The sequence below is a fragment of the Burkholderia pseudomultivorans genome (assembly GCF_902499075.1).
Lineage (GTDB): Bacteria > Pseudomonadota > Gammaproteobacteria > Burkholderiales > Burkholderiaceae > Burkholderia > Burkholderia pseudomultivorans.
In genome coordinates this window covers 1-56,747 of sequence record NZ_CABVPP010000032.1, presented here as the reverse complement: position 1 = coordinate 56,747, position 56,747 = coordinate 1, and the positions used below count along the sequence as shown (strand labels likewise).

Below are 56,747 nucleotides of genomic sequence, written 5' to 3'. Positions count from 1 at the left end.
TGAACGGGCCGCGCAGGCCGCTCACGTTCGGCATCAGGTTCTCGTCGGGCACGAACACCTCGTCGAGCACGATCTCGCCGGTGATCGACGCACGCAGCCCGACCTTGCCGTGGATCGCCGGCGCCGACAGGCCCTTCCAGCCCTTCTCGAGGATGAAGCCGCGGATCGCGTCCTTGCCGTCTTCCTCGAGTTTCGCCCACACGACGAACACGTCGGCGATCGGCGAGTTGGTGATCCACATCTTCGCGCCGGACAGCGAGTAGCCGCCGGGCACCTTCTTCGCGCGCGTGACCATGCTGCCGGGATCGGAGCCGTGGTTCGGCTCGGTCAGCCCGAAGCAGCCGATCCATTCGCCGGTCGCGAGCTTCGGCAGGTATTTCTGCTTTTGCGCGTCCGAGCCGAATTCGAAGATCGGCACCATCACGAGCGACGACTGCACCGACATCATCGACCGGTAGCCGGAATCGACGCGCTCGACTTCGCGCGCGATCAGGCCGTAGCTCACGTAGTTGAGGCCGGGGCCGCCGTATTGCTCCGGAATCGTCGGGCCGAGCAGGCCGAGCTCGCCCATCTCGCGGAAGATTTCCGCGTCGGTGCGCTCGTGGCGGAACGCCTCGGTCACGCGCGGCGCGAGCTTGTCCTGCGCGTACGCTTGCGCGGCGTCGCGCACCATCCGCTCTTCTTCGGTCAGTTGCTGGTCGAGCAGCAGCGGATCGTCCCAATGAAAAGTTGCAGCGCTCATCGATGATCTCCTCACTTGACTGGAGTTCCGCTCTGCGGAACAATGTTTTGCAAATTGATCCCAGTGTAGCACCAGATGACGCTTTCAACCATCGACGAAACCCCCATCGACGAACGCAAGTTCGTGGTCGCGCTCGCGCGCGGGCTCGACCTGCTGCGCGCGTTCCGGCCCGGCGAGACGATGATCGGCAACCGCGATTTCGCGCAGCGCACGGGCTTGCCGAAGGCGACGGTGAACCGGCTTGCCTATACGCTGACCGTGCTGGGCTATCTGCGCTACGACGAGACGCTCGGAAAGTATGCGCTGGACGCCGGCGTGCTGTCGCTCGGCTACGCGCTGCTGTCGGGCTCCGGCACGCTCGACCTCGCGCGGCCCCACATGCAGGCGCTCGCGCGCGAGATCGGCGCGGCCGTGTCGCTCGGCTGCCGCGACGGGCTCGACATGATCTATCTGGAGACGATTCGCAGCGAGACTGCGCTGACGCTCGGGCTCGCGCCCGGTTCGCGGCTGTCGATGCTGACGAGTTCGATGGGGCGCGCGTACCTGGCCGTGCAGCCGGAGGATGTCCGGCGCGCGCTCTATGCGGAATTGCATCGCGCGGCCGGCGGCGCGGACGACGCCGATGCGCTCGTCGCCGCCGCGCAGCAGGCGGTGGCCGAGTTTCCGGCGAGCGGTTGCTGTTATTCGTTCCGCGCGTGGCACGCGGACGTCAACGCGGCGGCCGTGCCGTTTCGCGAGCCGCGCGAAGGGCGCTGGCTGATCCTGAGCTGCAGCGGCCCGGCGTCGTCGATGGACGACGACGTGTTCCGCACGCTGGTCGGGCCGAAATTGAAGGCGCTCGCGCAGCGGCTCGGGCAGACGGCCTGAGCGCGCCGGCCGTGCGGCGCACATGACAATACCGAGGCGCCGGGACGACCCGGCACGCAGGGCGCCGATCCCGCGACGCCCGTCCCATTCCCGTTCCGCGCGCAACGCAGCCTGCGTGGGCGGCACCGGCCGCAGCCTTTTCTAGACCGTCACCACCTTCGCGAACACCGGCCCCTGCATGAACCGCACGTCGTGCTGGCGCAGCAGCTCGCACTGCGTCTCGTCGACGACGCCGTCGAAGATCAGCGGAATCCGCACGCGCTGCGCATAGGCGACGAGCGCCTTCACCATGCCGTCGCGCAGCGCGATGCCGGCGTCCATCTTGATGTAGTCGGGCCGCGCCATCTCCGATTCGACCGCGAGGATGCGCCCCGGGTCGGGCAGCTTGTCCGCGACCTTGAAGCCGTGATGCTGGTAGCTGCGCGTCAGGTAGCCGAGGAAGGTCTTGTGCGCGACCGCGACCGCCGGCAGCTCGATCACGATCCGTTCGGGCGACAGCCCGAAGCGCTGCAGCACCGACGAGAAATGCTTGCCGTGATCGTATTTCACGCTCTTGAGCAGCCGCTCGTGCACGCGCAGGAACAGCAGCCCGTGGCGCTGCGCGCCGAAGAAGTTGATCGCATGCAGCGCGCGCGACAGGCGGTCGATCGCGACCAGCGTCTGGTCGTCGGTGGCCGCGTCGACCGGATCGTGCGGCGCGCCCGTCACCAGCGTGACGGCCTGGAAGCCGAGCTCGTCGCCGTAGCGCTCGATCGCGTCCGCGAACGACGTCGACTGCGGCGCGCCCGGCATCGTCACGTCGTAGATCGGTTCGTACGCGCTGCCGAGCACGCGCTCGGGCAGGTGCGCACACGCGGTGCCGCCGTCGGCAAGCGCGAGGTGTTCCCGCAGATAGGGCAGCTGCCCGGCACGGGCGACCAGCTCGGGAATGGTGGGCGGAATCATCGGTGTCGGTCGACAAGGAAAAAGGGCGGCCGAACGGGCCGCCTCATCTCGATAGTAGCAGTGCGCGCGGGGCTCGGCTTGGCGTTTCGCTCATATGGTTATCCCGTCCCTGCGACGATCCCTAGGGTTTACGTTGATTTCACTATTCGTAATTGGTTTTACTATTCGTAAATCCTGAAGCGTGACATCGATCAAGAAAAGCGGCATCAGGGCGCTGCGCAGGCAGCGACGTCCCCGAATCAACAGGAAGCAAGGAGCGAGACGTGGCGGTTGACTGGAAATGGAGGCAGCAGGGCCGGCCGGGGTGCCGGGGCGGGATCACGACGGGCGCGCCGGCGGGCGCGCGGCAGGGCTGACGGACGGATGGCGACCATGAGCATCGACTACCAGACCCTGAAGTTCGAATACCGCCCGCGCGCGGCGCGCGGCGCCGCCCATGACGCGGCCGTCCATCCGGTGATCGTCGTCGGCGCGGGCCCGGTCGGCCTGTCGGCCGCGATCGACCTCGCGCAGCAGGGCGTGCCCGTCGTGCTGCTCGACGACGACGACACGCTGTCCACCGGCTCGCGCGCGATCTGCTTCGCGAAGCGCACGCTCGAGATCTTCGACCGGCTCGGTTGCGGCGAGCGCTTCGTCGACAAGGGCGTGAGCTGGCACGTCGGCAAGGTGTTCCTGCAGGACGAGCAGCTTTACGCGTTCGACCTGCTGCCGGAACAAGGGCATGCGCGTCCCGCGTTCATCAACCTGCAGCAGTACTACGTCGAAGGCTATCTGGCCGAGCGCGCGTTCGAGCTGCCGAACATCGACATCCGCTGGAAACACAAGGTGACGGGCGTCGAGCAGTCGGCCGAGCATGCGGTGCTGACGGTCGAGACGCCGGAAGGCGCCGAGACGCTGCGCGCGCAGTACGTGATCGCGGCCGACGGCTCGCGCAGCCCGCTGCGCGCGGCGATGGGCCTCGAAAGCCGCGGCCGCACGTTCAAGGATCGCTTCCTGATCGCCGACGTGAAGATGAAGGCGGAATTCCCGACCGAACGCTGGTTCTGGTTCGATCCGCCGTTCCACCGCAACCAGTCGGTGCTGCTGCATCGCCAGCCCGACAACGTGTGGCGCATCGACTTCCAGCTCGGCTGGGATGCCGATCCGGTCGCCGAGAAGCAGCCCGAGCGCGTGATTCCGCGCGTGCGCGCGCTGCTCGGGCCGGACGTCGAGTTCGAGCTCGAATGGGTCAGCGTCTATACGTTCCGGTGCCAGCGGATGGATACGTTCCGCCACGGCCGCGTGCTGTTCGCGGGCGACTCCGCGCACGGCGTGTCGCCGTTCGGCGCGCGCGGCGCGAACAGCGGCGTGCAGGACGCGGACAACCTCGCGTGGAAGCTGAAGCTCGTGCTCGACGGCAGCGCGGCCGACCGCCTGCTCGACACGTATGCGAGCGAGCGCGAATTCGCGGCCGACGAGAACATCCGCAACTCGACGCGCTCGACCGACTTCATCACGCCGAAGAGCCCCGTGTCGCGCGTGTTCCGCGACGCGACGCTGAAGCTCGCGCGCGACTGCGAGTTCGCGCGCAAGCTGGTGAACAGCGGCCGCCTGTCGGTGCCGGCGGTGCTCGCCGATTCGCCGCTGAACACGCCCGATCGCGACACGTTCGCAGGCGCGATGCGGCCGGGCGCGGCGGCGGCCGATGCGCCGGTGCGCACGCAGCACGGCTCGGGCTGGCTGCTGCAGCATCTGCGCGGCGGCTTCACCGGCGTGCTGTTCGGCCTGCCGGGCGATGCGGCCGCGCTCGCGCAGGCGGTCGCGGATCTCGCGCTGCCGGTGCGGCCCGTGCTCGTCGTGCCGGCCGGGCACGCGCAGCCGGCGCCGGGCGTCGAGGTCGTCGAGGATCTCGACGGCGTCGCCGCGCAGCGCTACGACGCGAAGCCCGGCACGTTCTACCTGCTGCGCCCCGACCAGCACGTGTGCGCGCGGATGCGCGCGCTCGACCGCCGCGCGATCGCCGACGCGCTGGCCCGCGCAACCTGCGCACGCTGAACACGACAACGATACCGATACCGGAGACACCCGCCATGCCCCCACTCGACACCCGCCCGCGTCTGGCCGATCCGGACGCATTCTACGAAGCGCTGATCGACATGCATCGCGACCTGTCCGACAGCGACAGCCAGCTCGTCAACGCGAAGCTGATCCTGCTGCTCGCGAACCAGATCGGCGATCTCGACGTGCTGCGCGAAGCGATGGCGCTCGCGCGCCGCGGCGTGACGCCGCCCGCGCATCCGGCCGCCGAGGTGGCGCAATGAGTGCCGCGCCGAGCGATGCGCGCACGCTCGAAGTCGAGCATGTGATCGACGACACCCATAACCCGGGCTTTCACTGGATGCTGCTGGTGCTGTGCGGGCTGTGCCTCGTGATCGACGGCTTCGACGCGCAGGCGATGGGCTATGTCGCGCCGAGCGTGATCGCCGAATGGGGCGTGCCGAAGCAGGCGCTCGGCCCGGTGTTCAGCGCGAGCCTGTTCGGCATGCTGCTCGGTGCGCTCGGCCTGTCGGTGCTGGCCGACCGGATCGGGCGCCGCCCGGTGCTGATCGGCGCGACGCTGTTCTTCGCGCTGACGATGCTCGCGACGCCGTTCGCGGGTTCGATCCCGGTGCTGATGGCGTTGCGCTTCGTCACGGGGCTCGGCCTCGGCTGCATCATGCCGAACGCGATGGCGCTGGTCGGCGAGTTCAGCCCGGGCGCGCATCGCGTGAAGCGGATGATGATCGTGTCGTGCGGCTTCACGCTCGGCGCGGCGATCGGCGGCTTCATCAGCGCGGCGCTGATTCCGGCGCTCGGCTGGCGCGCGGTGTTCTTCGTCGGCGGCGCGGTGCCGCTGGTGCTCGCGATCGCGATGGTCGCGCGGCTGCCCGAGTCGCTGCAGTTCCTCGTGCTGAAAGGGCGCGACGCGCGGGCGCGCGACTGGCTCGCGCGCTTCGCGCCGCACGCGGGCATCGACGCGAACACGCGGCTCGTCGTGCGCGAGCGCGCAACGAGCGGCGCGCCGGTCGCCGAGCTGTTCCGCCATGGTCGCCTGCCGGTCACGCTGCTGCTGTGGGCGATCAGCTTCATGAACCTGATCGACCTGTACTTCCTGTCGAACTGGCTGCCGACCGTGATGCGCGATGCCGGTTATGCGCCGTCCACCGCGGTGATCGTCGGCACGGTGCTGCAGACGGGCGGCGTGGTCGGCACGCTGTCGCTCGGCTGGTTCATCGAGCGCTACGGCTTCGTGCGCGTGCTGTTCGCCTGCTTCGCGTGCGCGGCGGTGTCGGTCGGGCTGATCGGCTCGGTCGCGCACGCGCTGCCGTGGCTGCTGATCGTCGTGTTCGCGGGCGGGTTCTGCGTGGTCGGGGGGCAGCCGGCCGTCAACGCGCTCGCGGGCCAGTACTACCCGACCTCGCTGCGCTCGACGGGCATCGGCTGGAGCCTCGGCATCGGCCGCATCGGCTCGGTGCTGGGGCCGCTCGTCGGCGGGCAACTGATTGCACTCAACTGGTCGAACGGCGCGCTGTTTCATGCGGCCGCCGTGCCCGTGCTGTGCTCGGCGCTGTTCGTTCTCGGGCTCGCGGGTGTGTCGCGACGCCTCGGCGAACGAGCGCCGAGCGCCGCCTGAATTGATGGAGAAATGGAACGATGACGCTTGACCTGTCGAAACCGGCGAGTGCCGGCTACCTGAGCGGTTTCGCGAACGAGTTCGCGACCGAGGCGTTGCCCGGCGCATTGCCGCACGGCCGCAACTCGCCGCAGCGCGCGCCGTACGGGCTCTATGCGGAGCAGCTGTCGGGCACCGCGTTTACCGCGCCGCGCGGCCATAACCGCCGCTCGTGGCTGTACCGGATCCGCCCGGCGGCCGTGCATCGGCCGTTCGAGCCGTTCGCGGGCCCGCAGCGGCTCGTGTCGGAATTCGGCGATTCGGCCGACGTGCCGCCGACGCCGCCGAACCAGCTGCGCTGGGATCCGCTGCCGATGCCGGCCGAGCCGACCGATTTCGTCGAAGGCTGGGTGACGATGGCCGGCAACGGCTCGGCGGCCGCGATGAACGGCTGCGCGATCCACCTGTACGCGGCGAACCGCTCGATGCAGGACCGCTTCTTCTACAGCGCCGACGGCGAGCTGCTGATCGTGCCGCAGCAGGGGCGGTTGTTCATCGCGACCGAGTTCGGCCGCCTCGACGTCGAGCCGTTCGAGATCGCGGTGATCCCGCGCGGCGTGCGCTTCTCGGTCGCGCTGCCCGACGGCAACGCGCGCGGCTACATCTGCGAGAACTTCGGCGCGCTGCTGCGCCTGCCCGACCTCGGCCCGATCGGCTCGAACGGGCTCGCGAACCCGCGCGACTTCCTGACGCCGCAGGCCGCGTACGAGGACCGCGAAGGCGCGTTCGAACTCGTCGCCAAGCTGAACGGCCGGCTGTGGCGCGCGGATATCGGCCACTCGCCGCTCGACGTCGTCGCGTGGCACGGCAACTACGCGCCGTACAAATACGACCTGCGCCTGTTCAACACGATCGGCTCGATCAGCTTCGACCATCCCGATCCGTCGATCTTCCTCGTGCTGCATTCGCAGACCGACACGCCGGGCGTCGACGCGATCGACTTCGTGATCTTCCCGCCGCGCTGGCTCGCGGCCGAGGATACGTTCCGGCCGCCCTGGTTCCACCGCAACGTCGCGAGCGAGTTCATGGGGCTCGTGCACGGCGCGTACGACGCGAAGGCCGAAGGCTTCGTGCCGGGCGGCGCGAGCCTGCACAACTGCATGTCGGGCCACGGGCCCGACGCGGACACGTTCGAGAAGGCGTCGGCGAGCGACACGACGAAGCCGCACAAGGTCGACGACACGATGGCGTTCATGTTCGAAACCCGCACGCTGATCCGGCCGACGCGTTACGCGCTCGACACCGCGCAGCTGCAGGCGAACTACTTCGAATGCTGGCAAGGCATCAGGAAACACTTCAATCCGGAGCAACGATGAGCGATACCCAAGACTGGCGCGCGACGCTCGACCCGGCTCGCAAGAGCTGGATCGACACCGCGAACGATCCCGCCTGCGATTTTCCGATCCAGAACCTGCCGTTCGGGATCTTCAGCGATGCGAAGCAGCCGGCGCACCGCGCGGGCGTCGCGCTCGGCGACCAGATCGTCGATCTCGCCGCGCTCGCGCGCGCCGGCCTCGTGACGCTGCCGGGCGGCGCCGACGCGTTCGCCGCGCCGACGCTGAACGCGTTCATCGCGCTCGGCCGCGACGCGTGGCGCAGCGTGCGCGTGCAGCTGTCCGCGCTGTTCTCGCGCGAGAACGCGCGCCTGCGCGACGATGCGGCGCTGCGCGCGCAGGTGCTGGTCGCGCAGCGCGATGCGACGCTGCACCTGCCGGTCGAGATTCCCGGCTATACCGACTTCTATTCGTCGAAGGAGCATGCGACCAACGTCGGCTCGATGTTCCGCGATCCGAAGAACGCGCTGCTGCCGAACTGGTCGGAGATGCCGATCGGCTACAACGGCCGCGCGTCGTCGGTGGTCGTGAGCGGCACGCCGGTGCGGCGCCCGAACGGCCAGCTGAAGCTGCCCGACCAGGAGCGCCCGGTGTTCGGTGCGTGCCGCAAGCTCGACATCGAACTGGAGACGGGTTTCATCGTCGGCCGCGGCAACGCGCTCGGCGAGCCGATCGCGTGCGAGGACGCGGAAGCGCATATCTTCGGGATGGTGCTGCTCAACGACTGGAGCGCGCGCGACATCCAGCAGTGGGAATACGTGCCGCTCGGCCCGTTCAACGCGAAGACCTTCGCGACGACGATCTCGCCGTGGATCGTCACGCTCGACGCGCTCGAACCGTTCCGCACCGCGCAGCCCGAGCAGACGCCGCAGCCGCTCGCGTATCTGCAGCATGCGGGCCGGCATGCGTTCGACATCGCGCTCGAAGTGACGCTGCGTGCGGAAGGCGCGGCGCAGCCGACGACGATCTGCCGCACCAACTTCAAGCACATGTACTGGACGATGGCGCAGCAGCTCGCGCATCACACGGTCGCAGGCTGCAACACGCGGGTCGGCGACCTGATGGGCTCGGGCACGATCAGCGGGCCGACCAAGGATTCGTTCGGCAGCCTGCTGGAGCTGACGTGGAACGGCAAGGAGCCGCTCGCGCTGAGCGGCGGCGGCAGCCGCACCTTCATCGAGGACGGCGACGAGCTGACGCTCGCCGGATGGTGCCAGGGCGACGGCTATCGCGTCGGTTTCGGCAGCTGCGCCGGCAAGATCCTGCCTGCATTGAAAGCGTGACGCATCGCGCGTGACGCGCTTGCATCCGACGGCCCGCCTTGCGCGGGCCGTCGTCGTTTCGAGTGTGTCACGCGCGCGATGATGCGCACGCGGGCCTCAGACCGCGCGTTGCAACGCCGTGCGGCGTTCCCACAGCGCGGCCGCGACGAACGCGGCGACGCACACGACCAGTACGCCGACCAGCGCGTTGCTGCCCAGCTGCTCCATCAGCGCGCCCGCGACCAGCGGGCCGCCGAAGCTCGCGGCGCTCCACGACGCCGACACGAGCGAGCTGGCCGTGACGAGCGCCGCGCCGCGGAAGCGCTCGCCGCATGCGACGAGCGACAGCGTGTAGATGCTGCCGGCGGCCGCGCCGAGCACGAACAGCAGCGGCCAGCACAGCCACGGATTCGCGACGACGAACGGCAGCAGCGGCAGGCCGGCGAGCACGATCCAGCCCGCGCCGAGATGCACGCGTTCGCGGCCGAGCTTGTCCGCGAGCCAGCCGATCGGGAACTGCATCGCGGTGTCGCCGAACAGCATGATCGACGCGAGCAGCACGGCGGTTTCGCTCGCGACGCCGTGGTCCATCGCGTACAGCGGCAGCAGCGACAGCGCGAGCGTGTCGAACAGCGCGAAGAACCCGGTGCCGATGATCAGCGCGGGCATGCGCGGCAGCACGGCGAGCCAGTGATCGTGCGTTTCGTGATGCGCGTCGTCGCCGGCGAGCGGCGCGCGCCGGATCGTCGCGAGCGTCGGCAGTGCGAGCAGGAACAGCGCGCCGCACAGCGCGAAGCGGATGCCCGTCGCGCCCGCGATCTGGCTGACGAGCACGGGGCCCGCCATCTGGAACAGCGTGAAGTTGGTCGCGTAGATCGCGACGACGCGGCCGCGCGTCGAATCGTCGGCGAGCTGGTTGACCCACGCTTCGCCGATCGTGAACAGCAGCATCAACGCGGCGCCGCACAGCACGCGCAGCACGCCCCACACGATCAGGCTCGACGTGAACTGCATCAGCGCGGTGGCGGCGGCGAGCAGCACGACCGACACGACGATCGCGCGGCGCGCGCCGATGCGTCGCGCGAGCGCGGTGACGAACGGCACGATCGCGAGCCCGCCGCCGGCCTGGGCAGCCGTCAGCATGCCGACCACGTTGGTGCCGTGCCCGGCCTCGGTCAGCGCGAGCGCGGTGAGGGGCAGCGTGGCGCCGGTGCCGAGACCGACGACCGCGACGCTCAGGATGAGCGCAAGAAAATCACGATTGAGGATGGCTTTCATCGGGCGCGATCCTACACCTCGGACCTTGAAAGGTCCATGAAGGCCATCAAGTCAGAATGGGGTTGCGTGCGCAACGATCGCGGCACGGACGCGTCACACGTATTCGGTCGGCACGGCCACCGGGCGGCGTTCGAGCGACGCGGACCACAGCGTCAGCGCGAGCGCGGCGACGGCCATCGCGACGCCGACCCACGGCAGGTTCACGAGCGACACGCCGGAGCCGATCGCCATCCCGCCGAGCCACGCGCCGGTCGCGTTACCGAGGTTGAACGCGCCCTGGTTCAGCGTCGACGCGAGATTCGGCGCATCGCTCGCGCGATCGACGATCAGGATCTGCAGCAGCGGCACGATCGCGAACGCGAGGATGCCCCAGACGAAGATCGTCGCGAGCGCAGCGAACGGCACATGCATCGTGCCGGCGAACGTCGCGAGCACGACGCCGATCAGCGCGAGCGTCGCGATCAGCGACGGCATCCGGCGCCAGTCGGCGAGCCTGCCGCCGAGCGTGCCGCCGACCGTCAGGCCGAGGCCGAACAGCAGCAGCACATAGGTAACCTGGCGCGGCGAGAAGCCCGTCACGTCCTCGAGGGTCGGCGTGATGTAGGTGAACACGCTGAACAGGCTCGCCGACGCGAGCACGCTGATGCCGAGCACCATCAGCACCTGCGGGTGCTTCAGCACGCCGAATTCGCGCGTGATGCTGGTATCGGGCATCGCGAGGTTTTTCGGCAGGCACACGCCGAGCGCGGCGGCCGCGGCGATGCCGATGCCGGTGACGGCCCAGAACGTCGCACGCCAGCCGTACGCCTGGCCCAGCGCGGTGCCGAGCGGCACGCCGAGCACGTTCGCGAGCGTGAGGCCGGTAAACATCAGCGCAATCGCCTGCGCGCGGCGGTTCGGCGCGACGAGGTTGCTCGCGACCACCGAGCCGATCCCGAAGAACGCGCCGTGGCAGAATGCGGTGACGACGCGTGCGGCCATCAGCACCGCATAGCCGGGCGCGATCGCGCAGAACAGGTTGCCGGCGATGAACAGGCCGATCAGCCCCATCAGCGCGCGCTTGCGCGGCATCTTCGCGGTGACGGTCGCGAGGATCGGCGCGCCGATCGTCACGCCGAGCGCGTAGCCGGACACGAGCATCCCGGCGGCCGGAATCGACACGCCAAGGTCGCGCGCGACGTTGGGCAGCAGCCCCATGATCACGAATTCGGTGGTACCGATTCCAAATGCGGCGACGGCGAGGGCGAACAGAGGTAAGGGCATCGCGGAGGATTCCGGGAAAGGCCGTCGGCCAGGCGCGCGCAGGACGCACGGAGCGGGTGGACGGCAGGACGACAGCCGCGATTCTACTTCAGTGGAAACCCTTATGCCGGGGGCCGGAACGGATGTTGCCGGCGTGCGACGGGCCGTGCCCACACTGTGGGATGGGGCGGCGGAGCGGGGCGCGATAGCGCGGGTTCGAACGGGCGGGCGTCTAGGTCGGTCGTTCGGCCGATGTGGCGGAAAGCGCAACGGCGGCTTCCGGGGCGGGGGCGTGCGGGGCGGGCGCCGGAGCGGGCGATGCCGGTTGCGCGGCGGTCGGCACTTCGCTGATGGCTGAGGCGGCCGTGCTGCCCGAGGCGTCACCGAAGCCGACTGCCGCGGCCGCCGCCAGCCCCTGCGCCGCCGGCTCGCCCCAGCCGTTCTCGAACAGGCACGCGTCGATCGGCATCCGCGCGGCCCAGCGCGCTTCCTCGAGCATCGGCTTCGCATAGAACGCGTCGACGTGCCCGATGCACAGCACGGCGATCGGCTTCGCGCCGTCGGGCATGCCGAGCAGCGTACGCAGCGCGTCGACGTCGAACAGCGACACCCAGCCCATCCCGAGCCCTTCCGCGCGGGCTGCGAGCCACATGTTCTGGATCGCGCACGCGGCGGACGCGAGGTCCATTTCCGGCAGCGTGCGGCGGCCGAACACATGGCGTTCGCGATCGTCGCTCAGCGCGACGACCAGCAGTTCGCCGCATTCGCGCACGCCTTCGACCTTCAGCCGCATGAAGTCGTCGTGGCGCTCGCCGAGCGCGTCGGCGGTCGCGCGGCGCTCGGCCTCGACCAGCGCGTGGATCGCGGTGCGCAGCGCGCGATCGGTGATGCGGACGAAGCGCCACGGCTGCATGAAGCCGACGCTCGGTGCATGGTGCGCGGCGCGCAGCAGCCGGCCGAGCACGGCCGGATCGACCGGCGCGGGCGTGAAGTGGCGCATGTCGCGCCGCTCGAAGATGGCGCGGTAGACGGCGGCGAGGTCGGGATCGTCGAAACGCATGGGCGGCGGAAGCAGGGGATGACGTCGGCGCAACGATAGCAGACGGCGCGCGCGAAGCGTTGCCTCGACCGCAACAAAGTACGGAATTGTTGACGAAGGCATGCGGAGCCAACGGCCCTGCGCACGAGCAAACGATTGCGGATGCGCCGTCTGCCGTCAAACCTGCCGTTTCTCAGCGGTTCGTCGTCACGACGTTCTGCGGCGTGCCCGCATGCCACGCCTCGATGTTCAGCAGCGTCGTGTGCGCGATTTCGGCGAGCGCCTCGCGCGTGAAGAACGCCTGGTGCGACGTGACGATCACGTTCGGGAACGTCAGCAGCCGCGCGAGCACGTCGTCCTGCAGCGGCAGGTCCGAATGATCCTCGAAGAACAGCCCGCTTTCCTCTTCGTACACGTCGAGCCCGAGATGGCCGAGCTGGCCGCTCTTGAGCGCGTCGATCAGCGCCTGCGCGTCGACCAGCCCGCCGCGCCCGGTGTTGATCAGCATCGCGCCGTGCTTCATCCGCGCGAGCGTCTGCGCATTGATCAGATGATGCGTGGACGGCAGCAGCGGGCAATGCAGGCTGACGATGTCGGCGTGGCGCAGCAGCTCGTCGAGCTCGACGTAGCGCGCGCCGAACGCGATCAGCTCGTCGTCGTACGGCGGCATCGAGTGCGCGAGCACGTGCATCCCGAAGCCCATCATGATCTTCGCGAACACGCGGCCGATCAGGCCGGTGCCGATCACGCCGACCGTCTTGCCGTGCAGGTCGAAGCCGAGCAGGCCGTTCAGCGAGAAATCGCCCTCGCGGGTGCGCGCGACCGCGCGCGGCAGGCGGCGGTTGAGTGCGAGGATCAGCGCGACCGCGTGTTCGGCGACCGCGTGCGGCGAATAGGCCGGCACGCGCACGACCGCGATGCCGAGCCGCTCGGTGGCCGCCAGGTCGACGTGGTTGAAGCCGGCCGAGCGCAGCGCGATCAGGCGCGTGCCGCCGTCCGCGAGCCGTTCGAGCACGGCCGCGTCGACGGTGTCGTTGACGAACGGGCAGACGACGTCATAGCCGTGCGCGAGGATCGCCGTCTCCGCATCGAGATGCGACGGCTGGAAGTGCAGCCGGTAGCCGAACTGCCGGTTCGCGGCGGTGAACGAATCGTCGTCGTACTGCCGGCTGCTGAACAGGATCACGCGCACGCTGCACCTCCGATGGCTGTCGCGGGCAGTTTACTGCAGGCCCGTGACGATGTCGGGGCGTTCGGCCCGCGCCGGCCGCAGGAAGCCGTAGCCGGCGCGCTCGCGCTGCGCCGGCGTGCCGAAGTGTTCGAGCGCGTGTTCGACGAAGCTGCGCGTGCGTGCCGGCACGAACTGGCGGTTCGGGTAGACGAGCGACAGCTGCGCGTCGGGATCGTCGATCCGGTAGCCGGGCAAAAGCCGCACCAGCGTGCCGTTGTCGATCGCGTCGGCGACGCAGTGCGACGGCAGCATCGCGATGCCCGACCCGGCGGCGACCGCCGCCTGCACGAGCGCGAGCTGGTTGACCGTGCAGGCCGGGCGCACCGTGACGGCGTATACGACCTCGTCCGGGCCGACCAGCCGCCACGCGGGCGTGTGCTGGTGCGGCGCGAGCGCGATCCAGTCGTGGCGCGGCAAGTCGTCGGGCGAGCGCGGCTCGCCGCGCCGTTCCAGATAGGCGGGCGCTGCGCACGCGACGAACGGATTCGGTGCGAGCGGATGACCGATCAGCGCCGGATTGCCGGCGAGCCGGTCGCCGGTGACGATGCCGACGTCGTAGCCCGAGTCGAGCATGTCGAGCGGCCCCTCGGCGACCGTGAGCTGCACGCGCAGCTCCGGATAGCGGTGCCGGAAGCTGCTGACGAGCGGCGTCAATGCGAGCGGCGACAGCAGGCCCGACGCGACGATGCGCAGCGTGCCGCCCGGCTCGCGCGCCGCATGCGCGACCGAGGCCTCGAGATGGTCGAACTCTTCGAGCAGCGCGCGGCAGCCGTCGAGATAACGCGCGCCGGCTTCGGTGAGCGACAGGTTGCGCGTGGTGCGGTGGATCAGCCGCGTATTCAGGTGGCCCTCGAGCATCGCGATCGAGCGCGTGACGAGTGCGTTGGACACGCCGAGATGGTGCGCCGCGCGCCGGAAGCTCTGTTGCTCGGCGACGCAGACGAAGACACGCATGGTCTGAATCTGGTTCATGGCTCGCGTATTTCTGGCCCGGTTGACTGATTATGGTTGTGATTTTTCGTCGCGCAGCCGTGAAAGCCCATTGCGCGACACCCGATTCTCCCTCGTATCGAAAAACGGTTTTCGATTCCGCAGACGATTGTTCAATAAGGAAACGATATCCGTCAACCTGAGAAACGGGGCGGGTTGCGGAAAATCGGAATCGTGCATGCCGGAAAAACCGCCGGACGCTGCCGGCGGCTGGCAGCGCGGGGCGGTCGGGGCTTTGGCTTATGCGTCGATGTGAGGAATATTTCGTATATAAATCAATGGATTGCGAGCGATAGGCATGACCGGGTGCGCTAATTTCCGGTATTTCCGGCAATGCGATGCGTGAGAATGGCGTTTTTTGCCAGTATGCCGAATATACGTATCGAATCCGGTTCGGCGATTTTACGGCACGCAAAGTTTCTCGCGGCCGCGCGGGCGGCTGCGGCGAACGGTTCGAATCGACGAATCATCGCGATATTGCGCGGGAAAATCGTCCGCATGGAACCGTTTCACCATCGGAACGGCAATCGCGTTCCGATATGCGCGCGATCTGGCCCGGTCCGGCGACCGGGCCGGCTGCCCGCTGTCCGGTCGCGTGTGCCTCTTGCGCAACACGGCGGAACGGGGAATGATCGATTGGCTCGCCATGCGGCGAGCATTCGTGCATTTCGTCCATTCATCCCGTTCCAGCCATGTCCATCGATTACTCGCCGATTCCCTGTCCCGTCGTCGTGCCGCTCGACGCGATCCTGCCCGAAGAACCGCTACTGATGATGGGGGCCGGCCCGGTTCCGATCCCGGCCGCCGTCGCCAAGGCGAACACGATCGTGATCAACCATCTCGGCGCGACGATGGCGAAGATCATCGAGCAGGTGAAGGAGATGGCGCGCTACGTGTTCCAGACCCGCACCAAGTGGGTGCTCGGCGTCGCCGGCCCCGGTTCGGCCGCGATGGAGATGGCGATCTCGAACCTCGCGTGGCGCGGCACGCGCGTGCTGTCGATCCGCAACGGCTTCTTCAGCGCGCGGATGGCCGAGATGGCCACGCGCGTCGGCGCCGACGTGGCGATGCTCGAAGTGGCCGACCGCGCGGTCGCGAGCCTCGACGAGGTCGCCGATGCGATCGCGCGCGAGCGGCCCGAGATCGTCACGATCGTGCAGGGCGAGACGTCGAACACCGTGTGGAATCGCGACCTGCGCGACATCGCGGCGCTCGCGAAGGCGGCCGGCGCGCTGGTCGTCGTGGACGCGGTGTGCACGCTGTCGACGATGCCGCTCGAGATGGATGCGTGGGGCATCGATGCGGTGATCACCGGCGGCCAGAAGGGGCTGTCGTCGATTCCGGGCGTGTCGCTGATCGCCTTCTCCGATGCGGCCTGGGAGCGGATGAAGCGGCGTCCCGAACCGAACGCGCACTGGTGTCTCGACATGGCGCTCGCGGAGAACTTCTGGCACAACGCCGGCTATCACTACACGGCGCCCGTGTCGGGCGTGCTCGCGCTGCACGAGGCGCTGCGGCTCGTCTGCGCGGAAACGCTCGAGAGCCGCTTCGCGCGCCACCTGCGCTGTTCGCTCGCGCTGCAGGCGGGCGTCGAGGCGATGGGGCTGAAGCTGTATGCGCCGAAGGACTGCCGGCTCAATTCGGTGGTCGGCATCGAGACGCCCGACGGGCTGACGCCGGGCATGATCTGCGGGCATATCTCGAAGCAGTACCAGGTCGAGATCTCCGGCTCGTTCGGGCTGCCGATCGTGCGGATCGGCCAGATGGGCGAGCAGTGCCGCGAACACAACCTGTTCCGCACCGTGCATGCGTTCGGCCGCACGATGGTCGACCTGAAGGTGCCGGTCGATCTGCCGGCCGGCGTCGCGGCGCTCGAACAGGAGCTGTCGCGGCGCGGGGTTTGACGCGGGAAGGGCGGCGGCCTCAGCCGCCCCGCATCGCGCGCCGATAGGTGTTCGGCGTCGTGCCGTGCGCGTCGCGGAAGCGGTGGCTGAAGTGTCCGGCGTTCGCGTATCCGCATTCGGCCGCGATCTGCGCGAGCGGCAGCGCCGTCGTGCGCAGCAGCAGGCGCGCCCGGGCGAGCCGCTGTTCGGCCACCCACGCATGCGGCGCGCGGCCGAACGACAGCCGGAACATCCGCGAGAAGTGATATTCGGACAGCGCGGCGACGTCGGCGAGTTCGCCGAGCGTCAGCGGCTGCGACAGGCAGGTGTCGATGTAGTCGCGCACGCGGCGGCGCACGGCCGGCGCGAGCCCGCCGCGAAACGACGCGTCGGTGCGCGTCGTGCTTTGGCCGCGCAGCAGCAGGCTCAGCACGTCGTGCGCGGTTTCGTTCACGCGCAGCCGTCCGTCCGCATCGTCCCAGCGCTCCAGCGCCAGCGAGCGGAACTGCGTCGCGACGCGCGCATCCTCGAAATAGGTACGGTCGGCGAGCTTCAGCTCGCGCGGTTCGCGGTCGAGCTCGCGGATCGCGCGCTGCGTGAAGTGCTCGGGCAGGAAGTACAGGTGGATGAAATGCATCTCGCCGCGCACCCACCAGCGCGATTCGTGATCGCCCGGCAGCGCGCACAGCAGGCTCGGCGCGCCGTAGCGCGGCACGCGTTCGCGCTCGGTCCGGTAGCCGCCGTCGAGGTAGCACGACAGCGTGTGATGGCCGGGCTGCGCGTAGATCGTCTCGGCTTCGTCGGTGACGCGCGTCCATTCGGCGATCGCGAGATGATCGCCGAGCCACGCGAAGCGCTCGAGCGTCGCGTTCGCCTCGGCGAGCGTGCGGCACACCGACTGCAGGCCGAACGGGATCTCGGCACCGGCCAGCGCGGCGGCGCGATCGACGGGCGGGGCGGAAAGGGACGAACTCATGATGCGCCGAGTATAAGCGCGTGCGTGCCGGCGCGCCGGGCATCCCGAAAAAGACCGCAATTCCGGACAATCGCCGCGGGCCGCGCGGCGTCATAGTCGACGTCCGTTTCATCCGATTCCGTGTTGGTCGACCGCCATGAACCTGTCGCTCTATATCGTCACCGTGCTGATCTGGGGAACCACCTGGATCGCGATCAAATGGCAACTCGGCGCCGTGCCGCCGCCCGTGTCGATCGCGTGGCGCTTCTGGCTCGCCGCCGCCGTGATGTTCGCGCTGCTGCGCGTGATGCGCCGGCCGGCGCGCCCGCCGCGCGAAGCGTGGCGCTTTCTTCTCGCGCAGGGCTTCGCGCTGTTCTGCCTGAACTTCCTGTGCTTCTACTACGCGGAGCGCGTCGTGCCGAGCGGGCTTGTCGCGGTGATCTTCTCGACCGCGCCGCTGCTGAACTCGATCAACGGCCGGCTGTTCATGGGCCGGCCGCTGCGGCCGTCCGCGATCGCGGGCGCGCTGCTCGGGCTGACCGGCATCGCATGTCTGTTCTGGCAGCAGATGGCCGGCCATCTCGACGATCATGCGACGTGGACGGGCCTTGCGATCGCGTTCGCGGGCACGCTGTGCTTCTCGGCCGGCAACCTGCTGTCGAGCCGGATGCAGTCGATGGGGCTGCATCCGCTCGCGACCAACGGCTGGGCGATGCTGATCGGCGCGGCGATCCTGACGGTCGGCAGCGTCGCGGCCGGGCTGCCGTTCGCGGTCGATCCGAGCCCGCGCTATCTCGGCGCGCTCGTCTACCTTGCGGTGCCGGGCTCGGTGATCGGGTTCACCGCCTACCTGACGCTCGTCGGCCGCATCGGGCCGGAGCGGGCCGCCTATTGCACGGTGCTGTTCCCGATCGTCGCGCTGGCCGTGTCGACGGTGTTCGAGGGCTATCGTTGGTCGCCGCTCGCGATGATCGGGCTGCTGCTCGTACTGGCCGGGAATCTGGTTGCGTTCGACCTGACGCGGCGGTTGTTTCTGCGGACGGCCTGAGCGGGCGGGGGCATGACGGGCTGACGGGGCGATGTTGCCGGCCGATACGGGCGGCACGCCATGACGGGGAGATGGTTGACGAAGTTGACTTGGTTGCGAGATTGGCCTACGCTTGTTCCTGATTGCGAAAGGAGGCGACGATGGGCCGGCACGCACACACGATCGAGGACGTCGTCCTCGACGTCGATACCGCGGACGCGCTGCGCAGCGCGGTCGGCGCCGCGACCATGCTCGGGCCCGACAAGGCCCGCGCGCTGCTCCGGCTTTCCGACGCGCAACTCGGGCATCTGTTCAAGGTCGGTATCGCGCAGGTCATCGATCTGGCGGCGACGGTCACGTTCGGGATCGCGGCTGCCGCGACGCGCGACAGGACGGATCCGGGCCGCGCGAAGCCGGCGTCCGGATCGACCGCGCGTAAGGCTGCCGCGCTTTCCGAGGTCGAGCGTCTCGTGCTGCCGGAACGACAAGCGCTGGTCGCCAGCGGCAGGCTGCTGCCGGCCGCCGAGATCTGGACGGCACTGGGGATCACGCGCCAGGCACTGAACAAGGCGGTCGCGTCGGGGCGCATCTTTACGGTCGACGTGGGCGCCGCGCAGTTCTACCCGGCCTTTTATCTGGCGGGCGACATCGATCGCAAGACGCTGGGAAGGGTGACACAGCAGTTGGGCGACCTGCCGGGCTGGAGCAAATGGCAGTTTTTCACGACGCCGAAAGCGTCGCTCGGCAAGCTCACGCCGCTGAAGGCGCTCGCACAAGGCAAGGTCGAGCAGGTGATGCGCGCAGCAGCGGCGTTCGCCGAGCGCTAGGGTCTGCCTTCATATGGACCCGGACCCTGGGGAGCGGATATTTGACGTTGACGACGCCCGGCAGCACTTCCCGAACGCGAGGCCAGGACTTCAACATCCTGCCGCGTTAGCCGGCGCATCGCCGTGCCGCGCGCCCGCACATCGAGCGCGCACTGCGGCCTCCGGCATGCGCCGTTCGTCCCGCGTTCAGGCCGCCGCGCCGCTGCCCGCCACGCGCGCCTGCCGCTGATACAGCAGCGCCGACAGCCCGACGCCCGCCGCCGCCGCGACGGCCGCGAACAGGAACACCTGCGGATAGCCGAACGCGCCCGCCACGTAACCGGCGAGCGGGCCCGTGATGCCGAGCGACAGGTCGAGGAACACCGAATACGCGGACAGCGCCGCGCCGCGGCTCGCCGGCGGCACGAGCGCGACGGCCTCGACGCCGAGCGCCGGGAAGATCAGCGCGAAGCCGAAGCCGGTCAGCGCGGCGCCGACCAGCGCAACGTGCGGGACGGGCGCGAGCCACAGCAGCACGAGGCCCGAGCATTCGAAGGCAAACGACACGATCGCGACGCGGAAGCCGCCGTAGGTCTTGATCGTGTTCGCGAACAGCAGGCGCGCGCCGATGAACAGCGTGCCGAATACCGTCAGCGACAGCGCCGCGTTCGGCCAGTGGCGCGCCGCGTAGTACAGCGTGACGAAGGTCGCGATCGAGCCGAAGCCGGCCGAGCCGAGCGCGAGGCCGAGGCCGTGCGGCAGCACGCGCGTAAACACGCTCGCATACGACATCCGTTCGCCGTGCACGATCGGCACGGCGTCGATCAGGCGTGCGAGGTAATAGCCGAGTGCCGCGAGCGCGATCACGATCACGCCGATCAGCGCCGGATTCAGCGTATGCGCGATCGCGACGCCGACCGGCGCGCCGAGCGCCAGCGCGCCGTAGGTCGCGATGCCGTTCCACGAGATCACCTTCGCGTTGTGCGCGACGCCGACCCGGCCGATGCCCCACAGGATCGCGCCGGTGCCGCACAGGCTCTCGCCGACGCCCAGCACGAGCCGGCTCGCGACCAGCAGCACGAGGCTCGCGACGGGCCAGTGCGCGAGCAGCAGCGCGATCAGCAGCAGCACGCCCGACGCGCCGCAGCCGATCAGCCCGCGCAGCACGGTCCGCTTCGGGCCCAGCGTGTCGGCGAAGCGTCCGGCGAGCGGCCGCGACGCGAGCGTCGCGAAATACTGGACGCTGATCGCCGCGCCCGCGACGATCGCCGAAAAGCCGAGATCGTCGTGGACGAAGCCCGGCAGCACCGCGAGCGGCAGGCCGATGGTCAGGTAGCAGATGAACGTGAAGCTGACGACGGACACGATTTGCAGCGTGACGGCGAACCCGCTGCGCGGCGTGGGGGCGGAATCGGTTGACATGGGGTCTGAACGAATGAGGGGACGAAACGCACGGCGGCGAAAAACGGAATCGGGATTTTCCCATGGAACCGGTTTTCACGCAGGTACCATTTAGTTAATCGAACCCTTTTCCGCGCCGGGTCCGGCGACGCGCGGCGCGACGGCGTTTTGCCTGTCCGGCAGGCGGGGCGGGACCTGCGCGCCGGTCGCCGGCAGGCGCCGGAAACCATATCGCCGCAGTTATATGGGCCCCATGCGTGATGGGCTATGGGTTGCGGAATTTGACGGTGATAGCGTGCAAACTGTCAGAAAAACGTCGGTCGGGCCCTGCGCCGGCCGTGTTGCCCCCACTTGAAGAACGATAGAGACATGAGTGAGCCGATCCGCTTCTACCATCGTCACGCGATCCGCGAAGTCAGCGGCGCGGACGTCACCCGCACCGTGCTGCAGTACCTGCGCGAGGACGCCCATTGCACCGGCACCAAGGAAGGCTGCGCGGAAGGCGACTGCGGCGCGTGCACGGTCGTCGTCGGCGAGCTGACCGACGCGGGCACGGTCGCCTTCAAGGCCGTCAACGCGTGCATCCAGTTCCTGCCGACGCTCGACGGCAAGGCGCTGCTGACCGTCGAGGACCTGCGCCAGCCGGACGGCACGCTGCATCCGGTGCAGCAGGCGATGGTCGACTGCCACGGGTCGCAATGCGGGTTCTGCACGCCGGGCTTCGTGATGTCGATGTGGGCGCTGTACGAGAAGCACGGCCACGAAGGCTGCGGCAGCGCATGCGCGAAGGCGAAGGACGTGCCGACGCGCGCCGAGATCGCCGATGCGCTGACCGGCAACCTGTGCCGCTGCACCGGCTATCGTCCGATCGTCGATGCGGCGGTGAGGATGTTTGACGCGACCGGCGAAGGTGCGGCCGGCGAAGGTGCGACCGGCGAAGGCACCCCGTCGCACCCATCGCCCGTCGACACCGCCGCGCTGGCCCGTACGCTCGCCGCGCTGAAGCGCGACGACACCTTCGACTACACGATCGGCGGCGCGCGCTTCGCGGCGCCGCGCACGCTCGACGCGCTGGCCGCGCTGAAGCTCGCGCGTCCCGACGCGCGGCTGCTGGCGGGCAGCACCGACATCGGCCTGTGGGTCACGAAGCAGATGCGCCGGCTCGACGACCTGATCTACATCGGCCAGGTCGCCGAACTGCAGCGCATCGTGCACGGCGACGACTGGATCGAGATCGGCGCGGGCGTCACCGTCGAGAACGCCTATGCGGCGCTCGCCGATACGTATCCCGAACTGACCGAGATGTGGAAGCGCTTCGCGTCGCTGCCGATCCGCAACGCGGGCACGCTCGGCGGCAACGTCGCGAACGGCTCGCCGATCGGCGACTCGATGCCGGGCCTGATCGCGCTCGGCGCGCGGGTCGTGCTGCGCGGCGGCGACACGGTGCGCGAGCTGCCGCTCGAAGCGCTCTATACGGGTTACCAGCAGAAGGACATGGCGCCGCACGAATTCGTCGTCGGCGTGAAGGTGCCGACCCGCAGCGGCGCACGCGCGAACCTGCAGTTCCGCACCTACAAGCTGTCGAAGCGGTTCGACTCCGACATCTCGGCCGTGTGCGCGGCGTTCGCGTTCATCGCGGACGGCGACGTGGTCCGCGAGCCGCGCATCGCGTTCGGCGGGATGGCCGCGACGCCGAAGCGCGCGGCGCACGCGGAAGGCGTGCTCGACGGCGCGCAGTGGCACGAGGCCACCGCGCAGGCCGCGATGCAGGCGCTCGAGCGCGACTACCAGCCGCTCACCGACATGCGCGCGACGAGCGCATATCGGCTCGATACCGCGAAGAACCTGATGTACCGCTTCTGGCTGGAGACGCGTCCGCACGATCCGCTGCCGCCGCAAGCCCTGAACGTGCGTGAAGTCGCCGCCGAAGCGGCGCGCGTCTGACCACGGAGAACACCGAACATGAACCAGCAAGCCGAACCGTTCCTGAGCACCCTCGATCCGCAGGCCGACGCCGCGCAGGTGCACGTCTCGCGTCCGCACGAATCCGCGCACCTGCACGTGAGCGGGCGCGCGACCTACACCGACGACATCCCGCTCGTCGCCGGCACGCTGCACGCGGCGCTCGGGCTGTCCGCGAAGGCGCACGCGAAGATCGTGTCGATGAACTTCGACGCGGTGCGCGCGACGCCCGGCGTGGTCGCCGTGTTCACCGCGGACGACATCCCGGGCGTCAACGACTGCGGCCCGATCATCCATGACGATCCCGTGCTCGCCCAGGGCGTCGTGCAGTTCGTCGGCCAGCCGATGTTCATCGTCGTCGCGACGTCGCACGAAACCGCGCGGCTGGCCGCGCGCCGCGCGCAGGTCGAGTACGACGAACTGCCGGCGATCCTGACCGCGCAGGAAGCGCGCCAGGCCGAAACCTACGTGATCCCGCCGCTGAAGCTCGCGCGCGGCGACGCGGCCGCGCGGCTGGCCGCCGCGCCGCACCGCGAGTCGGGCGAGATGTTGCTGGGCGGCCAGGAGCAGTTCTATCTGGAAGGGCAGATCGCCTACGCGGTGCCGAAGGACGACGACGGCATGCACGTGTACTGCTCGACGCAGCACCCGAGCGAAATGCAGCACCTGGTCGCGCACGTGCTCGGCGTCGCGTCGCACAACGTGCTGGTCGAGTGCCGCCGGATGGGCGGCGGGTTCGGCGGCAAGGAATCGCAGTCGGGGCTGTTCGCGTGCTGCGCGGCGCTGGCTGCATGGAAGCTGCTGTGCCCGGTGAAGCTGCGCCCGGATCGCGACGACGACATGATGATCACCGGCAAGCGGCACGATTTCCATTACCGCTTCGACGTCGGCTACGACGACGACGGCCGCCTCGACGGCGTGGCGCTCGACATGACCTCGCGCTGCGGCTTCTCGGCCGACCTGTCGGGCCCGGTGATGACGCGCGCGGTGTGCCACTTCGACAACGCGTACTGGCTGCCGGACGTTGCGATCGCCGGTTACTGCGGCAAGACCAACACGCAGTCGAACACCGCGTTCCGCGGCTTCGGCGGCCCGCAGGGCGCGTTCGCGATCGAGTACATCCTCGACGACGTCGCACGCTCGCTCGGCCGCGATCCGCTCGACGTCCGCTACGCGAACCTGTACGGCAAGACCGAGCGCAACGTGACGCCGTACGGCCAGACGATCGAGGACAACGTGCTGCCCGAGCTGCTCGCCGAACTCGAGGCGACGAGCGACTACCGCGCGCGCCGCGAAGGCGTGCGCGCGTTCAATGCGCGCAACGCGGTGCTGAAGAAGGGCATCGCGCTCACGCCGGTGAAGTTCGGGATCGCGTTCAACGTCACGCACTTCAACCAGGCCGGCGCGCTCGTGCATATCTACACCGACGGCTCGGTGCTCGTGAACCACGGCGGCACGGAGATGGGGCAGGGGCTCAACACGAAGGTCGCGCAGGTGGTCGCGCACGAGCTCGGCATCCGCTTCGGCCGGATCCGCGTGACCGCGACCGACACGAGCAAGGTCGCGAACACGTCCGCGACCGCGGCATCCACGGGCTCCGACCTGAACGGCAAGGCCGCGCAGGATGCGGCGCGCCAGTTGCGCGAGCGGCTCGCGGTGTTCGCGGCCAAGCAGTACGGCGAAGGCAAGGTCGATGCGGCCGACGTGACGTTCGGCAACGACTGCGTGTGGATCGGCGGCGTCGCGGTGCCGTTCGGCGAAGTGATCGCGAAGGCCTACCTGGCGCGCGTGCAGCTGTGGTCCGACGGTTTCTATGCGACGCCGAAGCTGTACTGGGACCAGTCGAAGCTGCAAGGCCGGCCGTTCTACTACTACTCGTACGGCGCGGCCGTGTCGGAAGTCGTGATCGACACGCTGACCGGCGAGATGCGCACGCTGCGCGTCGACGCGCTGCACGACGTCGGCGCGTCGCTGAACCCGGCGCTCGACATCGGCCAGGTCGAGGGCGCGTTCATCCAGGGGATGGGCTGGCTGACGACCGAGGAGCTGTGGTGGAACCAGGGCGGCAAGCTGATGACGCATGCACCGTCCACCTACAAGATCCCGACCGTCAACGATACGCCGCCCGAGTTCAACGTGCGGCTGTTCCAGAACCGCAACGTCGAGGACAGCATCCATCGTTCGAAGGCCGTCGGCGAGCCGCCGCTGCTGCTGCCGTTCTCGGTGTTCTTCGCGGTGCGCGACGCGATCGCGGCGGTCGGCGACTATCGCGTGAATCCGCCGCTCGACGCGCCGGCGACCGGCGAGTCGATCCTGCGTGCGCTGCAGGCGGTGCGCGCGTCGCGGGCAGCGTGAGATGAAGGCGCCCGCCCGTTCGCCGATCCTGCCGGCCGCGCCCGACGTGTGCGACGCGGCTGCGCACGCGCAGCCGGCCGAGCGCGGCTGCGCCGGCGGTGCGTGCGGCGAAGCCCGCGCATATCCGTCGGTCGATGCGCCGTTCGCGCAGGGCACCGGCCGGCGCAACCGCGCGACGGCCGCGCCGCCGCCGATGCATATCGTGCTGTTCGGCGCGGGGCACGTCGGTCACGCGCTCGTCACGCTGCTCGGCGCGTTGCCGTGCGTCGTGCAGTGGGTCGATACGCGCGACGAGCTGTTCCCGGACGAATGTCCGCCAAACGTGCAGCCGGAGCCGACCGACACGCCGGAGGCCGTCGTCGACGCGGCGCCGCCCGGCGCGTATTTCCTCGTGATGACGCACAACCACGCGCTCGATTTCTCGCTCGCCGCGCAGATCATGCGGCGCCGCGACTTCGCCTACTTCGGGATGATCGGCTCGCGCACCAAGCGCGTGAAGTTCGAGCGGCGGCTCGCCGCGCGCGGCGTCGATCCCGCGCGGCTCGTCGACATGGTGTGCCCGATCGGCGTGGCCGGCATCGTCGACAAGGCGCCCGGCTCGATCGCGGTGGCCGTATGCGCGGAGCTGCTGCAGGCGCGCTGCGGCATGCCGGTGGCCGACGCGAAGGCGGCCGCGAGCGCGCACGCGCGCGACGCGGTGTCCTGCGTGCGCTAACGTCGCGGCCGGTGCGGGGCCGTGCGTTTTTACTTACACTGCACGGATCGCGCGGCGTCGGGCCGCGTCTTTCCTTGCCCATCCCATGTCCGATCACCGCATTTATCTCGACGCGCTCGATGCGAGCCTGGTCGCCATCGAACGCTGGCTGTCCGGCGCCGATACCGCGCCGGCCGCGCTCGATGCGATGCTCGCGCCGTTTTCCGCCGGTTTCACGATGATCACGACCGACGGTCGCATGTTCGATCGCGCCGGCACGCGCGCGCTGTTCGCGACGCTCGCCGGTGCGAAGCCCGGGCTGCGCATCGCGCTGTCGGAGCTTCGCGTGCTCGTGGCCGATGCGTCGCATGCGGTGCTCACCTATCTGGAAGCGCAGCACGCGGCGTCGGGCGAACTGCCCGCACGCCGCGCGACCGCAGTGTTCGAACGCGACGCGGCCGGCACGGTGCGCTGGACGCATCTGCAGGAAACCTTCTGCACGGCCTGACGCGGTCGGCCGTCGCGGCGACGGAACGCCGCGGGCGCGCTGTCAGCGCTTGCGGCCGCGGGCCGCGGTCAGCTCGTTCGACACGCTCTGCATCAGCGCGCACAGCCACGCGATGTCGGTCGGGCGATCCGGCTGCGGATGCGTGAGCAGGTAGCTCTTGATGCGCGGGAACGGCACCGGCGGCGCGACGACTACCAGTGGCAGCAGCTGCGCATAGTGCGTCGCGAAGCGGCGCGTGGTCGTGAAGATCAGGTCCGACTGCAGCAGCACCTGCGGCACGATGCCGAAGTACGGCAGCGTCGTCACGATGCGTCGCGCGAGCTTCGCGCGCGCGAGGCCGATCTCGATCGCGTTGCGCTTGTCGCCGGTGTACGGCGTCGGCGCGACGTGCGCGGCGTTCGCATACGCGTCGCGCGTGAGCGGCGCGCGCGCGAGCGGGTGGGCGTCGCGCATCAGGCACACGATCGTGTCGGAGAACAGGTCCTGGCGCGCGAACAGCGGGTCGGGCTTCGGCCAGTTGCCGATCACGAGGTCGAGCGCGCCCGATTCGAGCGCACCCGCATGATCGAGCGCGGGGTTCAGCGAGTCGATTTCCAGATGCGCATGCGGCGCCGCGTCGCGAAAGCGCTCGATCAGCGTCGGCATGAAGAAATCGTTCAGGTAGTCGGGCGCGGCGACGCGGAACGTGCGGCGCGCGGACGACGGATCGAAGTCGCCGTGCGGCGTCGCGATGAAGTCGACCTCGCGCAGCGCACGCGTCGCGGCGCCGAGCAGCGACGCGCCGTATTCGGTCGGCACCATGCCGGACTTGCCGCGCACGAGGATCGGGTCGTTCAGCGTCTCGCGCAGCTTGCGCAGCGCGGTGCTGATCGCGGGCTGTGTCTGGTTCAGGCGCAGTGCGGCCTGCGTGACGCTGCGCTCGAGCAGCAGCGTGCGCAGCACGCGCACGAGCCAGATGTCGAGCGAGGCGGTACGGTCGTCGTCTTCCATCGATGCGGGGTGTGCGGGGGAAGCGTAACCTTACCGCAGCCGCGCGTTGCCGTGCGTGATACCGGCCATCACGCGCGGCCCTTCGGCAGCGAGCTGATGCGCTTGACCTCGCGCGACTCGAGCCAGTTCGGCGTGCGCGCGCAGTACAGCACCATCGGCAGCGCGTCCTCGCCCCAGAACAGCTGGCGGTTCATCCAGAAGGTCGGCACGCCGAACACGCCGAGCGCGATCGCATCGTCGACGTTGCGGCGCAGTTGCGCGCTGGTCTCCTCGAATTCGATCAGTTCGTCGCCGTGACCGACGCCGACGCGTTCGCACAGCGCCGCAAAGCCTTCCGGCGTCGACGGATCGTTGCCGTCGCGCCAGATGAAGCGGAACATTTCCAGCACGGTCGCAATGTCGGCGCGCAGCGCGATCGCGAGCCGCAGCACCTTGTCGGAATCGAACGGGTGCGCGGGCGGCATCTTGAAGCGGATGCCGAGCTGCTCCGCGCGAAACAGCGCGTGGCGATACGTGAAGATGCGCCGCGCCGGCACGTCGGCGCCCGGGCGCTGCCCCCAGTGGCGCTGCAGGTCGGCGAGCGACACGGCGACGGGTTCGAACGGCACGTCCGGCCATTTGTCGTGCTGTTCGAGCAGCAGATAGGAGAACGGCGACACGAAGTCGAAGAACCACGCGGGCCGGGCGGTGTCGAGGCCGGTTGTCATGACGATCTCCAGTGGATGGGGCGTGCGGCGGGCCTCCATGTTACGCGGCGGCGCGCGCGTGCAGCAATGATCGCGGATCGTCCGTTCACGCGGAACCGGGAGTCGCCCGAGGGGGGCCGCCGGCCGGCGGCGCCGCTTCGGCGCGTCGCGTCGCGGTCTGGCCGGCGCCGTGCGCGTCCGCGGCCGGCTCGGCATCGTGCGCGGTCAGCCGTTCGCGCACGAAACCGATATGCTCGCGCAGCACGTAGAACTGCCCCGCATACGCGAGCGGCATCTTCATCCGGTTCACGGACTCCTCGATGTCGTCGAGCTGGTCGAGCAGCTCGACGCGCTCCTCCGGCGTATGCTCGCCGAGCGCGCTGCGCTCCAGCGCGATCAGCGCGCCGTACCAGCGGTAGATCCGCGAGCGCACGCGCCAGCCGTACAGCGACGGCACCAGCCGCAGCCCGGGGATCAGCACGACGATCAGCGGCACGACCACCACCAGCAGCCGGTCGACGAGGCTCGCGACCCAGAACGGCAGCCGCCGGTACAGGAAGGTCTTGCCCGACTTGTAATAGCGCGCCGCGTCGTCGGACAGCGGGAAGCCGCGCGTGTCCGGCGACGGGAATTCGCCCGCATGCTGCAGGATCGTCGCGTGGCCGTGCACTTCGCGCGCGGCCTCGATCAGCAGGTCGGACAGCGCGGGGTGCAGCGTGTCGCGCGCGACCAGGTCGATGGTCGGCGCGAGCGTGTGCAGATCCTCGGGCGGCAGGTTCCGGCCGAGGTCGTAGACGCCCATCGGCAGCGTGATCGCGGTCAGGTACGGGAAGCGCCGCGCATAGGCCTCGGCCTGCGTAAACGAATACATGTGCACGCCCGGCGTGCGGAACAGCTTCGCCATGACCGGGATCTGCGTCGAGTCGCCGGACAGGAACGCCGCGTCGATCTTGCCGTCGAGCAGCGCGGCCGCCGCGTCCTCGCCGCCGGTCGGCAGCAGCTGGGTCGGGCCGCCCGGCACGATGCCGTTCATCTTCAGCAGCGCGAGGCTCAGCTCGCGCGCGCCGCTGCCTTCCGCGCCGAGCGCGAGCCGCTTGCCCTTGAAGTCGGACAGGCGCGCGACGATCGGGCCGCGATACATGATCGCGAGCGGCACGTAGCCGATGCTGCCGAGCGACACCAGATGCTCGTCACGTTCCTTCGGGCCGATGCCGCTCTGCACGAAGCCGACGTCGACCGGCGCGTTCGGGTTCAGCAGCCGCGCCAGGTTCTGCGCGGATCCTTCGGACGATTCGACGTCGAGCGTGATGCCGTTTTTCGCGAGGATCGCCTTGTATTTCTGCGCGGCATTCCAGTACGTGCTGCCGGGCGGCCCGGACGAGATCACCAGCGTGGACGGCGGCGCCGGCTGGATCAGCTTGACCGCGAGCCAGACGGCGGCGGCCGCGAGCAGCACGGTCGGGCCGATCGACAGCGCGAGATCGCGCCACGACACCGCGACGAAGCGGGCCAGGATGCGGCGAGGCGGGCGGGGACGGTCAGGTTTCATGGGGCGGCGGATGACGCGGGTGTGACGCATCGACGACGGCGGCCGTCGACGATGCGGGTTCTCGCGGCGATGGTAACCGGTTTCGCCGTATGCGCGCGAGCCGGGAGGCGGACGGCGCGCCGGCGCCCGGGGGCGCCGCGTCAAAAGCTTTGACGCTTCGGCGGGCGCTGGATTACATTGTGCGACGCAGCCGCGCCCGACTCGCGCGACCCGGCAAGCGACCAGACCGGGCGCGTCCGGCCGGCGGCTGCCCGGTCCGGCCGGCCCGCTTTTGCGTGCGCCGGCTGCCGGCCCGTCTCGCCTCTCTCGCATCGCCGTGGAAATCATCGGCCGTCCCGCCCGTTCGCGCGCGGGCCGGCTGCCTTTGGGGGTAACCGGCCGTCCTGTGCGCGGCCGTTCCGGAGTCACAAGGAGATAGCATGAAGTCGATCGTGTTGAGAGCGTTGGGCGTTGCCGCAGTGGCGGCTTGTCTGTCGGGCAGCGTGTATGCGCAGTCGAGCGAGCCGGCGGCGACCGAGGCGCCGGCCGCCGCGACGAGCGCACCGAAGGCCGCGACGAAAACCGCGAAGAAGGCGAACCGCAAGCTCGGCTACGCGGTGCGCAAGGCGATTTCGAAGGAGACGGGCGAGAACGTGTCGAACCTCGTCGTGCGTTCGAAGGGCGGGGCGATCACGCTGGAGGGCACGATGCCCGACCAGTCGCAGATCGACAAGGCCGCAGCCGCGGCCAAGGGCGTGAAGGGCGTGACGTCGGTCACGAACAAGCTGACCGTCCAGCAGCAGTGACGGCGGGCCGCGGCGCGTCAGCGCCGCGCATGCCCGCCGACGGGCGGGCGCCGGCATGCCGGCGCCCGTTTGCGCTTCCGATGCCGTGCGCTGCGTTCGACGCGGCGGCCGGCCGATAACGATATCGAGAGGGCGGCGATGACGAGGCTCGGGTGGGGCAGGCGGATTCTTTTCGGCGCGGCGCTGGCCGCGGTCGCGGTGCTCGGCGCGTGCAACGGCGACGAGTCGGCCGAGCGCAACCGGCTGCCCGGCTTCGTCTCGGGCAGCGTGCGCACGACGGCCTATGACGGCGCGAGCGACGACCTGCTGACGGCCGGCCTCGGCAAGACCGGTCTCGCGAGCGCGACCGCGCCGGCGTTCGCGAATCCGTCCCGGCCGACGGCCGCCGAGCTGCGCCGGCTCGCGATCTGGTCGAACTACCGCGCGCTCGTCGACATGAGCGCGAACGGCGGCTACGGCCGCTTCTGGGGGCCGAACGTCGATCTCGACGGCAACGACACGCTCGGCGAAGGCCGGATCCCCGGCACCGAATATCTCGCGTATTCCGACGACGGCAGCGGCCGCAAGAACGTGACCCTGCTCGTGCAGGTGCCCGCGAGCTTCGATCCGGCGCAGCCGTGCATCGTCACGGCGACGTCATCCGGTTCGCGCGGCGTATACGGTGCGATCTCGGCGGCCGGCGAGTGGGGGCTCAAGCGCGGCTGCGCGGTCGCGTACAACGACAAGGGCGGCGGCAACGGCGCGCACGAGCTCGGCAGCGACACGGTCACGCTGATCGACGGCACGCTCGCGAACGCGGTGCTCGCCGGCAATGCGAGTCTGTTTACCGCGAACGTGTCGAGCGGCGATCTCTCGACCTACAACAGCCAGTACCCGAACCGCTACGCGTTCAAGCACGCGCATTCGCAGCAGAATCCCGAGCAGGACTGGGGCCGCGTGACGCTGCAGTCGGTCGAGTTCGCGTACTGGGCGCTGAACGAGCAGTTCGGACCGCTGATCGACGGCACGCATCGCGGCGTGCGCTACCGCGCCGGCGACATCACGACGATCGCGGCGTCGGTCAGCAACGGCGGCGGTGCGTCGCTCGCGGCGGCCGAACAGGACAGCCGCGGCTGGATTACCGCGGTCGTGGTCGGCGAGCCGCAGGTCAACGTGCGGATGTCGCCGAACGCGGTCGTGCGCAGCGGCGGCCAGCCGGTGCCGTCGTTCGGCCGGCCGCTCGCCGACTACGCGACGCTTGCGAACCTGCTGGAGCCGTGCGCGGCCGCCTTGACGTCGCTTGCGGGCGCGCCGTATCTCACCGCGCTGCCGGCCGCCACCACGCAGTCGATCCGCACGCAGCGCTGCGCGACGCTCGCCGCCGCGGGCCTCGTGTCGGGCAGCGATACGCAGAGCCAGGCCGCCGACGCGCTTGCGCAACTGCATGCGGCCGGCTATCTCGCCGATTCCGACCTGCTGCAGGCGCCGATGTGGGACTCGCAGGCGATTCCCGCGATCGCGGTGACCTATGCGAACGCGTATACGCGCTCGCGCGTCACCGACAACCTTTGCAACTTCAGCTTCGCGACGACGAACGCGGCCAGCGGCGCGGTCGCGCCGCCCGCCGCGTCGCCGATGCCGGCCGTGTTCGGCGCGGGCAACGGCGTGCCGCCGACGGCCGGAATCGATCTCGTGTTCAACACCGGCGCGGGCGTCGATCATCGGCTCGCGACGCCCGACGCGAGTTTCGCGGGCGCGCTGTGCCTGCGCCAGCTGTGGACCAACGGGATGCTCGGGATGCCGGCGAACGTCGACGCGGTGCGCGTGAACGCGAACCTGCAGGGCAAGCCTGCGATCATCGTGCAGGGCCGCAGCGACGCGCTCGTGCCGGTCAACCACGCGTCGCGCGCGTATGTCGCGCAGAACGGCATCAGCGAAGGCAGCCGCAGCCGGCTCGTGTTCTACGAGGTGACCAACGGCCAGCATTTCGATGCGTTCCTGCCCGTCGCGGGCTTCGACACGCGCTTCGTGCCGGTTCACTACTACAACCTGCAGGCGCTGAACCTGATGTGGCGGCACCTGAAGAACGGCGCGCCGCTGCCGCCGTCGCAGGTGATCCGCACGGTGCCGCGCGGCGGCACGCCGGGGGCGGCGCCGGCGCTGACGAGCGCGAACCTGCCGCCGATCTCCGGCGCGCCGGGCGCGAACGCGATCACGGCCGGCGCCGGCGTGATCGACGTGCCGCTCTGAGCGCGGCGCGCCGCCGTGACGAAGCCGGACATGTGTCCGGCTTTTTTGTTTTCAGCGCGTGGAATCGGTCCCGCGCCTGCTTTTCTGCGAATGGCGAGCGCTGTAACAAATTATTACTTTACGCCGCAAAACCCCGAACTTAATATGCGCCGATATTTTCACTTAATTTAATAAATTCGCTAGAGAGAATATTCCTTTCCATTTAATTAAAAGATCCTTTCGATTTTGTTAGATCGGCTCGAGCTGTGACTGATTGCCATTCGGCGATTAATCGACGCCTCGCCGACGGGATAGTTCGTCCATGCGCAGCGAAGCCGCCCTGTGTGGCGGGTTTCGCGGGGAAAGCCATTGCCGTCGATTTTTCGTGCAAGCGAATACGAGCCGCCAAACGATCGTATGCCGGATTATCGATTTGTCGTTTTCAATGGAATTGATTCCATCGATTTCATTGTGCAGTTGCGGAATACGGGTGGGGTAAATCGTGCCGGTCGGTATTTGCCGAACCGGTAAAAAACTCGGAGTGCGTCGCATAACGAATGCACTCCTGGTGCGGAGCGCCGGCGCAAATGATCCTTTGCGACCGGCGGTATTTATCGTTCTGTTCGAGAGGCAATAATGACGACACTGAAGTCCTTGAAAGACGGTTTCGCGCTATTCGGAACGACGCTGAGCGCGCCGCTCGCCGCGGCCACGGCCGCGGCGCTGCTCGTCACCGGTTGCGGGGGCGACGACGGGTCGAGCCCGGCTGCCGCGGCCGCGGCAGCCGCCGCGACGGCGCCGACGTCCGGCAGCGGCACCTCGTCCGCCGGCAGCAACACGACGACGGCCGCCGCGGCCGACCAGCCGTTCGTCGACACCGACGTCTACGGCACCGGCCCGGACGACGCGGTCACGGATTCGACGGAAGGGGCGGCCGTCGTGCATCGCCAGATCACGATCGGCGGCAAGACCGTCAAGTACACGGCCACCACCGGCCACCTGACGACGATCGACCCGACCACGTCGGCGCCGAACGCGAAGATGTTCTACGTCGCGTACACGCAGGACAATCCCGATCCGTCGAAGCCGCGCCCGGTCACGTTCTTCTACAACGGCGGCCCCGGTTCGTCGTCGGTCTACCTGCTGCTCGGCTCGTTCGGGCCGAAGCGCCTGCAGTCGTCGTTCCCGAACTTCACGCCGCCCGCGCCGTACAAGCTGCTCGACAACCCCGACAGCCTGCTCGACCGCACCGACCTCGTGTTCATCAACCCGGTCGGCACCGGCTACTCGGCGGCGATCGCCCCGGCGAAGAACAAGGATTTCTGGGGCACCGACCAGGACGCGCGGTCGATCGACCGCTTCATCCAGCGCTACCTGACCAAGTATTCGCGCTGGAACTCGCCGAAGTTCCTGTACGGCGAGTCGTACGGCACCGCGCGCAGCGCGGTCGTGTCGTGGGTGCTGCACGAGGACGGCATCGACCTGAACGGCATCACGCTGCAGTCGTCGATCCTCGACTACGCGAACGCGCTGTCCGCGCCGGGCACGTTCCCGACGCTCGCGGCCGACGCGTTCTACTGGAAGAAGACGACGCTCAATCCGACGCCGACCGATCTCGACGCGTACATGGTCCAGGCGCGCAACTATGCGGACAACACGCTCGCGCCGCTCGCGCAGAAGCCGAACCCGCAGGACGGCGGCTTCGTCAACGTGCGGCTGAACCTGAACCTTCAGACCGCGCAGCAGATGGGCTCGTACATCGGCACGGATCCGACCTCGCTGATCCAGACCTTCGGCAATCCGGCCGCGCTCGGCAACGTGCCGTCGTCGGACGACAACCCGCCGTACACGTTCTTCCTGACGCTGGTGCCGGGCACGCAGATCGGCCAGTACGACGGTCGCGCGAACTTCACCGGCAAGGGCATCGCGCCGTACATCCTGCCGAACTCGGGCAGCAACGATCCGTCGATCACGAACGTCGGCGGCGCGTATACGGTGCTGTGGAACAGCTATATCAACACCGACCTCAAGTACACGTCGACGTCGTCGTTCGTGGACCTGAACGACCAGGTCTTCAACAACTGGGACTTCAGCCACATCGACCCGACCGGCGCGAACAAGGGCGGCGGCAATACGCTGTACACGGCCGGCGACCTCGCGTCGACGATGAGCGTGAACCCGGACCTGAAGGTGTTGTCGGCGAACGGCTACTTCGATGCGGTCACGCCGTTCCACCAGACCGAGCTGACGCTCGCGCAGATGCCGCTCGATCCGACGATCAAGGCGCAGAACCTGACGATCAAGAATTACCCGTCGGGCCACATGATCTATCTGAACGACGCGTCGCGGACCGCGCTGAAGGCCGACCTCGGCAACTTCTACGACGGGATCCTCGCGAACCGTACCGCGCTGCAGCGCGTGCTGAAGCTGCAGGCGCGCACGCAGCAGTTGCGTCAGCAGCAGCTCCAGCAGCAGGGGCGGTAAGCTCGAAGGGCGAGGCGGCCTGCCGCGCGCGGTTCATCGCCGCGCGGTGCGGGCCGCCGGTCTCCTGCAACGACGACAGCCCGATCGGCGATGGCCGGTCGGGCTGTTTTTTTCATGTAGGGAAGGGGCGGCGGGGCAGGCTCAGGCGAGCACGAGCCGCACGCCGACCGCGACCAGCGTCGCGGCGAGCAGGTTGCGCAGCAGCCGCTCGGGCGCGCGCGCGGACAGCAGGCTGCCGAGCACGATGCCGGGCAGCGAGCCGAGCAGCAGCGACAGCAGCATCGACCAGTCGACCGAGCCGAGCAGCCAGTGGCCCATGCCGGCGACCAGCGTGAGCGGCACGGCATGCGCGATGTCGGAACCGACGATGCGGGTCGTCGCGAGGGCCGGATACAACAGCAGCAGCACGGTGACGCCGATCGCGCCGGCGCCGACCGAGGTCATCGACACCAGCACGCCGAGCACGGCGCCGGTCAGCACCGTCGACCACAGCGTGCGGGCGGGGCTCGGCGCGAGCGGGTTGCGCGCGGCGAACGCGGCGAGCTGCGGCCGGAAGATCAGCGCGAGCGACGTGAGCAGCAGCGCGATGCCGAGCACGAGCTGGATCGTCCGCGCGGTGCCCGGCGAATTCACCCCGTGCGTATGCAATACCCACAGCGTGACGGCCGAGGCCGGGACGCTGCCTGCGGCGAGCCGCCCCGTGATGCGCCAGTCGATCGAGCCCTTCAGGCCGTGCACGAGCGTGCCGGTGGCCTTGGTCGCGGCCGCGTACAGCAGGTCGGTGCCGACCGCCGTCGCGGGATGGACGCCGAACAGCAGCACCAGGATCGGCGTCATCAGCGAACCGCCGCCGACGCCCGTCAGGCCGACGAGGACGCCGACGAACAGGCCGGACAGGGAGTACAGCAGATCGATATGGGGAAGCGACATCGGCAGCAGGCAGTTGTGCGGCGTTCGGCGGCGGCGCGTGGATCAAAGTCCGCCATTGTCGCAAAAGTGGCGGGTCGGTGTACGACTGCGTTAAAAATCGGGCGGCGCGCGGTTCGGCGCAGTTGGGCGGTCGCGGGTGAAACGCGCGTTGGCATGGGCGCGGCCGGGCGGCCGCAGCGCGGCGCACCGGGGCAGGGCAGGCCGATGGACGGCTATCGGCGGGTGCGGCGCGGATTGAAAGGTGTGAAAGGCGCGGACAGCGAGGCGGGCGAGACGACACGGCGCGCGTCGCATTGTCTCGTCCAGGCACCGACTTGCGAATCAGTGCATCGCCGGCCCGACACCGCCTTCGACGGCGTCCTGCCGCCGGACGCGCAGCGCCAGGCCGATCAGCGCAGCCGCCGCGGCGAACCCCGCGCCGAACGCGAACGCCGTGTGGTAGCCGCCGTTCAATGCGTCGAGCGGCACGACGCGGGCGGCCGTCAGCGCGTCGGTGCGCGCGGCCGCGAGGCTCGCGAGCACCGCGAGGCCGAGCGCGCCGCCCATCATGAATGCGGTATTGACGATGCCCGACGCAAGGCCCGAGTCGGCCGGATCGACGTCGCTCATCGCGGCGAGCAGCATCGGGTTGAACGCGATGCCCGCGCCGATGCCGAGCAGCGTCATGCCCGGCAGCACGTGCCAGACGAAGCCGCCGTCGACCGGCGCGCGCGAGAACAGCGCGAGGCCGGCCGCCGCGATCAGCAGGCCGGCCGCGAGCGGGCCGCGAATCCCGAAGCGCATCACGATCCGCGCGGACAGCCCGAGCGAGAACGCGGCCATGATCAGGTTCGCCGGCAGGAACGCGAGGCCGACCTGCAGCGGCGCGTAGCCGAGCACACGCTGCATGTAGAGCGCGGACAGGAAGAACCACGCGAACATCGCGGCCGCCCACATCACGCCGATCACGTTCGCGAGCGCGACGTTGCGCGCGCCGAACAGCGTGAGCGGCATCAGCGGATGCGCGACGCGCGCCTCGATCGCGACGAACAGCGCGAACAGCACGACGGCCGCGCCGATCAGCGCGACGGTCTGCGTCGACAGCCAGCCGGCCTCGTTGCCGCCGACGATGCCGTAGACGGCGAGCATCAGCGACGCGGTCACCGTGATCGCGCCCGCGACGTCGAGCCGCGCGGTGCCGGCCGGCGCGCGCATGCGCGGCAGCAGCGCGACGCACAGCGCATACACCGCGATGCCGATCGGCAGGTTGACGAGAAAGATCCAGTGCCACGACAGCGTGCTGGTCAGCAGGCCGCCGAGCAGCACGCCGATGCTGCCGCCGCCCGCGCAGACGAAGCCGTACACGCCCATCGCGCGCGCCCGTTCGCCGGGCTCGGTAAACAGGTTCATGATCAGCGACAGCGACACGGCCGACACGACTGCGCCGCCGAAGCCCTGCACCGCGCGCGCGGCGATCAGCATCGCCTGCGACTGCGCGAGGCCGCAGGCGAGCGACGCGAGCGTGAAGACGACGAGGCCCGCGAGGAACATGCGCCGCTGTCCGTACAGGTCGCCGAGCCGGCCGCCGAGCAGCAGGCAGCCGCCGAAGGTCAGCAGGTACGCGTTGACGACCCAGACGAGTGCGGTTTCGGTGAAGCGGAGATCGGTGCTGATCGACGGGAGCGCGACGTTCACGATCGTGCTGTCGAGCACGATCATCAGCACGCCGAGACAGAGGACGATCAGCGCATACCAGCGTCTCTCGCCGTGGATGCCGTGGGTCATGGGCTTGCCGCCTTTTGATAGTTATTTGAAAGGCTGCATTCTAGTCGGCATTCGCAAAGGCTTCCTGCCGGTTTGTGGCAGCAGCGTCGCGTAGTGGCCGGTGCGACGCCGCTGCGGCACATCACGCGCGCCCCGGCAGTTCGCAGCCGTCGGGGCCGCATGCGGCCGCGTCGCCGCCGGCGGGTTCGACGACGCCGTCGCGCCACGCCTGGTCGAGCGCTTGCGCGAACACGTCGGCCGGCTGCGCGCCCGACACCGCGTAGCGGCCGCCGAACACGAACAGCGGCACGCCGCGCCCGCCGATCTGCGCGGCGCGTTCGATGTCGGCGTCGACTTCGTCGCGATACGCGTCGCTGCGCAACACCGCTTCGACGGCCGAGCGCTCGAGCCCGGCGTCGACGGCGAAATCCGCCAGTTCGGCGTGATCGAACAGCGAGCCGTGCTCGCAGAAGTAGGCGCGATACAGCCGCTCGGTCAGCGCATGCGCGCGGCCGGTCGCCTCGGCGAGCTTGACGAGCCGGTGGCCGTCGAGCGTGTCGCCGACCAACGTGCCGGGCAGGTCGTAGCGCAGCCCGACGCTCGCGGCCGCGTCGGTCACCTGGCGCAGCATCTGGTCGACCTGCGCGGGCGACATCCGATACTTGCCGGCGAGCATCGCCTCGACCGGTTCGACCGGCTGGCCGGGCATCAGCCGGTATGCGCGCAGTGCGACGTCGACGCGGTCCGCATGGGCGAACGCGGCCAGCGCCTCGTCGAAGCGGCGCTTGCCGATCCAGCACCACGGGCAGATCAGGTCGGACCAGATTTCGACGGTCAGGGTCGGGCGAGCGGTCGGGGCAGGAGCGGTCGGCATGGGCGGATCGACGCGATAAAAAATGTAACCGTGACTATATCATTTTCGCGATTCGATGCCGCGGCGCGGCGGGCGGGGCCGCCTCAAGCATAGTCGCGCAAACCGCTTCCCGAAAGGACGCTTTGGCCGGCGATGCGACGCCGCTCGTGCAACTGCGCGACGGCTGGCCGGCTGCGGCTCACGACCGGCGTCGAGATCGCGCTGCGCGGCGCGCCGCCGACGGGCGTGCAGCTCGCGCGCGCGACGCGTTCGGCATCGGCGAGCGGCTCGATCCGGCGCCGTGGCTCGGGATGCGGCCCTGCACGCCCGACATGCGTCCGGTGATCGGCGCGGCACCGCGCCATCGTCATCTGTGGTTCGCATTCGGCCACTGTCATCACGGGCTTACGCTCGGCCCCGCGACCGGGCGGCTGCTCGCCGAGATGATGACGGGCGCGCCGACCTATATCGATCCGCGTCCGTACCGGCCCGAGCGTTTCGGTTGAGCGGGGGCGCTCCCGCACGTGCCGGCCGCTCGCCGCCGGCCGCGATGCGGGCGACACAATTTTTCATTCTGTTATCCGTATCATCGGAATGCGCGGAAAGGGAAATGATCTGCGTAATAATCCGGAAAGAAATCGCGGAATAATAAAACCAGAAAACACGCGATTTACTAATGCATTTTCATTGGTCGAATGCGGAACGGAAAACCGCTGCTCGCGCCGATGTGCTGCGCGTTCACGACCGGATGTTCCGGCGTGGCCGCCGATGTACCGGAACACGTTACTGCGGACCTCGCAAACGTTACGTTACATCCTCTTTCCCGCCACGTTTCTCCTCATACGATTCCGCGTCGCTGCAGCGGAATTTCGCCTGAAATTCACGCTGAAATCGTTATTGCCCTGCAATAGGGCGGCGAATTAACGCGATTTATCCAAGTGGCACGCTTCGTGCAATCCGTCCCCATGCTTTATCAACGTAGTGCCAACCGAGATGAGGTAACGATGAGAAAAAATTTTAAATTGACGGGCGCGGCGCTGGCGGTGGCGACGGCGTTCGGGGGACTGGCTTCGGGTTCTGCGATGGCGGGCGCGCTCGATGCGCTGCCGGTGCCGCAGATCATCGTGAATCCGCCGACAAATACGGTATCGGTGGGGCTCGCGGCGACGGGTACGTCGCCGCTGGGTTCGGTCACCGTGGCTGCGGGCGGATCGGGTTCGATCCAGACGTCGCTCGGCAATCCCGGGCAGGTGCTGTCGGGGGCGGTGGGCGCGGTGACGGGTGCGCTCGGTGGCGGCGGCACGGTGTCGCCGCTGACGCCGGTGCAGGGCGTGGTGAATCAAGTGACCGGGGCGCTGGGCAGCGGCAACCCGGCTGGCGCGCTGAGCGGTGCGCTGAATACGGCGACGGGGACGCTGAGCAATGCGGTTGGCACGGTGACGGGCGCGCTCGGCGGGGTGGGCGGCGGTGCGAATCCGCTGGCGCCGGTTCAAGGTGTGGTGAATCAGGTGACCGGCGCGCTGGGTGGCGGCAACCCGGCTGGCGCGCTGACGGGCGCCCTCGGCACGGTAACGGGTGCACTGGGCAGCGTCGGTGGCGGCGCGAATCCGCTGGCGCCGGTTCAAGGTGTCGTGAATCAGGTAACGGGTGCGCTGGGCAGCGTCGGTGGCGGCACGAATCCGCTCGCACCGGTTCAAGGCGTCGTGAACCAGGTGACCGGCGCACTCGGCAGCGGCAATCCGGCTGGTGCACTGACCGGTGCTCTCAGCACGGTAACCGGCGCGCTGGGTAGCGTCGGTGGCGGCACGAATCCGCTCGCACCGGTTCAAGGCGTCGTGAACCAGGTGACCGGCGCACTCGGCAGCGGCAATCCGGCCGGCGCACTGACCGGTGCGCTTGGCACGGTCACCGGTGCACTGGGCAGCGTCGGCGGCGGCACGAACCCGCTGACGCCGATCCAGAACGTCGTCGACCAGGTGACGGGCACGCTCGGCAGCGGCAATCCGGTCGGCTCGCTGAGCAACGCGGTGAACACGATCACCGGTGCGCTCGGCAACGTCGGCGGTGCATCGAGCCCGCTCGCGCCGGTCCAGGGCGTCGTGACGCAACTCGCGGGGACGCTCGGCAACGGCAACCCGGCCGGCGCACTGACGGGCGCGCTGAATTCGGTGACGGGCACGCTCGGCAATCTCGGCGGCACGAACCCGCTGGCGCCGGTGCAGGGTGTCGTGAACCAGGTCGTCGGCACGCTGTCGGGTGCAGCAGGCGGCGGCAGCCCGATCACGCCGATCACGAACCTCGTCAGCGGCCTGCAGAACGCGCTGCCGACGGGCGGCAACGCCGCCGGCGCGCTGACCGGCGCGCTCGGTTCGGTGACGGGTGCACTCGGCAGCCTCGGCAGCTCGAATGCGCTGGCACCGGTACAGGGTGTCGTGAACCAGGTCGTCGGCACGCTCGGCAGCAGCAACCCGACCGCCGCGCTGAGCAATGCGGTCGGCACGGCGACGGGCGCACTGGGCGGCGCGGTCAATGCCGTTACGGGCGCGCTCGGCAACCTCGGCGGCGCGAACGCGCTGGCGCCGGTGCAGGGCGTGGTGAGCCAGGTCACGGGCGCGCTCGGCAATCTCGGCGGCACGAACCCGCTGGCGCCGGTGCAGGGCGTGGTGAGCCAGGTCACCGGCGCGCTCGGCAACCTTGGCGGCACGAACGCGCTGGCGCCGGTGCAGGGCGTCGTGAACCAGGTCGTCGGCACGCTGTCGGGCACGGTAGGCAGCAACCCGATCGCGCCGATCACGAATCTCGTGAGCGGCCTGACGGGCGGCAGCAATCCTGCCGGCGCGCTGACCGGTGCGCTGGGTGCGGTGACGGGCGCCCTCGCGAACGGTCCGGTGGCCCTCGGGCAGGCGGCCGGCGCGCTGTCGGGTGCGGCAGGTTCGACGGCGTCGGCGGGCGGCAGCCTGCTCGGTTCGGGCGCGGGCGCGGCGGGCAGCACGGCCGGCGCGGTCGGCTCGGTGCTGACCGCGGGCGGCAATTCGGCGGCGACGGTCGTCAATGCGGTCGGCACGACGCTCGGCTCCGTGCCGAGCCTGTCGGTCTCGTCGTCGCATTCGAACGGCAGCGCGGCGAACAACCCGCTGGCTCCGGTGTCGACGCTGCTGCAGTCGCTGACGGGCGCACTGCCGAAGTAAGCGGCCACGGCCGGCGCGCGGCGGCGTTTCTTCCGCCGCGCGAAACGGACGCGCAACGCGGCATGACAGCGATGTCGTGCCGCGTTGTCATTGGGCGGTCCGTTTCTTTCACCGCGAGCGTGGCTACCGGTCCGCCGCACCGCTGGCGGGCCCGACGCAGAAAGGCATGCCCGACCGCCGACGTCCGTTTACATACCGAGTCACGGCGCGATCGCGCAGCGCGATAATGGTCGAAACGCAACGGCCGTCCGGTCCGGCGATGCCGCGCAATGGCGCGACACGCGCGCGAACGGGCGTCATCCGGATGCCTTCCTCCGTCGTGCCGACGGCGGCGCCGGCAGCCGGGCCAGCCGTTGCGGACGCGCCGCGGGCCGGCGACGCCCGTCAGCATGCGCGTCCGACGGATGCGCACGGACGGCGTCCGACGCGGCCAGGGAGCACACGATGAAGGCGACGACGGCGGTTCTGCTGATGGCGCTCGCGATGGGCGCCGGGCTCGCGCGCGCGGACGACGACACGCCGGTGCGCGTACCGGTCGATGCCGACGGCGTGCAGCGGGTCGCGATCGTCGGCGGCAGCTATTTCTTTCGGCCGAAGCACGTGATCGTGCACGCGCAGCGGCCGGTCGAACTGACCGTATCGGCCGAGCCCGGCATCGTGCCCCACAGTTTCGAAATCGACGCGCTGCAGGCCGGCATCGCGATCCACACCGAACTCGGCACGACGCCGAAGACGTTTCGCTTCACGCCGACGCAGCCGGGCCGCTTCGCCTACTATTGCACGCACCGTCTGCTGTTCTTCAAAAGCCATCGCGAGCGCGGGATGGAGGGCGTGCTCGACGTCGAGGCGGCGCCATGATCGCCGCATTGCTGGCCGCAAGCCTGTTAGGAGCGAGCATGACCGCCGATCCCGTCACCGTTGCGCAGACCCATTTCGAACACATCCGCTCGTATCGCGCGACGATCCGTTCGTCGTCGCGCAGCGGTGAGCGCACCGAAATGCACTATGCGTACCTGAAACCCGGCTTCGTCCGGATGGATTTCGTCGAACCGCATCGCGGCGCGGTGCTCAAGTACGACCCGGACGACGGCAAGGTGCGGCTGCGTCCGTTCGGCGAACATACGCTGCCGGCGTTGACGCTGTCGCCGGCCAACCCGCTGGTGCGCGATCGCAGCGGCCATCGGGTCGACCGGTCGGACGTCGGCGAATTGCTGCGCAACGTCCACGCGCTGCAGCAGGGCGGCGCGACGGTGACCGAGGGCGAGGAGACCGTCGGCGGCCGCGCCGCGCTGCGCGTGTCGGTGACGGGTGCGCCCGCGCACGCGGTCGACGGCGTGCATCGCTACCGGCTGTGGCTCGACACGCAGGACGGTTTTCCGCTGAAGGTCGTCAGCTTCGCCGGCGACGACGACCGGCCGCTCGAAACCGTGACGCTCGACGACGTCGAGATCGACGTCGCGTTTCCCGATCGTTTCTTCGCACCCTGATTTCGCGACACGACGGATGTGGCGCGCCGGAGGCGACATGGCGGAATACCGGTTCTCGACGACGTGGCGCGTCGACGCGCCGCTCGCGGCGGTCTGGGACGCGATCTACCAGGTCGACCGCTGGCCCGACTGGTGGAAGGGCGCGGTGCGCACCGTCGAGCTCGAGCCGGGCGACGCGCGCGGCGTCGGCGCGCTGCATCGCTATACGTGGAAAGGCGCGCTGCCATACCGGCTGAGCTTCGACATGCGCGTGCGGCGCGTCGAGCCGCCGCATACGCTGGAAGGGCGCGCGAGCGGCGCGATCGAAGGCGATGGTCGCTGGCGCTTCGCCGCCGACGGCGCCGGCACCGTCGTGCGCTACGACTGGCACATCCGCACGCAGGCGCGCTGGATGAACTGGCTGGAGCCGATCGCGCGGCCGGTATTCAAATGGAATCACGACGTCGTGATGCGCGAAGGCGCGAAAGGGCTCGCGCGCCTGCTGGGCGCGACGGTCGAGAGCGACGGCCGGATCTACCGGCCCGTCGCGGGCGCCGGCTGCGCCGAGTCGTGAGCGCGTCGCGCGCTCAGCGCGCGTAAGCCATCACCGCGCCGTCGACGACGAGCGCGACGCGTTCGCCGACCGTCGGGCACCGATGCCCGGGCACGCGCGCACGCACAAGCGTGTCGGGCGCGGCCTCGACCCGCGCGAGCACGTCGGCGTCCTGGCCCGCGAACTGCGTGGCCTCGACCGTTGCCGCATGGCCGCGCGCGGCATCCGGATGCGCGATCGGCACGATGCCGATCTGCTCGGGACGCAGCATCGCATCGGCCGGCCCGTCCGGCAGCAGCGCGACGAGCGGCAACTCGCCGAGCGCGCACGCGATATGGCCGGCGCGCACCTGGCCCGCCAGCAGCACGGCCTGCCCGACGAACGACGCGACGTCGCGCGTGACCGGCTGCCGGTACAGCGTCTGCGGCGCGGCCGTCTGCACGAGCCGGCCCTGCCACAGCACCGCGACTTCGTCGCCGAGCGTCATCGCCTCGGGCTGGTCGTGCGTGACGAGCACCGACGTCGCGCCGGCCGCGGCCAGCGCATCCGCGACCGCGCTGCGCGTCTCGTGCCGCAGCGACGTGTCGAGCGCGGAAAACGGCTCGTCGAGGATCACGAGCGACGGCTCGGGCGCGAGCGCACGCGCCAGCGCGACGCGCTGCTGCTGTCCGCCGGACAGCTGCTGCGGCGCGCGGCTCGCGTACGATGCGGGCAGCCCGACCATCTCGAGCAGTGCGTCGACGCGATGACGACGCCGCCGCGCCGCGCGCGGCAGCCCGAACGCGATGTTGTCGGCGACCGACAGGTGCGGAAACAGCGCGCCTTCCTGCGGCACGTAGCCGATCCGCCGCTGCTCGGGCGGCAGGTGCAGGCCGGGCGCGGCGACCCGGCGGCCGTCGATCTCGACGATGCCGCGCTCGGCGCGCTCGAAGCCGCACAGCACGCGCAGCAGCGTCGTCTTGCCGCTGCCGGACGGGCCGAGCAGCGCGAGCCGCGAGCCGCGCCGCACCGTAAGATCGATGTCGTGCAGCACGGTATGCGGGCCGAACGATTTGGACAGGCCGTGTATGCGTAGTTCGCTCATGGGCGGTTCCGGGATAAGGGGCGGCGCGGCTCAGCGGCGCACCGACGCGCGGCCGAGCAGCAGGAACAGCAGGCCCGACGCGGCCAGCGACAGCGCGACGAGCAGCGCCGCATAGGGCGCCGCGGCCGCGAACGCGAGCGTCGCGGTATCGCTCCACACCTGCGTCGCGAGCGTGCGCGTGCCGATCGGCGACAACAGCAGCGTCGCGTTCAGCTCCGTCACGACCGAGATGAATACCATCGTCGCGGCCGCGCCGAGGCCGGGCGCCGCGAGCGGCAGCACCACGCGCGTCAGCGTCGCGCGCCAGCCGAGGCCGAGCGCGCGCGCGGTTTCCTCGAGCCGCACCTGCACGTGCGACAGCGCCGCGCGCACGCTGACCACCGCGAGCGGCAGGAACAGGATCGCGTACGCGGCGACGAGCGCCGGCGCGCTCTGGTAGAGCGGCTGCAGCAGCCGCACGGTGATCGACACGATCGCGAGCGCGACGACGATGCCCGGCACGCCCTGCACGGTCATCGCGGTGCGTTCGAGCAGCGTCGCGACGCGACCCGGATGGCGCACCAGCAGGAACGCGAGCGGCAGCGCGAGCAGCGTCGTGACGGCCGCCGCCGCGAGGCCGTAGCCGCTCGACGCGAGCGTGGCCTGCCACAGCAGTTCGGGCGATACGTCGGCCGGCGTGACGGCGGCCGCGCCCTGCTGCGTGAGCCAGTAGCCGATCGTCGCGAGCGGCACGCCGAGCGTTGCTGCCGCGAGCGCGGCGAAGGCCGCGACGACGGCGAGGCGGCCGCGCCCGAGCGGATAGCGCATCGCGACGCGCCGCGCCGCGCGGTGCGTATGGCCGTAGCGCGCCTGGCCGCGCGCGCGCGCCTCGATCGCGAGGCACAGCAGGCACAGCGCGATCAGCACGCAGCCGAGCAGCGACGCGCCGCCGCCGTCGAACGCGGTGCGGTATTCGGCGTAGATCTCGGTGGTGAAGGTGCGAAAGCGCAGCAGCTGGAACGCGCCGAACTCGGACAGCACGCCGAGCGCGACGAGCAGCATGCCGCCGCACAGCGCGGGGCGCAGCTGCGGCAGCACGACGCGGAAGAACGTGCGCCACGGCGAGCAGCCGAGCGTGCGCGCGCTTTCCTCGAGCGCCGGGTCGAGCTCGCGCAGCGCGGCGGCGACCGGCAGGTAGACGAGCGGGAAGTACGCGGAGCCCAGCACGAGCAGCGCGCCGAGAAAGTCCTGCAGGTCGAGGCTCAGCGACACCCACGCATAGCTGGTGATGAACGGCGGCACCGCGAGCGGCGCGGCGGCGAGCGCGGTCCACAGCGGCCGCGCGGGCAGGTCGGTGCGCTCGATGAACCACGCGACCGCGGTGCCGAGCAGCGCGCAGACGAGCGTCGCGGCGAGCGTGATCGACAGCGTGTTGACGAGCAGCTCGCCGACCAGCGGCCGCCACAGCAGCTCGATCGCGTCGTCGACGCCGAAGGTTGCGGCGCGATACAGCGTAAAGCCGAGCGGCAGCAGGATCGCGAGCGGCCCGCAGGCGGCCGCCGCGACGAGCGCGCGCGACGGCCGACGTCGCGCCGCGCTGCGTGCGTCGTCGTCGTGCGCGGCGCGGGCCGTGCGGGACACGGCGTCGCTCATGGTCAGAGCAGGCCGGCCTGGCGCAGCAGCTTGCCGGCCTGGCTGTCGTCGCCGAGCTGTTCGAACGACAGCGACGGCGGGCTCAGCTCGTTGAACGGCTTCAGGATCGGGTCGGGCGCGACGCCCGGGCGCAGCGGATACTCGAAGCTGACATGGCCGTTCGCCATCAGCTTCTGCGCGCGCTCGCTGACGAGATATGCGACGAACTTCTGCGCTTCCGGCTGATGCTTCGACGCCTTCAGCACCGCGGCGCCCGATACGTTGACCGCCGCGCCGACGTCGCCGTGGCCGAAGTGGTAAATCGCGCTGCGGGTCGACTTGTCGCCGAGTTCCGCGTGCAGGCGGTCCCAGTAGTAGTTGTTGATCACGCCGGTGACGACGCCGCCGCGGTTGACGGCGGCCGTCACGCCTTCGTCGTCGTCGAAGATCTGCGCGTTGGTCTTCAGGCCCTTCAGCCATTGCAGCGTCGCGGCCTCGCCGTGCAGCGCGAGCACCGCGCTCACGACCGGCAGGAAGTCGGCGTCGCTCGGCGCGATGCCGACCTTGCCCTTCCACTCGGGCTTCGCGAGATCGAGCAGCGACGCAGGCAGTTGCTGCGGCTGGAGCTTCGCGGTGTTGTAGACGAGCACGTTCTCGCGCGCGAGCACGCCGACCCAGTTGCCGTCGGCCGGGTTGTAGCGCGCCGGCACCGCTTGCAGCGTGGCGGCATCGGTCTTCGCGAGCAGGCCCTTGTGGTCGAGCAGCACGAGCTCGGGCGAGTTCTCGGTGAAGTACACGTCGGCCGGCGTGCGATCGCCTTCGGTGACGAGCTGCGCGGCAAGCGCCGGGCCTTCGCCCGAGCGCACCTTCACGGTGATGCCGCTTTGCGCTTCGAAGTCCTTGACGAGCTGGTTGACGACCTGCTCGTGCTGCGCGTTGTACAGCGTGAGCGTCGCGGCGCGCGCGGGCATTGCGGTCAGCGCGCCGGTCAGCATGAGCGCGGCGGCCGCCGCGGAGATCAGGTGCCGCACCGGGCGGCTAACGGGCAGAGTGTTCATGTCGATGTCGAAAGTTGAATCCTGAAGTGCCGGCTTACGCTTCGAACAGCGCGGCGCCGATGTACGAACCCGGTTGCGCGCCCGGCGGACACGCGAAGATCGCGCTGCCGACGTGCGTGGTGAACTGGTTCATGATGTCCAGCTTCGCGAGCTTCTCGTTGATCGGAATGAAGCCCTTGCGCGGATCGCGCTGGTGCGCGACGAACATCAGCCCCGCGTCGTACTCGGTCTGCTGGCGCCACGGCGGCCAGCGCTCGATATAGAAGTTGGTGCTGTCGTTGTACGAATACGCGCGGCGCAGGATCTGCGCGCCGTCGTTCATCTGCGGCGACGCGAGACGCGCGTGCGCGTTGTCGGGGATCACCGGATTCCCGTCCTTGTCCACTGCGTCGAGATCGAGCGCCTCGAATTCGTGCTTGCCGCCGAGCGGCGCGCCGCTGTACTTGCGGCGGCCGAACACCTGCTCCTGGAAGCCGAGTTCGGTGTTGTCCCAGTGCTCGAGCGTGATGCGGATGCGGCGCACGACCGTGTAGGTGCCGCCGTTCATCCAGGCCGGCCCTTCGCTGCCGGCCCAGACGAACGCGTTCATCGCGGCGGGATCGTCGCGCGACGGGTTCATCGTGCCGTCCTTGAAACCCATCAGGTTGCGCGGCGTCTCGCCCGGCTTGCCGGACGTGAAGCCGGCCTGGCCCCAGCGCATCTGCACGGTCTTGCCGCCGAGCCGCGCGAGCTGGCGCACCGCATGGAACGCGACCTGCGCGTCGTTCGCGCACGCCTGGATGAACAGGTCGCCGCCGGTCTTCTCCGGCAGCAGCTGGTCGCCGTTGAAGCGCGGCAGGTCGACCAGCGCGGCGGGGCGCTGCTTCGCCAGCCCGTAGCGGTCCTTGCCGGCGGCCGCGAACAGGCCCGGCCCGAAGCCGAACGTGATCGTCAGGCGCGCGGGGCCGATGCCGAGCGCATCGCCCGAATCGGCCGGCGGCGCGTCGTCCGCGCCGCTCGTCGGCAGCGGCTGCGCAGGTTCGCCGCGCGTGAGGCGCGCGGCCGCGTCGGTCCACGTCTTCAGCAACGCGATCACGTCGTCGCGCCGGGTCGTCGTCAGGTCGAGCGCCGCGAAATACGCGTTGCGCTGCTGCGGCGTCGTGATGCCGCTCTGGTGCTTGCCGTAGAACGGCTCGATGTCGTCGTCGTGCGCGGCTGCGTGCAGCGCGCCGGCGTCGGCCGCGCGCGCGGCCGGCATCGCGGTCGCCGCGAGGCCCGCGGCCACCGCCGCGCCGCCGGCCTTCAGGAAGCCGCGGCGCGCGGCGCGCGACGGCGGGTTCGGATCGTCGGTCATGGTCGTCTCCGTCACTTCGCGAGCATCAGCGTGTTGACGTCGTCCTGCACGTAGTAGAAGCCGTCGCCGGCCGGCGTCATCGCGATCCCGAACAGGTCGCCGTTGCCGGGAGGCGACTGCGCCTTGTCGGTGTCGATCCAGCGCGCGTAGAGCTGCTTGCCGGCAACCGGATCGATCTCGACGACCTGGCCGTTCAGCGCGTTGGTCGCGAGCAGGTGGCCGTTCGGCGCGGTCGCGAGCGCGAGCGGGCGGCGCAGGAAGCCGTCGGCCGTGATCGGGCGGCCGACGCCGGCGCTGGTGTCGCGCGTGAGCGGATCGTCGATCTCGACGATGCGGTTGCCGATCGCATCCGACACGTACAGCTTCTGCTGGTCGCCCGACAGCGCGAGGCCGGTCGGGCCGACCAGGAACACGCCCTTGTCGGCCTGCGCGCCGAGGCCGCTGGCGACCACCGTTTCCTGCCGGATTGCGGGCGGCTTGCCGGCCGGCACGTCGAGGTCGAGCCGCAGCACGGTCGCCTGCTTGTAGACGGGCGGGTTGCCGTCCGCGCCGCCGACGCCGAAGCCGGCCATGCTGACGAACAGCGTCGCGCTGTCGCCGCGGTCGACGACGGCCATGTTGCCCCACGGGTCGTTGATGTTCGGGCTCGACCACACCGATGCGACCTTGCCGTGCGGGTCGAGCACGATCAGGCAGCCGGCGCCCTTGGTGTTGGTCGTGCCGTCGTTGCTCGGCGTGCTGCCGACGATCACCCAGCCCGACTTCAGCATCGTCATCGCGGTCGACAGGCCGACGCCGCCCGGACACGCCTGCAGGTCGCGCGGAATCGTCGCGAACAGGCTCATCTGCTTCGTGGACGGACGATAGTCGACGATCGTGCTGCCGGTGCCCTGCAGGTTCGCGGCGTTGTTGAAGTTGTCGACCAGCACGTCGCCCTGCTGGATCGTGCCGGCCGAGGCCGGTGCGACGGCAATCGCGTACGGGTTCTGGTCGCCGTTGTCGGGCACCGTGTTGACGAGCAGCGTGTGGCGATGCAGCGTCTCGAGGAAGCCTTGCGGCTCGGCGAGCGCGCCGGCGGTCGCCGTCAGCGCGGCGGCAGCCAGTGCGCCCGTCGCGAGGCGGCGAAGCGGGGCGGATCGAATCATCGGGATCTCCTGGGGAACGCGCCGCGCGGGCGGCGCGCGAAAAACGGATGGCGTGGGCGCGGCGCTCAGAACGTGATGGTCGTGCGCGCGCCGACGACGAACGTGTTGCGCAGCGGCTGGGTCGCGTCGTTCGGGTTCTGGCCGGCGCCGGCGTTGAACGTGTACTGCGCGTCTGCCTGGATGACCCACCACGGATTCACCTGGTACTGGTAGGTCGCCTCGAGCGCCGTTTCGCGGGTGCGCACGCCGTACGGGCCGGTCGCGAACAGCCGCGCGGTGCGGTCGAGGTCGGTCACGTGGCTGCCGACCTGGAGGTACGTGACGGCGAGGCCGACGCTGTCGTTGTCGCGGCCCGCGAACGGCGCCTTCAGCACGACGCCCGCATTCGCCGCGAAGCTGACGAGATTGCGGTCGCCCGGCGCGCCCATCACACGCGCGAACACGCCGAGGCTTTGCGGGCCGGTCGGGTCGGGGCGCCAGATCATCTGGTCGGCCACTGCGTAGAAGCTGTAGTCGCCGTGGTGCTGCTGCGCGATGCCGTTCGATGCGGGGTCCGCGAGCGACAGCCCGTCGGTGCCGAGGTTCTGGTCCGCGAAGCGGCCGTTGTGATACCACACGCCGATCTTGTAGGTGCCGGGCAGCCCGTTCGAGCGGCCGGTGTCCATTTCGCCGTCGGACGGCTGGTTCAGCGCGTACTGCAGCTCGCCGATATACAGCGCGCCGTTGTGCAGGTTGAAGTTGGTGCCGCTGAGGTTGTTCGGGTTGTTGCCGAGCGGATCGCCGTCGAACACGCCCGCGAGCGCGGTGAGCTTCGGCGCGATCTGCGCGCGCACGCGCACGCCGAGGCCCGAGAGCGGATAGGCGGGGCCGCCGTTCGGCAGATCGTAGGACGGCAGTGCGGGCCAGCCGAACATCGTGTTGACGAAGGTGTTGCCGTACGTGCTGACCATGAATTCCTGGTCCAGGCTCTGCTGGCCGATCTTCACGTCGACGCGCTTGTCGAGGAACGACTGCTGGTACCACAGCTCCCAGAGGCGCGTCGTGTCCTGCGCCTCGATGCCGCTCGCGGTGTTGAGCGTGCCGAGGTTGCGCGCGCTCAGGTTGGAGCCGTGGATCTGCAGCGCGCTGACGTTGAAGGTGCCGCCGGGCAGGCCGATCGCCTTCTGCGTATCGACGGTGAGCGTCGCGGTCGTCAGGCCGTCGTACGTGCCGCCGCGGTTCAGGCCGCCGCGCAGGTTCGCGAGGTACTCGCTCGTTTCGGTGATCTGCAGCGTCGCGCCGTACTTGCCGAGCCACGGACGGATGCCGCCCATGTCGCCGAGCAGGTTCTGGCGGGTCCAGATGCCGGTCCACATGTCGGTCGGCTTCGCCTGGATCGCGCGGTCGGCTTCGGACGCGTCGGGCTGCGCGTCGACGGGCGTGTCGGCGAATGCGGGGCCGCTGGCGAACGATATGCACGCGAGCACGGCGGCGCAGGCGGCGGGGCGCATCCGGGCGCGGATGCGGTCTCCTGGGAACGACGCAAACTTCATATCAGATTCCTGCTTCTATTTAGTCTGGAGTCCTGCTTTAAATGCGCTGTCCGCACGCCCGGCGCCGATCGGCCGCCGCGTGAAGATCGACGCAACGGGGCGCATCGTAGGAGCGTTAAATGGGAAAGTCAATGTAAACGAGAATGATTCGCATCCATATTACTGAATGTAATCGGGGAGCTTACGGACGAGGCGCGCCGCGTGTTTAGTCGGGTCGGAAAACGTAAATATCGGCGTAATGAAGATGTATGAATCGATGCGGAGCGATGTGTCGGCCCGCCACTGCGGAAGGGGGCGCGGCGAGCCCGGAAGGGACGCCTTCGCAGGATTTTTGATGCGATCTCGTCGACGTCAGGAACTCCGTGCTTACCCGATGTCCAAACGGGGCTGGATGGCCGTCGGGCCGCGTGCAGGCGCACCCGGCGCACCGCTGAGGCGCTTTTAATCGATTGTTTTAAAAAGGATTTCCGGCGATTTCGAGAGGCGTGTCCGGTGTTTGTCCGCAGCGAAAAATCGCCCGATTTCCCTTCTTGAATTTGTCAAAACCCGTCCATATAATTAGCACTCGCTGCACGAGAGTGCTAACAATTCTCTGCCGGGCATCCCGCCGGGCAGATTCCCAAAGCGTTCTTCAATCTCAGTCAAGAGAGGAGTGAATATGAACCTTCGTCCTTTGCACGATCGCGTGATCGTCAAACGCCTGGATCAGGAAACCAAGACCGCCTCGGGCATCGTCATCCCCGACGCAGCGGCTGAGAAGCCGGATCAGGGCGAAGTCCTGGCCATCGGCCCGGGCAAGCGCGACGACAAGGGCGCGCCGATCGCGCTCGACGTCAAGGTGGGCGATCGCGTGCTGTTCGGCAAGTACGCCGGCCAGACCGTGAAGGTCGACGGCCAGGAGCTGCTGGTCATGCGCGAAGAAGACATCATGGCCGTGGTCAACGCCAAGTAAGCGTCCCACCGACGGTACATATTCCCAAGAATTCAAGGAGTTAGAAGATGGCAGCTAAAGACGTCGTATTCGGCGATTCCGCCCGCTCGAAGATGGTCGAAGGCGTGAACATTCTCGCCAACGCAGTGAAGGTCACGCTGGGTCCGAAGGGCCGCAACGTCGTGCTCGAGCGCAGCTTCGGCGGCCCGACGGTCACCAAGGACGGTGTGTCGGTCGCCAAGGAAATCGAGCTGAAGGACAAGCTCCAGAACATGGGCGCGCAGATGGTCAAGGAAGTTGCTTCCAAGACCAGCGACAACGCAGGCGACGGCACGACGACGGCAACCGTCCTCGCGCAGTCGATCGTCCGCGAAGGCATGAAGTACGTCGCATCGGGCATGAACCCGATGGACCTGAAGCGCGGTATCGACAAGGCCGTTGCAGCGGCAGTCGAAGAGCTGAAGAAGATCAGCAAGCCGTGCACGACGAACAAGGAAATCGCGCAAGTCGGCGCGATCTCGGCGAACAGCGACTCGTCGATCGGCGATCGCATCGCTGAAGCGATGGACAAGGTCGGCAAGGAAGGCGTGATCACCGTCGAAGACGGCAAGTCGCTGGCCGACGAGCTCGACGTCGTCGAAGGCATGCAATTCGACCGCGGCTACCTGTCGCCGTACTTCATCAACAACCCGGACAAGCAAGTCGCCGTCCTCGACAACCCGTTCGTGCTGCTGCACGACAAGAAGGTGTCGAACATCCGCGATCTGCTGCCGGTGCTCGAACAAGTCGCGAAGGCAGGCCGTCCGCTGCTGATCATCGCTGAAGACGTCGAAGGCGAAGCGCTCGCAACGCTGGTCGTCAACAACATCCGCGGCATCCTGAAGACCGTTGCGGTCAAGGCGCCGGGCTTCGGCGACCGTCGCAAGGCAATGCTGGAAGACATCGCGATCCTGACCGGCGGCCAGGTCATCGCGGAAGAAACTGGCCTGACGCTCGAGAAGGCAACGCTGGCAGAACTGGGCCAGGCGAAGCGCATCGAAGTGGGCAAGGAAAACACGACGATCATCGACGGCGCAGGCGAAGCGACGAACATCGAAGCGCGCGTGAAGCAAATCCGCACGCAGATCGAAGAAGCGACGTCGGACTACGACCGTGAAAAGCTGCAGGAGCGCGTGGCGAAGCTGGCCGGCGGCGTGGCGGTGATCAAGGTCGGCGCTGCGACCGAAGTCGAAATGAAGGAAAAGAAGGCACGCGTCGAAGACGCGCTGCACGCAACCCGCGCTGCCGTTGAAGAAGGCATCGTCCCGGGCGGCGGCGTTGCGCTGATCCGTGCACGCACCGCGATCGCCGCACTGACCGGCGCGAACGCCGACCAGAACGCCGGCATCAAGATCGTGCTGCGCGCAATGGAAGAGCCGCTGCGCCAGATCGTCACGAACGGCGGCGAAGAAGCGAGCGTCGTGGTGGCGGCAGTGGCTGCAGGCAAGGGCAACTACGGCTACAACGCAGCGACGGGTGAGTACGTCGACATGGTCGAAGCCGGCGTCGTCGACCCGACCAAGGTCACGCGCACCGCACTGCAGAACGCAGCTTCGGTCGCAGGCCTGCTGCTGACGACGGACGCAGCCGTTGCAGAACTGCCGAAGGAAGATGCACCGATGCCGGGCGGCATGCCGGGCGGCATGGGCGGCATGGGCATGGACATGTAATCGACTTCGGTCGATGCGGTCCGGAGCGCGCAGCGATGCGCGTTCCAGCCAAAAAAATGACCCGCAGCGATGCGGGTCTTTTTTTATGGGCGTCGCATAATGCGACGCGCGTGCGGGATGACGCGGCGCGCGCGAAGCGCGCCCTGATTCGGTGGCTGGCGGCGGGGCAGGCCCGCCGCGCTCAATGACGGTGCGACGTCCTCGGCAGCGGTTCGGCCGCGGCGGCCGGCGGCGCGTCTGCGTCGTCGTTGCTGCGCGCCCAGAAGAACCGGTCGGGCAGATGCGCGCCCATGCCGGGCCGGAACGCGTCGCGCACGGCCTGGTACAGGTACTCCTGCGCTTCGCGCACGGCCTCGGGCGGCTCCTGACCGTTCGCGAGCAGCGCCGCGATCGCTGCGCCGAGCGTATCGGTGATGCCCATCAGCCGGTGCGGCGAGCGATCCCACATGTCCTCGCGCAGCTGGCCTTCCTCGCCGTACAGCGTATTGACGAGCCGGTGCGAGCCCGTCTCGGACGACAGGATGTATTCGCAGCCCTGCGACAGCAGATGCGACACGGCTGCGTCGAGATTCGGCGCCTCGGCGTCGCCGTCCGGCTGCGCGAGTGCGATCAGCGTCGCGTAGTCGGCGACGAGCAGCGTGGTCTGCGGCGCGAGCAGATCGGCGATCGATTCGCGCAGGTCGTCGGCGGCGAGCACGTGCTCGTCGTCGAGCGTAAAGTCCGGCGCGAGCACGAGCGGCACGCCGTCGTAGTCGGCAACCACTTCGGCGATCGCGCTGACGACTTCCGCGCGCGTGGCCGCGCCGATCTTGAACGCGGCGACCGGCATGTCCTCGAGCAGCATGCGGGCCTGCGCGGCGACGACATCGGGATCGAGACCCGTCACCTCGTCGCAGGCGGCCGAGTCGCGCACGGTATAGCCCGTCAGGACGGATACGCCGTGACAGCCCATGCTCGCCAGGGTCAGCAGATCGGCTTGGAGGCCGGAGCCGCCGGTAGGATCGGACAGGCCGAAGGTGAGGACGATCGGAGGGGCGTTGCTGGACATGTAGAAATGGGGCAAGAAAAAAACGGGGAAGCGATCGAGATGCGGACGGCGAGGCGGGATAGGCCGTTTTCGGCCCCGTGTTGCCCGGCAGGCCGCACTTTGCAGCCATTATGCGGCGGAATCCGGCCACTACGACGGTTTTTTTAGCGCAGCGCAACGTAGTCGCCGCCCTCCAGCGCGATTGCTAGGCAGTCCGGCCCCGACACGGTACCATCATGGCTCCCGAATTTACCGACTTTCCCGACGCGGCTTAAGATGGAATACAAGAGCTGGATGTGCCTGATTTGTGGCTGGATTTACGACGAAGAAGCCGGGCTGCCCGAAGAGGGCATCGCCCCGGGCACGCGCTGGGAAGACGTCCCGATCAATTGGACGTGCCCCGAGTGCGGCGCCCGCAAGGAAGACTTCGAGATGGTCCAGATCTGACCGGATCCTTGGCCCCCGGACACTCCGCTTCGGTCTCGCGTTTGCCCGGCGCCCGTGCGCCGCGGCCTGCGCGAGTCGCTCGACGATGACAGGCGCGTGTGTCCATGACGTCCGATCCGGCGACCGTTCCCCTCCCTGACGCACTGCCCAATCCTCGCGGCGGCGCCGTGCATGCGGCCGACGCGTGGCTCGAGGCTGCCGCCGACGCGTTCGCGCGTCGCGACGATGCGGCCGCGCCGCTGTCGGCAGCGGCGGCCGTGCTGGCCGAAGCCGGCTGGCTGCCGGCCGCGCGTTTCGCCGGCCAGTTGTCCGCCACCGCGCCGCTGGTCGCGGCGCAGCCGCAGGCCGTCGCCGGCTGGCAGGCCGCGCTGCGCGACTTCCGCGCGGCCGTCGGACGTCACAATCTGCGCGAGCTCGCGTGCTCGCCCGTGCTGTTCGACCATTTCCGTACGCTGCGCGCGCAGAGCGCGGCCGACCTGCGCGCAGGCGCGCCGCTCGACGCGCTTGCGCTCGTCGGTCGCGCGGTGCCGCCGGCGTCGCTGCGCGCGTTGCCCGACGCGCTCGCGGTGCGGCTGCGCGCCCGCTACGAGCAGGCGCTGCTCGGCGTGCTGCGTGCGCAACAGGCGACGCCCGACGCGGCGCTCGACGCCGTCGACGCGACGCTGGCCGGGCTGGCCGACGACACCCCGTACGATTTCTGGCGGCTCGCGGCCGCCTGCCTGCGCGCGCTGCGCGCCAGTGGCGCGCCCGAACTGAGGCGTTTTCTCGCGCGCACCAACCTGCTGCTCGGCGAGCACGTACAGGGCCGGCGCAGTGCGCCGCCCGAACTGGTGCGCGAGACGGTCGCGCTGCTCTGGCGCGATTTCGCGCTGTTCGGCGCCGCGGCGGAGGATGTTGCGCTCGTCGACGTGCTGCACGACTACGGGCTGACGGTCGACTGGCATGTGGCCGGTACGCCCGTGTCCGAGGCGCTGTGGGAGGCCGATGCGGCGCGGGTCGAGCACGACGCGGTCGTCGCCGCACCGACCCGGGTGCTCGGCGTCGTCACGGTCAATGCGCATGCGTATGAGGATTTCCTGCAGACGGCCGATGCGTCGATGACCGACCTCGCGGCCGCTCCGGCGACTGCCGACGCCGGCGCGGCGTGGCGCGCATCGGCGGCCGCCTACCGGGTCGGCGCGGCGGCCTGCGCGCTCGGCCTCGGTCACGCGGCGCTGCTGGCC

Annotated in this window: 48 protein-coding genes and 1 pseudogene (1 of these 49 running past the window's edge); 26 read left to right on the top strand and 23 right to left on the bottom strand. The window is 69.4% G+C overall.

Translation table 11 applies throughout. From position 1 onward, the window contains the following. Positions 1-742, bottom strand: the 5' portion of a protein-coding gene (locus BST28156_RS20560) for an acyl-CoA dehydrogenase (protein ID WP_060242253.1). It extends 446 nt beyond the left edge of the window; 742 of the gene's 1,188 nt are visible here — the first part of the coding sequence; the start codon lies at positions 740-742; its stop codon lies beyond the left edge, outside the window. 75 nt (positions 743-817) lie between these two features. On the opposite strand from BST28156_RS20560, the gene BST28156_RS20555 reads away from it, so the two are divergent. Continuing rightward, a complete protein-coding gene (locus tag BST28156_RS20555) occupies positions 818-1,609 on the top strand; it encodes an IclR family transcriptional regulator (RefSeq protein ID WP_174903243.1) in 792 nt (263 codons plus the stop codon). Positions 1,610-1,750: 141 nt separating this feature from the next. Here the strand turns inward: BST28156_RS20555 and BST28156_RS20550 are convergent, their stop codons facing one another. Then, entirely contained in the window at positions 1,751-2,554 is an 804-nt protein-coding gene (locus BST28156_RS20550) for an EAL domain-containing protein (RefSeq protein WP_060242255.1), read from the bottom strand. Between the two features lie 372 nt (positions 2,555-2,926). Between BST28156_RS20550 and BST28156_RS20545 the strand changes: the two genes are divergently transcribed. The 5 genes from BST28156_RS20545 to fahA are packed head-to-tail and all read left to right on the top strand — an operon-like array spanning position 2,927 to position 8,862. Beyond that, positions 2,927-4,588 (top strand): FAD-dependent oxidoreductase, encoded by a 1,662-nt coding sequence (locus BST28156_RS20545; protein WP_060242670.1) that lies wholly within the window; start codon positions 2,927-2,929, stop codon positions 4,586-4,588. Between the two features lie 35 nt (positions 4,589-4,623). Beyond that, entirely contained in the window at positions 4,624-4,854 is a 231-nt protein-coding gene (locus BST28156_RS20540) for a DUF2783 domain-containing protein (protein WP_009688444.1), read from the top strand. Further along, positions 4,851-6,206 carry an MFS transporter gene (locus BST28156_RS20535; RefSeq protein ID WP_174903242.1) on the top strand — a complete coding sequence of 452 codons (1,356 nt, stop codon included), beginning with the start codon at positions 4,851-4,853 and terminating at the stop codon, positions 6,204-6,206. The genes BST28156_RS20540 and BST28156_RS20535 overlap by 4 nt, the downstream gene beginning before the upstream one ends. Before the next feature lie 20 nt (positions 6,207-6,226). Next, complete coding sequence (hmgA, locus tag BST28156_RS20530) at positions 6,227-7,561, top strand: homogentisate 1,2-dioxygenase (protein WP_060242259.1); 1,335 nt, start codon at positions 6,227-6,229, stop codon at positions 7,559-7,561. Then, complete coding sequence (gene fahA, locus BST28156_RS20525; protein WP_174903241.1) at positions 7,558-8,862, top strand: fumarylacetoacetase; 1,305 nt, start codon at positions 7,558-7,560, stop codon at positions 8,860-8,862. The genes hmgA and fahA overlap by 4 nt, the downstream gene beginning before the upstream one ends. A gap of 96 nt (positions 8,863-8,958) precedes the next feature. Here the strand turns inward: fahA and BST28156_RS20520 are convergent, their stop codons facing one another. The 5 genes from BST28156_RS20520 to BST28156_RS20500 all read right to left on the bottom strand — a co-directional run bounded on the left by BST28156_RS20520 (position 8,959) and on the right by BST28156_RS20500 (position 14,603). After that, the gene (locus BST28156_RS20520) at positions 8,959-10,119 is read right to left on the bottom strand and encodes an MFS transporter (RefSeq protein ID WP_174903240.1); all 1,161 of its coding nucleotides are present in this window, start codon (positions 10,117-10,119) and stop codon (positions 8,959-8,961) included. A 93-nt stretch (positions 10,120-10,212) separates the two neighbouring features. Next, positions 10,213-11,382: an MFS transporter gene (locus tag BST28156_RS20515; protein WP_174903239.1), complete on the bottom strand. Its 1,170-nt coding sequence runs from the start codon at positions 11,380-11,382 to the stop codon at positions 10,213-10,215. A 211-nt stretch (positions 11,383-11,593) separates the two neighbouring features. Then, positions 11,594-12,421: a 5,6-dimethylbenzimidazole synthase gene (gene bluB / locus BST28156_RS20510; RefSeq protein ID WP_174903238.1), complete on the bottom strand. Its 828-nt coding sequence runs from the start codon at positions 12,419-12,421 to the stop codon at positions 11,594-11,596. Between the two features lie 172 nt (positions 12,422-12,593). Continuing rightward, positions 12,594-13,592: a 2-hydroxyacid dehydrogenase gene (locus BST28156_RS20505; RefSeq protein ID WP_174903237.1), complete on the bottom strand. Its 999-nt coding sequence runs from the start codon at positions 13,590-13,592 to the stop codon at positions 12,594-12,596. A gap of 30 nt (positions 13,593-13,622) precedes the next feature. Then, positions 13,623-14,603: a LysR family transcriptional regulator gene (locus BST28156_RS20500; RefSeq protein WP_060242271.1), complete on the bottom strand. Its 981-nt coding sequence runs from the start codon at positions 14,601-14,603 to the stop codon at positions 13,623-13,625. Here BST28156_RS20500 and BST28156_RS20495 point away from each other — a divergent pair. Continuing rightward, complete coding sequence (locus BST28156_RS20495) at positions 14,602-14,877, top strand: hypothetical protein (RefSeq protein ID WP_174903236.1); 276 nt, start codon at positions 14,602-14,604, stop codon at positions 14,875-14,877. The genes BST28156_RS20500 and BST28156_RS20495 overlap by 2 nt on opposite strands. Before the next feature lie 55 nt (positions 14,878-14,932). On the opposite strand, the gene BST28156_RS20490 is transcribed toward BST28156_RS20495, so the two are convergent. Beyond that, positions 14,933-15,121 carry a hypothetical protein gene (locus BST28156_RS20490; RefSeq protein ID WP_174903235.1) on the bottom strand — a complete coding sequence of 63 codons (189 nt, stop codon included), beginning with the start codon at positions 15,119-15,121 and terminating at the stop codon, positions 14,933-14,935. 192 nt (positions 15,122-15,313) lie between these two features. On the opposite strand from BST28156_RS20490, the gene BST28156_RS20485 reads away from it, so the two are divergent. After that, positions 15,314-16,525, top strand: a complete 1,212-nt coding sequence (locus BST28156_RS20485; RefSeq protein WP_174903234.1) for a pyridoxal-phosphate-dependent aminotransferase family protein — start codon at positions 15,314-15,316, stop codon at positions 16,523-16,525. 19 nt (positions 16,526-16,544) lie between these two features. On the opposite strand, the gene BST28156_RS20480 is transcribed toward BST28156_RS20485, so the two are convergent. Beyond that, complete coding sequence (locus BST28156_RS20480) at positions 16,545-17,480, bottom strand: AraC family transcriptional regulator (RefSeq protein WP_174903233.1); 936 nt, start codon at positions 17,478-17,480, stop codon at positions 16,545-16,547. Between the two features lie 136 nt (positions 17,481-17,616). Between BST28156_RS20480 and BST28156_RS20475 the strand changes: the two genes are divergently transcribed. Further along, on the top strand, positions 17,617-18,507 hold the full coding sequence (locus tag BST28156_RS20475) for a DMT family transporter (RefSeq protein WP_174903232.1): 891 nt from the start codon (positions 17,617-17,619) through the stop codon (positions 18,505-18,507). Positions 18,508-18,647: 140 nt separating this feature from the next. Further along, entirely contained in the window at positions 18,648-19,313 is a 666-nt protein-coding gene (locus BST28156_RS20470; RefSeq protein WP_040126738.1) for a hypothetical protein, read from the top strand. Positions 19,314-19,499: 186 nt separating this feature from the next. Here the strand turns inward: BST28156_RS20470 and BST28156_RS20465 are convergent, their stop codons facing one another. Next, entirely contained in the window at positions 19,500-20,714 is a 1,215-nt protein-coding gene (locus tag BST28156_RS20465) for an MFS transporter (RefSeq protein ID WP_174903231.1), read from the bottom strand. Positions 20,715-21,062: 348 nt separating this feature from the next. On the opposite strand from BST28156_RS20465, the gene xdhA reads away from it, so the two are divergent. The 4 genes from xdhA to BST28156_RS20445 all read left to right on the top strand — a co-directional run bounded on the left by xdhA (position 21,063) and on the right by BST28156_RS20445 (position 26,212). Further along, positions 21,063-22,637 carry a xanthine dehydrogenase small subunit gene (gene xdhA, locus BST28156_RS20460; protein ID WP_174903230.1) on the top strand — a complete coding sequence of 525 codons (1,575 nt, stop codon included), beginning with the start codon at positions 21,063-21,065 and terminating at the stop codon, positions 22,635-22,637. Between the two features lie 18 nt (positions 22,638-22,655). Next, entirely contained in the window at positions 22,656-25,010 is a 2,355-nt protein-coding gene (gene xdhB / locus BST28156_RS20455) for a xanthine dehydrogenase molybdopterin binding subunit (RefSeq protein WP_174903229.1), read from the top strand. A gap of 1 nt (position 25,011) precedes the next feature. Further along, entirely contained in the window at positions 25,012-25,725 is a 714-nt protein-coding gene (gene xdhC, locus BST28156_RS20450; RefSeq protein ID WP_174903228.1) for a xanthine dehydrogenase accessory protein XdhC, read from the top strand. Positions 25,726-25,810: 85 nt separating this feature from the next. Further along, the gene (locus BST28156_RS20445) at positions 25,811-26,212 is read left to right on the top strand and encodes a polyketide cyclase (protein WP_060242292.1); all 402 of its coding nucleotides are present in this window, start codon (positions 25,811-25,813) and stop codon (positions 26,210-26,212) included. Between the two features lie 42 nt (positions 26,213-26,254). Here BST28156_RS20445 and BST28156_RS20440 read toward each other — a convergent pair whose 3' ends face one another. The 3 genes from BST28156_RS20440 to BST28156_RS20430 all read right to left on the bottom strand — a co-directional run bounded on the left by BST28156_RS20440 (position 26,255) and on the right by BST28156_RS20430 (position 29,437). Next, positions 26,255-27,202: a LysR family transcriptional regulator gene (locus BST28156_RS20440; protein WP_040126743.1), complete on the bottom strand. Its 948-nt coding sequence runs from the start codon at positions 27,200-27,202 to the stop codon at positions 26,255-26,257. 68 nt (positions 27,203-27,270) lie between these two features. Further along, the gene (locus BST28156_RS20435; protein WP_174903227.1) at positions 27,271-27,909 is read right to left on the bottom strand and encodes a 2-hydroxychromene-2-carboxylate isomerase; all 639 of its coding nucleotides are present in this window, start codon (positions 27,907-27,909) and stop codon (positions 27,271-27,273) included. A gap of 85 nt (positions 27,910-27,994) precedes the next feature. After that, positions 27,995-29,437 (bottom strand): TAXI family TRAP transporter solute-binding subunit, encoded by a 1,443-nt coding sequence (locus tag BST28156_RS20430; protein WP_060242296.1) that lies wholly within the window; start codon positions 29,435-29,437, stop codon positions 27,995-27,997. Between the two features lie 419 nt (positions 29,438-29,856). Here BST28156_RS20430 and BST28156_RS20425 point away from each other — a divergent pair, with 419 nt between their 5' ends. From BST28156_RS20425 to BST28156_RS20415, 3 genes are all read left to right on the top strand, one after another. Continuing rightward, positions 29,857-30,222, top strand: a complete 366-nt coding sequence (locus BST28156_RS20425) for a BON domain-containing protein (protein WP_174903226.1) — start codon at positions 29,857-29,859, stop codon at positions 30,220-30,222. Between the two features lie 138 nt (positions 30,223-30,360). Next, the gene (locus tag BST28156_RS20420) at positions 30,361-32,451 is read left to right on the top strand and encodes a D-(-)-3-hydroxybutyrate oligomer hydrolase (RefSeq protein ID WP_174903225.1); all 2,091 of its coding nucleotides are present in this window, start codon (positions 30,361-30,363) and stop codon (positions 32,449-32,451) included. 615 nt (positions 32,452-33,066) lie between these two features. Further along, positions 33,067-34,914, top strand: coding sequence for a S10 family peptidase (locus tag BST28156_RS20415; protein WP_174903224.1), 1,848 nt, complete (start codon positions 33,067-33,069; stop codon positions 34,912-34,914). A 141-nt stretch (positions 34,915-35,055) separates the two neighbouring features. Here the strand turns inward: BST28156_RS20415 and BST28156_RS20410 are convergent, their stop codons facing one another. The 3 genes from BST28156_RS20410 to BST28156_RS20400 form a co-directional block, all read right to left on the bottom strand. Continuing rightward, positions 35,056-35,844, bottom strand: a complete 789-nt coding sequence (locus tag BST28156_RS20410; protein WP_009690400.1) for a sulfite exporter TauE/SafE family protein — start codon at positions 35,842-35,844, stop codon at positions 35,056-35,058. 321 nt (positions 35,845-36,165) lie between these two features. Beyond that, positions 36,166-37,608, bottom strand: coding sequence for a DHA2 family efflux MFS transporter permease subunit (locus BST28156_RS20405; protein WP_174903223.1), 1,443 nt, complete (start codon positions 37,606-37,608; stop codon positions 36,166-36,168). A gap of 121 nt (positions 37,609-37,729) precedes the next feature. Continuing rightward, positions 37,730-38,461, bottom strand: a complete 732-nt coding sequence (locus tag BST28156_RS20400; RefSeq protein WP_174903222.1) for a DsbA family oxidoreductase — start codon at positions 38,459-38,461, stop codon at positions 37,730-37,732. A gap of 165 nt (positions 38,462-38,626) precedes the next feature. Here BST28156_RS20400 and BST28156_RS20395 point away from each other — a divergent pair. The 5 genes and pseudogenes from BST28156_RS20395 to BST28156_RS20375 all read left to right on the top strand — a co-directional run. After that, positions 38,627-38,946, top strand: a pseudogene (locus tag BST28156_RS20395) (NAD(P)/FAD-dependent oxidoreductase); the annotation flags it as partial. Between the two features lie 498 nt (positions 38,947-39,444). After that, positions 39,445-41,628 (top strand): beta strand repeat-containing protein, encoded by a 2,184-nt coding sequence (locus tag BST28156_RS20390; RefSeq protein ID WP_174903221.1) that lies wholly within the window; start codon positions 39,445-39,447, stop codon positions 41,626-41,628. 444 nt (positions 41,629-42,072) lie between these two features. Further along, a complete protein-coding gene (locus tag BST28156_RS20385; RefSeq protein ID WP_174903220.1) occupies positions 42,073-42,486 on the top strand; it encodes a quinol oxidase in 414 nt (137 codons plus the stop codon). Beyond that, positions 42,483-43,115: a LolA family protein gene (locus BST28156_RS20380; protein ID WP_069244824.1), complete on the top strand. Its 633-nt coding sequence runs from the start codon at positions 42,483-42,485 to the stop codon at positions 43,113-43,115. Before BST28156_RS20385 ends, BST28156_RS20380 begins: the two co-directional genes overlap by 4 nt. Before the next feature lie 37 nt (positions 43,116-43,152). Then, complete coding sequence (locus BST28156_RS20375) at positions 43,153-43,668, top strand: SRPBCC family protein (RefSeq protein ID WP_069245465.1); 516 nt, start codon at positions 43,153-43,155, stop codon at positions 43,666-43,668. A gap of 13 nt (positions 43,669-43,681) precedes the next feature. Here BST28156_RS20375 and BST28156_RS20370 read toward each other — a convergent pair whose 3' ends face one another. The 6 genes from BST28156_RS20370 to BST28156_RS20345 all read right to left on the bottom strand — a co-directional run bounded on the left by BST28156_RS20370 (position 43,682) and on the right by BST28156_RS20345 (position 51,410). After that, on the bottom strand, positions 43,682-44,731 hold the full coding sequence (locus BST28156_RS20370; RefSeq protein WP_174903219.1) for an ABC transporter ATP-binding protein: 1,050 nt from the start codon (positions 44,729-44,731) through the stop codon (positions 43,682-43,684). Between the two features lie 30 nt (positions 44,732-44,761). Then, positions 44,762-46,363 (bottom strand): ABC transporter permease, encoded by a 1,602-nt coding sequence (locus BST28156_RS20365; RefSeq protein WP_060242324.1) that lies wholly within the window; start codon positions 46,361-46,363, stop codon positions 44,762-44,764. Positions 46,364-46,365: 2 nt separating this feature from the next. Continuing rightward, positions 46,366-47,400, bottom strand: coding sequence for an iron ABC transporter substrate-binding protein (locus BST28156_RS20360; RefSeq protein WP_060242326.1), 1,035 nt, complete (start codon positions 47,398-47,400; stop codon positions 46,366-46,368). Between the two features lie 34 nt (positions 47,401-47,434). Beyond that, complete coding sequence (gene efeB, locus BST28156_RS20355; RefSeq protein WP_059513314.1) at positions 47,435-48,733, bottom strand: iron uptake transporter deferrochelatase/peroxidase subunit; 1,299 nt, start codon at positions 48,731-48,733, stop codon at positions 47,435-47,437. Between the two features lie 11 nt (positions 48,734-48,744). After that, entirely contained in the window at positions 48,745-49,878 is a 1,134-nt protein-coding gene (locus BST28156_RS20350) for an NHL repeat-containing protein (protein WP_059513315.1), read from the bottom strand. Between the two features lie 65 nt (positions 49,879-49,943). After that, positions 49,944-51,410: a carbohydrate porin gene (locus tag BST28156_RS20345; RefSeq protein WP_174903218.1), complete on the bottom strand. Its 1,467-nt coding sequence runs from the start codon at positions 51,408-51,410 to the stop codon at positions 49,944-49,946. Between the two features lie 658 nt (positions 51,411-52,068). On the opposite strand from BST28156_RS20345, the gene groES reads away from it, so the two are divergent. Together groES and groL are read left to right on the top strand one after the other, a co-directional pair. Continuing rightward, on the top strand, positions 52,069-52,362 hold the full coding sequence (groES, locus tag BST28156_RS20340; protein WP_004186661.1) for a co-chaperone GroES: 294 nt from the start codon (positions 52,069-52,071) through the stop codon (positions 52,360-52,362). A gap of 47 nt (positions 52,363-52,409) precedes the next feature. After that, positions 52,410-54,050: a chaperonin GroEL gene (groL, locus tag BST28156_RS20335; RefSeq protein ID WP_040126762.1), complete on the top strand. Its 1,641-nt coding sequence runs from the start codon at positions 52,410-52,412 to the stop codon at positions 54,048-54,050. Between the two features lie 181 nt (positions 54,051-54,231). On the opposite strand, the gene BST28156_RS20330 is transcribed toward groL, so the two are convergent. After that, complete coding sequence (locus BST28156_RS20330; protein WP_174903217.1) at positions 54,232-55,098, bottom strand: hydroxymethylpyrimidine/phosphomethylpyrimidine kinase; 867 nt, start codon at positions 55,096-55,098, stop codon at positions 54,232-54,234. 255 nt (positions 55,099-55,353) lie between these two features. Between BST28156_RS20330 and BST28156_RS20325 the strand changes: the two genes are divergently transcribed. After that, complete coding sequence (locus BST28156_RS20325) at positions 55,354-55,524, top strand: rubredoxin (protein WP_004186709.1); 171 nt, start codon at positions 55,354-55,356, stop codon at positions 55,522-55,524. Between the two features lie 104 nt (positions 55,525-55,628). Further along, the coding region (locus BST28156_RS20320; protein ID WP_174903216.1) for a FimL-related protein at positions 55,629-56,747 on the top strand (1,119 nt) is incomplete at its 3' end.

Bases quoted from the DNA above. Each gene is read 5' to 3' on its own strand.
- BST28156_RS20555 (WP_174903243.1), top strand. From the start codon at position 818: ATGACGCTTTCAACCATCGACGAAACCCCCATCGACGAACGCAAGTTC.
- BST28156_RS20550 (WP_060242255.1), bottom strand. From the start codon at position 2,554: ATGATTCCGCCCACCATTCCCGAGCTGGTCGCCCGTGCCGGGCAGCTG.
- BST28156_RS20545 (WP_060242670.1), top strand. From the start codon at position 2,927: ATGAGCATCGACTACCAGACCCTGAAGTTCGAATACCGCCCGCGCGCG.
- BST28156_RS20540 (WP_009688444.1), top strand. From the start codon at position 4,624: ATGCCCCCACTCGACACCCGCCCGCGTCTGGCCGATCCGGACGCATTC.
- BST28156_RS20535 (WP_174903242.1), top strand. From the start codon at position 4,851: ATGAGTGCCGCGCCGAGCGATGCGCGCACGCTCGAAGTCGAGCATGTG.
- hmgA (WP_060242259.1), top strand. From the start codon at position 6,227: ATGACGCTTGACCTGTCGAAACCGGCGAGTGCCGGCTACCTGAGCGGT.
- fahA (WP_174903241.1), top strand. From the start codon at position 7,558: ATGAGCGATACCCAAGACTGGCGCGCGACGCTCGACCCGGCTCGCAAG.
- BST28156_RS20520 (WP_174903240.1), bottom strand. From the start codon at position 10,119: ATGAAAGCCATCCTCAATCGTGATTTTCTTGCGCTCATCCTGAGCGTC.
- BST28156_RS20515 (WP_174903239.1), bottom strand. From the start codon at position 11,382: ATGCCCTTACCTCTGTTCGCCCTCGCCGTCGCCGCATTTGGAATCGGT.
- bluB (WP_174903238.1), bottom strand. From the start codon at position 12,421: ATGCGTTTCGACGATCCCGACCTCGCCGCCGTCTACCGCGCCATCTTC.
- BST28156_RS20495 (WP_174903236.1), top strand. From the start codon at position 14,602: ATGGCTCGCGTATTTCTGGCCCGGTTGACTGATTATGGTTGTGATTTT.
- BST28156_RS20500 (WP_060242271.1), bottom strand. From the start codon at position 14,603: ATGAACCAGATTCAGACCATGCGTGTCTTCGTCTGCGTCGCCGAGCAA.
- BST28156_RS20490 (WP_174903235.1), bottom strand. From the start codon at position 15,121: ATGCGGACGATTTTCCCGCGCAATATCGCGATGATTCGTCGATTCGAA.
- BST28156_RS20485 (WP_174903234.1), top strand. From the start codon at position 15,314: ATGTCCATCGATTACTCGCCGATTCCCTGTCCCGTCGTCGTGCCGCTC.
- BST28156_RS20480 (WP_174903233.1), bottom strand. From the start codon at position 17,480: ATGAGTTCGTCCCTTTCCGCCCCGCCCGTCGATCGCGCCGCCGCGCTG.
- BST28156_RS20475 (WP_174903232.1), top strand. From the start codon at position 17,617: ATGAACCTGTCGCTCTATATCGTCACCGTGCTGATCTGGGGAACCACC.
- BST28156_RS20470 (WP_040126738.1), top strand. From the start codon at position 18,648: ATGGGCCGGCACGCACACACGATCGAGGACGTCGTCCTCGACGTCGAT.
- BST28156_RS20465 (WP_174903231.1), bottom strand. From the start codon at position 20,714: ATGTCAACCGATTCCGCCCCCACGCCGCGCAGCGGGTTCGCCGTCACG.
- xdhA (WP_174903230.1), top strand. From the start codon at position 21,063: ATGAGTGAGCCGATCCGCTTCTACCATCGTCACGCGATCCGCGAAGTC.
- xdhB (WP_174903229.1), top strand. From the start codon at position 22,656: ATGAACCAGCAAGCCGAACCGTTCCTGAGCACCCTCGATCCGCAGGCC.
- xdhC (WP_174903228.1), top strand. From the start codon at position 25,012: ATGAAGGCGCCCGCCCGTTCGCCGATCCTGCCGGCCGCGCCCGACGTG.
- BST28156_RS20445 (WP_060242292.1), top strand. From the start codon at position 25,811: ATGTCCGATCACCGCATTTATCTCGACGCGCTCGATGCGAGCCTGGTC.
- BST28156_RS20440 (WP_040126743.1), bottom strand. From the start codon at position 27,202: ATGGAAGACGACGACCGTACCGCCTCGCTCGACATCTGGCTCGTGCGC.
- BST28156_RS20435 (WP_174903227.1), bottom strand. From the start codon at position 27,909: ATGACAACCGGCCTCGACACCGCCCGGCCCGCGTGGTTCTTCGACTTC.
- BST28156_RS20430 (WP_060242296.1), bottom strand. From the start codon at position 29,437: ATGAAACCTGACCGTCCCCGCCCGCCTCGCCGCATCCTGGCCCGCTTC.
- BST28156_RS20425 (WP_174903226.1), top strand. From the start codon at position 29,857: ATGAAGTCGATCGTGTTGAGAGCGTTGGGCGTTGCCGCAGTGGCGGCT.
- BST28156_RS20420 (WP_174903225.1), top strand. From the start codon at position 30,361: ATGACGAGGCTCGGGTGGGGCAGGCGGATTCTTTTCGGCGCGGCGCTG.
- BST28156_RS20415 (WP_174903224.1), top strand. From the start codon at position 33,067: ATGACGACACTGAAGTCCTTGAAAGACGGTTTCGCGCTATTCGGAACG.
- BST28156_RS20410 (WP_009690400.1), bottom strand. From the start codon at position 35,844: ATGTCGCTTCCCCATATCGATCTGCTGTACTCCCTGTCCGGCCTGTTC.
- BST28156_RS20405 (WP_174903223.1), bottom strand. From the start codon at position 37,608: ATGACCCACGGCATCCACGGCGAGAGACGCTGGTATGCGCTGATCGTC.
- BST28156_RS20400 (WP_174903222.1), bottom strand. From the start codon at position 38,461: ATGCCGACCGCTCCTGCCCCGACCGCTCGCCCGACCCTGACCGTCGAA.
- BST28156_RS20390 (WP_174903221.1), top strand. From the start codon at position 39,445: ATGAGAAAAAATTTTAAATTGACGGGCGCGGCGCTGGCGGTGGCGACG.
- BST28156_RS20385 (WP_174903220.1), top strand. From the start codon at position 42,073: ATGAAGGCGACGACGGCGGTTCTGCTGATGGCGCTCGCGATGGGCGCC.
- BST28156_RS20380 (WP_069244824.1), top strand. From the start codon at position 42,483: ATGATCGCCGCATTGCTGGCCGCAAGCCTGTTAGGAGCGAGCATGACC.
- BST28156_RS20375 (WP_069245465.1), top strand. From the start codon at position 43,153: ATGGCGGAATACCGGTTCTCGACGACGTGGCGCGTCGACGCGCCGCTC.
- BST28156_RS20370 (WP_174903219.1), bottom strand. From the start codon at position 44,731: ATGAGCGAACTACGCATACACGGCCTGTCCAAATCGTTCGGCCCGCAT.
- BST28156_RS20365 (WP_060242324.1), bottom strand. From the start codon at position 46,363: ATGAGCGACGCCGTGTCCCGCACGGCCCGCGCCGCGCACGACGACGAC.
- BST28156_RS20360 (WP_060242326.1), bottom strand. From the start codon at position 47,400: ATGAACACTCTGCCCGTTAGCCGCCCGGTGCGGCACCTGATCTCCGCG.
- efeB (WP_059513314.1), bottom strand. From the start codon at position 48,733: ATGACCGACGATCCGAACCCGCCGTCGCGCGCCGCGCGCCGCGGCTTC.
- BST28156_RS20350 (WP_059513315.1), bottom strand. From the start codon at position 49,878: ATGATTCGATCCGCCCCGCTTCGCCGCCTCGCGACGGGCGCACTGGCT.
- BST28156_RS20345 (WP_174903218.1), bottom strand. From the start codon at position 51,410: ATGAAGTTTGCGTCGTTCCCAGGAGACCGCATCCGCGCCCGGATGCGC.
- groES (WP_004186661.1), top strand. From the start codon at position 52,069: ATGAACCTTCGTCCTTTGCACGATCGCGTGATCGTCAAACGCCTGGAT.
- groL (WP_040126762.1), top strand. From the start codon at position 52,410: ATGGCAGCTAAAGACGTCGTATTCGGCGATTCCGCCCGCTCGAAGATG.
- BST28156_RS20330 (WP_174903217.1), bottom strand. From the start codon at position 55,098: ATGTCCAGCAACGCCCCTCCGATCGTCCTCACCTTCGGCCTGTCCGAT.
- BST28156_RS20325 (WP_004186709.1), top strand. From the start codon at position 55,354: ATGGAATACAAGAGCTGGATGTGCCTGATTTGTGGCTGGATTTACGAC.